A 55331-nucleotide genomic window follows, 5' to 3' on the forward strand; every position below is an offset into this window, starting at 1 on the left:
CTGACGACGACGTCGCGGACGCCGTAACGGGTGACGGTGCGGCTCTCCTCGGGCGCGTTGATGCGCAGGTGGTCGACGCCGACGCCGAGGCGCCGCAGCTCGCCGAAGTCGGCAATGTCGGCCAGCGGCCGGGTCGAGGCCGTCATGTAGAAGCCGGGCGCGCCCTCGAACACGACCGGGCGGCTGTTCAGCCAGACGCCCATGTTGCGGGTCTTCTTGACGAGACGAACGGGCGCGTCGGGTCCGCGCACCACGACCACCACGTCGGTCGGCTGGTCGCCCGGATTGAAAACCGCGCCATAAAGGACGATCGAGGCGCCCCGGAAGCTGGAGTCCACGCTGACGCGGGCGTCCGTCAGGGCGGCGGCGACGCGCAGCTGGTTCTGGGTCGCCACCGACCGCTCGGGGGCCGGGGCTTCGACGGCGGGCGGTGGCGGGGGGAGAGCCTGGATCATTCGGCCGCTCCCGGAGCGAAGCCGAAGAGGTCGGACGGGCGGACGAACAGTTCCAGCCCCATCTGGATGCCGACCAGCAGCACGATCAGCCCGAGCACGGCGCGCAGTTCCTCGGCCCGGAAACGCCCCGACCAGCGGGCGCCGTACTGGGCGCCGACCACGCCGCCGAGCAGCAGGATGGTCGACAGCACGATGTCGACTGTCTGGTTCCGACCCGCCTGCAGGATGGTGGTCATGGCTGTGGTGATGATGATCTGGAACAGGCTGGTGCCGACGACCACGCTGGCCTTCATCCGCAGCACGTAGAGCATGGCCGGGACGAGAATGAAGCCGCCGCCCACCCCCATGATCGCTGACAGGACGCCCGCGACGGCGCCGAGGGCGAACGGCGGTATGGCGCTGATGTAGAGGCCCGAGCGCGGGAACCGCATCCGCAGCGGCAGGCCGTAGAGCCACAGCGGACGGCGGCGCTCCTTGTGCGGGGTGACCTCGCCGCGGATGCGCCTCAGGATCTGGCCGAGGCTCTCGTAGAGCATCAGCGTGCCGATGGCGCCGAGGAACAGCAGATAGGACAGGGCCACCGCCAGATCGGCCTGGCCGAGCAGGCGCAGGTAACGGAACAGCTCGACGCCGAGCAGCGCCCCGAGGACACCGCCCCCCGCCATGACGCCGCCGATCCGCCAGTCGACCGCCTTCTGACGGGTGTAGGCGATCACGCCCGAGGTGGAGGAGGCGACCACGTGGCTGGCCTGACTGGCGACCGCGACCGAGGGGGGGATGCCGAGGAAGATCAGGATCGGCGCCATCAGGAAGCCGCCGCCGATGCCGAACAGGCCGGACACGAATCCGACCGTCGCTCCCAGCAGCACCAGGAGCGGCCAGTTCACCGAAACCTCGGCGATCGGCAGGTAGATATCCAAAGGACGCGCCTTCGGCTGGAACTGAGGCTAGGCGCCGGAAAGGCGACGGTGAACGTGTCCTATACGCACCCCGCGGCCACCGCCACCGTATGCGCCAGAAAGGCTAGAGCGAAATCGGTTGGGTTGGACCCCGTCCATCCCGGTTCGGATTCCGCTCCAGCATCAATTCTCGACCATTTTTTGGATTCAGGCCGATTCGACCTGAAGCAAAAATGGCCTGGCGAACCCTCTGATCAGGCGAGAGGCTCCACCTGGAAGGCGTCCGCCGCGGCCCGCGCCGCGCCGCGCTCCGCAGCCGGCAGGCCGGCGCGCAGCCGCTCGACCGCCGCCTCGGCGTCGCCATCTCCGGCGCGCGCAGCGATCAGGTACCATTTGTAGGCTTCAGGCAGGTCCCGCTCGATGCCTTCGTCGCCGGTCTCATACAGTTTGGCGACGTTGAACTGGCTGTCGACCAGCCCGTTTTCGGCCGCCCGGCGCAGCCACTCGAGGGCCTCGGTCCGGTCGCGGGCGCCGCCAATGCCTTCGAAGAGGTACATGCCGTAGTTGTGCATGCCGCGGACGTCGCCGGCGTAGGCCGCCCGGCGGACCCACACGCGGGCCTCGGCCGGGTTGGCGTCAAGGCCGGCCGCGCCGTTCTCGTAGAGGCTGGCCAGATGCAGCTGGGCGGGGGCGAAGCCGAGACCGGCGGCCTGCTTCAGCGTCTCGGCTCCGGCCGCGTTGTCGGCGTCCAGCTGCTCGATCGCCTGGCGGTAGAGTTCGGCGCCGCGCGCCTGGTCATCCGGGGAGGGCTCCGCCGGAACGGCGGCCAGCGCCGCGATCGGCGGGGCTTCGCCTTGAGCGCCCGCGCCGCCCAGTCCAGGCAGTCCGGTCAGCGCGGGAATCCGGAGTCCCGTGCCCGTCAGTTCGCCGAAGGCGGCCGCGCCGCCGGCTGTCAGCAGAACCGCCACGGCCGAGGCGCCGAGCGCCTTGCGGACCGTGTCGCCGCCCTTGGACGCCTGTTTGTCGAGACGTTCCTGCAGCTTCGACTTGCCGCCGCGCTTGAGGCCGAAGCCGGAGCGCGCCGGAGCGGCCTCCTCCGGGGTCGCCATGGCCGCGCGGGCCGCGTCGATGGCCAGACGGGTCGAGGAGGCCCGGCCCTGGGCGGCGGCGGCGCGCAGCGCGCGCGGATCGACGAAATCGGTCTCGCCGGCGAACTCGTCCGGACCGGCGTCGAAGGCCTGGGGCGCGGTGGCCGCCAGCGCGTCGGAGACGTCCGCGCCGCCGAAACCCTGACCGAAGGAGGACGGCGCCGATACGGGGCCGGGCGCGGGGCCGGGCGCGGGAGTCGCAGCGAAGGACGGGGCCTGCTGCGGCGTCCGGGGCGCGGGGCCGACTTCCTCCGCCAGCGACATCGACGGCTCAGCGGCCCGGCTGCCAAACGGGGCGGACGGCGCCGCGTCGGCGGCCGGCCCGCGCATCACCGCGTCGAAGACGGTGTCGGCGGTCAGGACCTCGCCGCCGGCTCGGGGCGCCGGCTCGGGATCTGGCGGGGCGAGATCGGCCGACCAGGCCTGCTGCTCGGCGAAGACCGGGTCATCGAAGCCATTGTCGAAGCCAGCGTCCGGGAAGGCCGCGTCGGGAAAGGCCGCGTCCGGGAAGGCGGCGGCGCGCCAGTCGGACCGGGCGGTCTCGACCGGCGGGGCGGAATCGGCGCGGCGGCCGATGTTCTCGCGGGCCTCGGCGATCAAGGCGGCGGTGCGCTCTTCGGACAGGCGCATGCGCTCGGCCAGTTCGCCGGAGGCGCGGTCGTAGTGCTGCTCGATCTTGTTCGAGCTGTCGGCAAGGCGGCGACCGATGTCTTCCAGCGCCTGCTGCGAGCGACGTTCGGACTGGGCGATCCGCTCGCTCAGCCGGTCGGAGATGCGGGTGATCTCGCCGCCCAGCTTCTCCAGCGCCATGGCGTGGCGGTCGTCGGCGGCGACGAGCCGCTGCTCCAGGCCCTGGGCGAAACGGCCCATGTCCGACTCGACCTTGCGGGTCAGGGTCTCGCCCAGCTTTTCGAGACGGGCGGGGGCGTCGGATTCGATCTTGCCGACCCGGCCATTGAGGTTCTGCGCGATGCGCAGGACCTCGCGGCCCATGGCCTCGACGGCCCGGGCGGAACGCTCTTCGGAGGCCTTCACCTGATCGCCGATGGCCAGAACGGCCCGCTCGATCCGGTCCATGCGACCTTCGGTTTCGGCCGTGTCCATCCGGCGCATCATCTCGGCGCGGTTGGCCTCGACCTGGCGGCTGAGCGTCTCGGCCAGCTTTTCGAACCGGGCCGCCTCGCGGACGCTTTCCGGTTCGACGCGGGACTCGGCGGCCCGCAGCCGCTGGTCGAGATCGGCGAAGGAGCGTTCGAGACCGCGCAGGGCCTCGGTGGTGCGGCTCTGGGCCTGGTCGAGCCGCTGGCCGACCTGGGCGAGGAGATCGGCGCCCGCGCCGGGGCCGGCGACCTTCTCGACCGCGTCCATCCGCTGGCGCAGTTCGTTGACGCTGCCGCGCTGGCGCTCCTCGATGTCGTAGAGCCGGCCGGCGAGCGCGCCCAGCGTCGTCTCAACCTTGCCGAAGGTCTCGGCCGTCTTCGGCCCGACCTCCTGCTCGAATTTGCGCAGCCGGCGATGACCCTCGCGCAGCTCCTCGGCGATGTCGTCGATGCGGCGGCCGTAGGAGCGGCCCGCCTCGTCCTGGCTGTCGAGCCGGCGAACGAGGCCGGAAACGGCCTGGTCGACGCCCTGGATGGCGACGGTGGAGCGACGCTCGGCGGCTTCGAGGCGTGAGGCGATGGCGTCGATCGAGGCGCTCAGCCGCTGCCACGGCTCTTCCGCGGCGCCGTAGGCGTCGTCGACGCGACGGCTGCGGCCGCGGCGTTCATAACTGTCGGCGGCGTGCGGACGGCGCGACAGGGGCACCACGCCCTCCTCGTCGTCGCCGTCTTCCATGATCATGGTGTTGAGCCACTCGCCCAGCGTCATGCCGGAGCGGCGGGCGAGGTCCTTGGCGATCTCGCGCGCCCGGGGCTCGATGCCCTTTACGCTCCACGGCGCGGCTGCGCTCACTGATTCGCCTCCCGACCTTTGACTCGACGCTACCCATCCAGATCAGGGGTGTAAACGCGTGGTTAACCCCAAGATGTAGGGTCTGACCCATCTTCCTGTGGAAAGCCCGTACACCGACGAAGAGTCTCGCGCCGCACCCGTTAACGCCTCGTGAAGATTAACGGGTCGGAAAGGACTCCGACGGCTTGCCGAGGCGTCTCCGGTGGGCCACTTGGCGCGAATGAGTCTGACCGTGACCCTCGTCCTGCTCGCCGCCGCCGTCGCCCTGTCGGTCTTCGCAGGCTGGCGCGGGGCCCGGCCGTCGCAGCCGCACCTGGGCATCCGCATGGTGCCGTGGCGCTTCATCATGATCCTGGCGGCGGCGGTCGTCGTGGTGCTGGTGGTCCACCTCGCGGCCCTGCTCGGCATGCCGCAGCGACCGCCGGTATAGCGGAACCGGCCGGGCCGAGGGCCATTCCTGATCGAACCCCCGAAGATCAGGAGACGCCGCCATGGCCGACAAGACTCTGACCGCCGCCGAAGCCGAACAGGCGTTCTGGGACAGCCTGAAGACGTCCAACACCGGCCTGCTGGGCCTCGATCAACCCGGCTATCACGCCCAGCCGATGACCGCCTTCCGCGACGAGGAGACGGGGACGATCTGGTTCTTCACCCGCGACGATACCGATCTGGCGAAGGACGCCGCCGTGGGTACGGGGCAGAGCGCCATGTTCCACTACGGCTCGAAGGATCAGAACGTCTGGGCCTGCATTCATGGGCAGCTGTCGGTGCACGGCCACGACCGCGAGATCATCGACCGCTACTGGAACCCGGTGCTGGCGGCCTGGTATCCGGAGGGCAGGGACGACCGGATGTTGACCATCCTGAGGTTCGACGCCGACGACGGCCGGGTGTGGGTCAACGAGGGCGGCTTCTTCAAATTCGCCTACGAGATCACCAGGGCCAACGTGACGAAGACCCTGCCGGAGACGGGCGGGGTGGCGGACGTGAACCTGCAGTAGGCGTCAGCCCCCGAAACACCACGCCAGCACCGCCTTCTGTGCGTGGATGCGGTTTTCGGCCTCGTCCCAGACGAGGGAGCGGGGGCCGTCGATGACGGAGTCGGTGACTTCCTCGCCGCGGTGGGCGGGCAGGCAGTGCAGGAAGACGGCGTCGGAGGCGGCGGCGCCCATCAGGGCGTCGTCGACGCCGTAGCCCTCGAAGGCCTCGAGCCGGGCCTCGTAGTCCTGATCGCCCATCGACACCCAGGTGTCGGTGACCACCACGTCGGCGCCGCGCACCGCCTCGTGCGGATCGCCGGTCAGGGTGACGTGATTGCCACCCTTGGCGAGGTCGTGCAGGTCCGGGTGGTAGTCGGCCGGACAGGCGACGTTGAGGTGGAAGCCGAGCTTCGGCGCCGCGTGCATGAAGCTGTGGCAGACGTTGTTGCCGTCCCCGACCCAGGAGATGGTCTTGCCGGCGATCGGGCCGCGGGCCTCCTCGATGGTCATGATGTCGGCGAGGATCTGGCACGGATGCGAGCGGTCGGTCAGGCCGTTGATCACCGGCACCGTGGCGACGCGGGCGAAGCGCTCGACATCCTCGTGGTCGTTGGCGCGGATCATCACCGCGTCGACCATGCGCGACAGGACACGGGCGGTGTCCTCGACCGGCTCGCCGCGGCCGAGCTGCATGTCGCCGGCGTTGGCGATGATCGAGGCCCCGCCCAGCTGGCGGATGGCGGCGTCGAAGCTGAAGCGGGTGCGGGTCGAGTTCTTTTCGAACACCATGGCGAGGACGCGGTCACGGGCGGGCGCGTCGGCGTCGACGCGGCCCTTCGGCCAGCCCTTGCGCGCCTGTTTGCGGGCGTGGGCGTCGTCGAGGATGGCGCGCAGTTCGGCGGCGTCGAGGCGGTGGAGGTCGAGAAAGTGGCGGACCATCGGTCCCTCCGTTTAATCGGGCCGATCTGTCAGGCCGCAGTTCAGGCGGCGATCTTGCCGCGCGCGACCTCGCAGGTGCGTTCGAAGCGTTCGACCGCCTCGCGCGCCTCTTCGAGGGTGAGGTTCAGCGGCGGCAGGATGCGCACGCAGTTGTCGCCGCCGCCGGCGACCAGCAACTGCTGCGTGTCCCGGGCCCAGCCCATGAATTCGCGGTTGTTGGGGACCAGTTTGACGCCGATCAACAGGCCCTTGCCGCGTACGTCGACGATCACGTCCGGGAAGCGCTGGGCGAGGCCGTGCAGCTGCTGCTTCAGGTAGCCGGAGATTTCGTTGACGTTGGCCAGGGTCTCCGGCTTCGAGATTTCGGCGAAGGCGGCGGCGCCGACGGCCATGGCCAGCGGATTGCCGCCGAAGGTCGAGCCGTGCACGCCGACGGTCATGCCCTTCGCCGCTTCCCGCGTGGCGAGGCACGCGCCGATCGGGAAGCCGCCGCCGAGCGCCTTGGCGATGGCCATGATGTCCGGCGTCATCCCGGCCCATTCGTGGGCCCACAGCCTGCCGGTCCGGCCCATGCCGCACTGGACCTCGTCGAAGATGATCAGCACGCCGTTGTCGTCGGCCATCTGGCGCATCCAGCGCAGGTCCTCGTCGGGGGTGGCGCGGCAGCCGCCCTCGCCCTGCACCGGCTCAAGGATGATGGCGCAGGTGGTCGGGCTGCGGAACGCGGCCTCGAGCGCCTCGCGGTCGCCCCAGACGAGCTGGTGGAAACCCTCCATCTTCGGGCCGAACCCTTCGGTGTAGGACGGGTTGGCGGCGGCGTTGATGGCGCCGTAGGTGCGGCCGTGGAACGAGCCGTCGAAGCCGTAGATGTCGATCCGCTCGGGCGCGCCCGCGGCGACCTGGTATTTGCGCGCCGTCTTCAGGGCGCACTCGACGGCCTCGGTGCCCGAGTTGGTGAAGAAGACCACGTCGGCGAAGCTCTTCTCACAGAGGGCGTCGGCGAGGGCTTCCTGGCCCGGAATCTTGAAGATGTTGGAGACGTGCCAGAGCTTCTCGGCCTGATCCTTGACCGCCTGGACCAGCACCGGGTGGGCGTGGCCCAGCGCGTTGGTCGAGATGCCCATGACGCAGTCGAGGTATTCCGTGCCGTCCTTCGCCCACAGACGCGCGCCCTGACCACGATCCACCTCCAGCGGCGCGCGGTTGTAGACACCCATCAGATGTTCAGTGGACACGGAATGGACCTCCAAAAGCGAGACGGCCCCGGCGCGAAATGCGTCGGGACCGCTTGGGAAAAAGGGCAGGGCCTTGTCGGACGGGGGGCGGGCTTAGTCAACACCGCCCCGCTCGCACGGCGGCGTCAGTGCGACAGCTGCGCGTCCAGCCGCTCGATCAGCGCCGCATAGACCTCGCCGGCGGTCTTCACCGTGGCGGGGTCGATCTGCTCCATGGTGTCGTCGGCGGAGTGGATCAGCTGGAAGACGCGCGGGACGAAGCCCTCGGCCAGGCCGTTGGTCTCGCCGCCGTTGAAGGCCAGCCACATCTGGTGGGCGCCGACCTCGTCCTGGAAGCCGAGCGACACCACCGGCGCGCCGGCGGCCGAAAAGGCGCGATCGTCGGACGGCGGATAGACCGGATAGCCGACGCACTGCATGGCGCGCTCGGCGCACAGTTCCTGGACGGCGCGGGTGACGAAGGCCGACTGCGCGCCGTTGTTCTGGCCGTACATCATCGTATCGCCATAGCCGGCGACGTCGGAGTTCACGACCGCCGCGACGTTGTCGAGGCCATGTGCCTCGATCCATTTGCGCGCGCCGATAAGGCCGAGCTCCTCCTGGTCGAACAGGATGATGCGCACGCGGTGGTTCAGGTTTTTCGAGCGCAGGATCTTCGCGGCCTCGATGACGCCGACCACCGAGGCGGCGTTGTCGACCACCCCGTGGGACATGGTCCCGTCACGCAGCACGACGGCGTCATAGTGGGCGGTGAGCAGGATTTCGCGGTCGCCCTCCCCGAGGGCGACGACGACGTTGCGCCCCTCCATCTCGCCGGTCTGGCGATTACCGCCGGCGAAGGTCTCGACGGTCGGCTCGAAGCCGGCGGCGCGCAGCTGCTCGACCACCACCCGGGTGCGGGCCTCGTTGGACGGCTGGACATAGGCGGCGACCTGGGCACGGAGGTCGACATCCTGCGCAGCGGCGGGCGCGGCGACGGCGAGAAGGGCCGCGGCGGCGGCGAGACTACGGAACAGCATGGAACCCCCTTTAAGACGTGGCGCCATGGCTAGCGCGCCCGCCCGTCCGGCGCACCTTAAAACGCGGTCACGCGGCGGGCCCGCGCCGGAACCGGCCGGCGGGCGGCCGGTTGACCCGCACGAAAGGAGTTCGCCATGTCCAATCATCCCGACCCGCAGCATCAACCGGTCAATGGCCCCGACGACCTGAAGCGCAATCCCGGCATCGGCCAGTCGGCCGGCCTGAACCGGCGCGACGGCCTCGACGAGATCGAGGGCGACAGCACGGTCGAGGGCGATGTCGAGAACAACGCCGGACCGGGCGGGGCCGTGGACCCGAACGACCGGGGGCGCGGGAACGCCTAGCTCTTCAGCCGCCAGCCCGAGCGGAACACCAGCCAGCAGGCGACGGCCATGCCGAGACTGAGGGCCGCGGACATGACCAAGCCGATCCACAGCGTGCTCTCGGCCTGGCCGATGAAGCCGTAGCGGAAGCCGTCGATCAGGTAGAAGACCGGGTTGAAGTGGCTGATGGTGGCGAACGGCTCAGGCAGGCGCTCGACCAGGTAGAAGGTGCCGCTCAGGAAGGTCATCGGCATGATGACGAAGTTCTGCACCGCCGCCAGCTGATCGAATTTCTGGGCCCAAAGGCCGGCGAAGACGCCGAGCATGCCCATGATCAGACAGGCCAGACCGCCGAACCAGACGATGGCGGCGATGTTGGCGATGCCGAGCCGGGCGAAGGGCAGCACGCAGACCGCGGTGACCAGACCGACCACCAGACCGCGCGTGGCCGCCCCGAGCGAGAAGCCGATCGTCAGCTCCAGCGGGCTGAGCGGCGGGGTGAGGAAGTCGGTCGCCGTATTCATCACCTTGGCTTGGATCAGGCTGGACGAGGCGTTGGCGAAGGCGTTGTTGAGCATGGCCATCATGATCAGGCCCGGGGCCACGAACTCGGCGAAGGGCGTGCCGTGCAGCGGCGGCCGCGACCCCTGCAGGGCGACCACGAAGACCATCATGTAGAGCAGGGTGGTGACCACCGGCCCGGCCACGGTCTGGGCGCCCACCTTCCAGAAGCGGCGGACCTCGCGCAGGTAGAGGGTGCGCACCCCGATCCAGTTGACGCCCGGATAGCTGCGCGGTTGGGGCAGGCCGGAGGGGCGGGTCGAGGCGAGGTCGGTCATGGGAGGCCAGATGCGCTGGCGCCGGCGGCTGCGCAAGGGGCTAGCCGCTGGGCCCGACAGCGGCGCGTTTTCGTCGACGGACCGCATCCGATCCGTCTCCACCCCACATCTGGTTTCTGTGGACGGACTGATTCGCACATATTGCGTCTGTTAGGGTCTGGTTTACGATTAGTGGTAGGTCGCGGCCCCGGGAGGGCAGTCTCGACCCCATATGTTGAATCCGAGACCCCGGAGGGTGGCTATGACCGCAGGCTGGACTGAAGACCGCGTCGGCGCGCTGAAGAAGCTCTGGCTGGAAGGCCAGTCGGCGAGCCAGATCGCCAAACAGCTGGGCGGCGGCGTCACCCGCAACGCCGTCATCGGCAAGGTCCACCGTCTCGGCCTGTCCGGCCGGGCCGCGCCCTCGCAGCCGGCCCGCGCCACCTTCCGTCCGTCGCGTCCGCGGCCCGCCGCGCAGCCGACCCAGGCCCCGTCGGCCCCGCGCCGCATCGAGGCGGTCCAGCCGCGTCCCGCCGCGGCGCAGGTTCCGGCCCCGATGCCCGATCTGCCCGGCACCGCCACGGTCATGACCCTGGGCGCGCACATGTGCAAATGGCCGATTGGCGATCCGTCCTCGACCGAATTCAGCTTCTGCGGCCGCCGCGCCTCGGAAGGCGTCTACTGCGTCGAGCACGCGCGAGTCGCCTACCAACCGCAGGTCCGCAAGGGCGGCAAGGACAGCGCCTCCGAACTGGCCCGCAGCCTGCGCCGATACATCTAGAAGAAGGGCGCTATCGCCGCCGACGCGGTCGGCGGCTGCTTGAGCGCGGTTTCCAGGGCGCGCGGACATTGGTTTCGCGCGCCTGTCGCTTTTCGGTCGAACGACCGACACGAATGGCCCCTAGAGGGGCCGCCGTCCGCCTCCCGCCGCACCCGCTCGCGGCGGTGAGTCAGGGGCGGGGCTGCGGTTCTCCGGGTTGACGCAGCCCCCTCGCCCTCTCCCCACATCGTCCACCGTCATCCTCGGGCTTGACCCGAGGATCGGAGGCAAAGCCTGGCTGTGCCGACGCGATGGCCCTGCGACCGCAACTGTGCGTCAACGACTGAGCACCGGATGGTCTGATCCTCGGGTCAAGCCCGAGGATGACGGGATGCGAGCCACCCTGCTCGCTCGGCACTCAGTTCAGCACCCGCCGCTCCCCGGGGACGTCGAGGCTGAAGGCGGGGATGGCGGCTTCGAACGAGCGGCCCGAGGCGTCCGTCATATAGTAGCCGCCGACCATGGAGCCGGTCGGGGTGCCGAGCGGGCAGCCCGAGGCGTAGGAATAGCTGTCGCCCGGCTTGATCACCGGCTGCTCGCCGACGACGCCGGCCCCGCGCACCTCCTCGACCCGGCCCTGCCCGTCGGTGATGACCCAGCGGCGGGCCATCAGCTGGACCGGCTCGGTCCCGAGATTGACGATCTCGACCTGATAGGCCCAGACCCAGCGGCCGCCGTCGGGATCCGACTGGCCGGCCAGATAGCTGGGCCGGACGCGAACGAGGACGCCTTCGGTCTCGGCTTCGTAGGCGGGCGTGTCGTGCATCCGGCCATGGTCGCGCAACCGGCCCGCAGGTCAAGCGGCTTCACTGGCGGCGCCGGGGCCGACACTATGGGGGAGACGGGACGCGGAATCGTGTAATCGGAAACGATGCAGAGCTTTTCGACCTCCCTCCCCGGCATCCTGCCTTCGCAATCCATCGAAACCCTGATCGCCGGCGGCGCGATCGCCTCCGAGACGCCGTTCGACGCCGACCAGGTGCAGCCAGCCAGTCTCGACCTGCGGCTCTCGGATCAGGCGTGGCGGGTGCGGGCGTCGTTCCTGCCGGGCCACCGCAAGGTCGAGGACCGCATCGCCGACGTGGCCATGCACACCATCGACCTGTCGGCCGGCTATGTGATGGAGAAGGGCTGCGTCTACATCGCCCGGCTGCAGGAGCGGCTGACCCTGCCCAAGGGGCTGATCGCGCGCGCCAATCCGAAGAGCTCGACCGGACGGGTGGACGTGTTCGTGCGCCTGCTGACCGACCGCGGGGCCAGTTTCGACGACGTGGACGAGGGCTATGACGGGCCGCTGTACCTGGAGATCGCGCCGCAGACCTTCTCGATCCTGGTGCGGCCGGGGACGCGGCTGAATCAGCTGCGGCTCAAGGCCGGCGAGCCGCCCAAGCTGGAGACCCGCAGCGTCGGCGTCGATCTCGAGGGCGCCGACGGCACCATCGTCGGCTTCCGCGGACGGCGGCATGCCGGGGTGGTCGACCTCGACCGCATCGACGGCCACGACCCGCGCGACTTCTGGGAGCCGCTGAGCGTAAGGCGCGGCGAGCTGCTGCTGGACCCGGGCGAATTCTACATCCTCGCCTCGCGGGAAGCCGTGGAGATCCCGGTCATGCAGGCGGCCGAGATGACGCCTATCGATCCCTCGGTGGGCGAGTTTCGCGTCCACTACGCCGGCTTCTTCGATCCCGGCTTCGGCACCGACGAGGCGCACGGGGCGGGCTCGAAGGGGGTGCTGGAGGTGCGCACCCACGACACCCCCTTCCTGCTGGAGCACGGCCAGATCGTCGCAAGGCTGGTCTATGAGCCGCTGACCGAGCGGCCGTCGCGGCTCTATGGAGAGGGCGGCAGCCACTACCAGAGCCAGGGCCTGAAGCTGTCCAAGCATTTCCGCGCCTGGGTCTGAGGCGGAACCGCCACATCACAGAGGACGTTCGACGGACAGGAAAATGTCAGTTGGCGTTCCGGCCTTGATCGTGCAGGGTCAGGGACGTTAACGGACTGAGGGGACCGTTGATGCGTCTTGTGGCGTTCAGTGCGGGTGTGGCGGCGGCGGCCTGTGCGGCCCCGGCCTTCGCTGTGGAATCGCCGGCTCCGCAACAGGCCATCGCCGATCCCTGGCGGGTCGAGCGCGAACGCCCCACCACCGTTTCCGACCTTCTGACCCGTCTCGACCGCGACGCCCGATTCGACGCCGGCGAACCCGCCTACGGGAGCGGCGACGGGTGGACGGGCTACGACCCGGCCAGGGACGTCTCCTCGACCTGGGCCGCCTCGAACAGCGACATCTGGTACGAAGGCGACGCCTACCGCGACCGCCTGCGGCTGCGCACCGAGGGGCGCGTGCGGCGCGCCGACGGCTCGCCCCTGCCGCCCGGGCCGCTCGACCCGGCGGCCTATGACGCCGAACACTACGACCTGACTTACACCCGCGGCTGGACCGAGACCCTGGGCCAGACCGAAGACGGCCTCGACGTCACCCTGTCGCCGCACCTCGGGGTCGGCGTCGGCAGCCGGGGGCAGGTCACCGAGGCCGGGGCCACGCTGAGGATCGGCCGCGACCTCGACCGGCTGGTCCCCGAGGGCGAGGAGGCCTTCGGGGAACGCGCCCGCTGGTATGTCTACGCCGCCGGCTCGGGCCGCGCGGTCGGCTACAACTGGGCCCGCGACCGCGACGGCGACTACAACCGTTCGGGGGTCAGCCACGACTCCGGCGCCTTCCTCGGCGACGCCTCGCTGGGCGTGGCCCTGCGCCGCGGGCCGGTGCACAGCTCGATCGGACTGGTCTACCGCGAGATCGAGGCGGAGGGCCTGCGATCGGGCAACGGCGTCGACACCGACGTGTCCGAAGGGCTGATCGCCTTCCAGCTGTCGATCAAGCCGGAATAAGGATCACTCCGTCCGCGCCACGCCCTCGCGGCGGTCGTCGGCCGCGCCGTCCCACGCCCAGGCTCCATTGGACCGCTGACGCCAGATCGCGCCGTGCAGGCCGGAGTTCTCGCTGGCGTTGGGCTTGAGCACGACGCCCCGCGCCGCCAGCGCCTCCCGGAGATCGGCGGAGAAGCGATCCGTGTCGGCCCCGAAGCCGTCCCCCCTCGCCACCAGATTGGGCAGGGCGAAGGCCTCCTCCATGGTCAGCCCCCAGTCGAGCACGGCGATCAGCGCCTTGGCGTTGTAGGCGAGGATCGAGGTCCCGCCCGGCGAACCGAGCGCGCCGACGAAGCGGCCCTGCCGGTCGAGGATGATCACCGGCGCCATCGACGAGCGCGGCCGCTTGCCGGGCGCCACGGCGTTCGCGGCCGGTGCGCCGTCCGGCCGCAGCGGCTCGAACGAGAAGTCCGTCAGCTGGTTGTTGAGGAAGAAGCCGGCCGCCATCCGGCCCGAGCCGAACACGCTCTCGACCGTGGTGGTCATGCTGACGGCGTTCCCCTCGGCGTCGATGATGACGAAATGCGAGGTGCCCGCCGGCTCCAGGGTCGCGTCGGGGCCGGTGAACACGCCGCCGGGCGGGAAGCCGGGCTCGGCCGCGCCGACCAGCGTCGGCGCCTGCGCCGCGCGGGCGGCCACGTAGTCGGGATCGAGCAGACCCTGCACCGGCACGCCGGTGAAGCCCGGGTCGCCGACGTAGCGGTCGCGGTCGGCGTACATCAGCCGCTGCAGCTGGGCGAAGGCGGTCCAGGCGTCGGCGCTCCGCGGCCCCTCGAGGATGTCGGGCGTCAGCTCGGCCATGGCCAGCAGCTGCAGCACGGCCACGCCGCTGGACGGCGGCGGCGGCACGCAGACCACGTAGATGCGGTAGGGCCGGCACAGGGCCCCGCGCTCGAGCGGCTCGTAATTGGCCAGGTCGGCCGCGGTCAGGGCGCCGGGGCGCGGCCCCTCCCCTGCGGTCGAGACGATCTCGCGCGCGATCCGCCCCTCGTAGAAGACGTGCGCGCCGCCCGCCGCCAGCTCGGCCAGCGTCTCGGCGTAGGCCGGATTGCGCAGCACGTCGCCGGCCACGTAGCGGGTCCCGTCCGGCCTGGTGAAATAGGCCTCGGCCCAGCGGGTCCGCGCCTGACTGCTGCGGCCGGCGATGAAGCCGGCCAGCCGGGGGCTGACCACGAAGCCGTCGCGCGCCAGCCGCTCCGCGTCGCCGAACAGGTCGCTCCACGCCAGCCGCCCGTGCTCCGCCTGGGCCATGGCCAGCAGGGCCACCGCACCCGGCACGCCGGTCGAACGCCCGCTCAGCACCGCCTCGTCGAAGGGCAGCGGACGGCCGTTCTCATGGAACAGCTCGGGGGTCGCCGCGGCCGGGGCGGTCTCGCGGCCGTCGTAGCTGGTCACCTCCCCGGTCGAGGCGTCGTAGAGCATCATGAAGGCGCCGCCGCCGAGGCCGGAGGACTGCGGCTCGACCAGGCCGAGCACCGCCTGCACGGCCACCGCCGCATCGACCGCCGAGCCGCCGCGGCGCAGCACCGCCAGCCCCGCCTCGACCGCGTGCGGATTGGCCGCCGCCACGAAGGGCCCGCGCGCCTGGGGCGCCGGCGCGGCCGCGGGCGCCGTGGCCGGGACCGTTCCGCCGCTCCCGCCGGCGCATCCCGTCAGCGCCAGGCTCGCCCCGACGGCGAGGGCGATCAGGGGGCGCAGGGCGGACGAAAGCAGGAACGGCGGGCGTGGGCGCATGGAGGGTCCAGACGGGCGGAAGGGGGAGGCCTGCAACTTGGCGCGCCCGCCGCCGCGGCGAAACCCCCGGTCGCGAAATCACCGCACGAAAGCCGCCAACCGGGTCTTGCTCCCCCGCCGCCCGTCCGCTAAAGACCCGCCCTCGCCGTTCGCGGCCAAGCGCGCCCGTAGCTCAGCTGGATAGAGCATCAGACTACGAATCTGAGGGTCGGACGTTCGAATCGTTCCGGGCGCGCCATTTTCTTCCTGACATCGCTGATGACCCGGCCGCGTCCCTTGCAGCTAGTCCCGGTCCCTGCGGGCGTCGGCGCCGTCCTCGTGCTTCCCCGCGGTGGGGGCGCGGGTGTCGAGGTCGAAGCGGTCGCCGCTCGACAGGACGTGCATGCAGACGTTGAACATCGACAGGGCGCGCTCGGCGCGGGCCTCGGCGATGTTGGAGTGGGTCGCCTGCTCGCCGTCGACGACATAGGCCGCGCCGCTGCCGATGACGCGGAATTTCCGGCCCTCGACAACGATGGCGGTGTCCTCGTCGATGCCGACGCCCAGCAGGCGGGGATTGTGCGCCACGGCGCCCAGCAGCCGCCCGTAGCGGCCGCGCTCGGCGAAATGCTGGTCGATGATCAGGTCGCGGATCAGGCCAAGACCGGGGGCCATGTGCAGGTCGCCGATGCGGTAGGATTCCGAGCTGGCGCCCTTGACCAGCATGGTCTCACTCATCACCGAGGCGCCGGCGGAGGTGCCGGCGACGACCGCCCCGGCCTGGTGCAGTTCGCGGATGCGCCGTTCAATGGGAGTGTCGCCGATCTGGCTGGAGATGCGCAGCTGGTCGCCGCCGCTGAAGAAGACGCCGCCGGCGCCGTCGAGGGCCTCAAGGGCGGAGCCCTCAAGGCTCTGCGAGCGTTCCTCGACGTAGAGCTCGACGAGATCGGCCACGCCGAGGCCCGCGAAGGCCTCGCGGTAGCTCTCGAAATAGCCTTCGGGTTCATGCGAGGCGACGGTCGCGACGACCAGCCGCCCGCCCCTCAGTCGCCGGGCGACCTCCTTCAGGATGACCCGATCATGCTCCTTGTCCTCATGGCCGCCGATGGCGATCAGGGCGCCGGGCTCAGCCATGCGGCGGCTCCAGCATGGCGCCCGAGGGGGCGCCGTTCGCCGCCGGGATGGGCCGGAAGTCCAGCATCTGGCGCCAGACCGCCTCGATGCGGGTGGGCAGCAGGACGACGAGGTCTCCCGGCCGCGCCATGCGCAGACAGGCCTCCACGGCGTCTTCCTCGCGGTGGTATCCATGAATCCGCGCCGGCTCGGCGCCGGCGGCCAGCGCGCCCCGGGTCATCAGACGGATAACGTCGCCCGCGGCGCGCCCCCGGTTATCGGGCGTCTCCCGAAACACCAGCTGATCGAAATACTCGGCGCCGATTTCGCCGACAGTGAGGATTTCCTCCTCGCGCCGGTCACCGGGCACGCTGAGCATGCCGATCGTGCGCCCCGACGGAGGCCGGATGGCCGAGATCATACGGCCGAGGGCGCGGACTCCTTCGGGATTGTGGGCGTAGTCGAGGATGACCCGGAAGCCGTGGCCGTCGTAGACGTTCAGCCGTCCCGGGTTCTGCTCGAAGGTCGAGGCGAAGCCGCCGAGCGCGGCCCCGATGACGGCCGGCTCCACGCCCGCGCCGTAAGCCATGCCGGCGGCCGCCAGCGCGTTCTGGATGTTGAACAGGGCCGCGCCGTTCAGCGTCGCCGGAATGGCCCGCGCGTTGCACACCGCCCTGGCGACGCCGCCGTCGTGCAGGGTGATCTCGCCGGACGCGGCGTCGTACAGCACGGCCAGCCCGCCCTCGCCGATATGCTTGAGCAGGAAGCCCGGCGTTTCGTGGCCTCCCCGCATGGAGAACCAGCAGACGCGGCCCCCCGCGTGCTTCGCCATCCGCAGGGTCAGCGGATCGTCGGCGTTGAGCACGCTGACGCCGCGCCGCGCCACGGCCTCGACGACCACCGACTTTACCGCGGCCAGGTCCTCGAGGGTGTCGATCCCCTTCAATCCGAGATGGTCCGGCTGCACGTTCAGCACGGCGCCGACATCGCAGCTGTCGAAGGCGAGGCCCTCGCGAAGGATGCCGCCACGGGCGCATTCCAGCACCGCCACCTCGACGGTGGGGTCGCGCAGGATCATGCGGGCGCTCTTCGGCCCGCTGGCGTCGCCTGCGAAGACGCGCTCGTCGTTGACGTAGACGCCGCTGGTGTTGGTCAGGCCGACCGTCCGGCCGGTGTGCCGGAAGATATGCGAGAGCATCCGGCCGACGGTGGACTTGCCGTTGGTGCCGGTGACGGCGAGCACCGGAATGCGGGCCTGGGCGCCGCGCGGGAACATCATCCGCACGATCGGCTCGGCCACGTCGCGCGGCTGGCCCTCGGACGGGGCCAGATGCATGCGCAGACCGGGCGCGGCGTTGACCTCCACGATGCCGCCGCCGGTCTCGCGGATCGAACGGCTGATGTCAGGCGCCAGAAGATCGATGCCGGCCACGTCGAGGCCGATGGCCAGGGCGGCGCGGCGGGCGATGGCGGCGTTGTCCGGATGGATGACGTCGGTGCGGTCGATGGCCACGCCGCCGGAGGACAGATTGGCGGTCGTGCGCAGGGCCACGAAACGGCCCTCGGCGGGCACGCTGTCCACGCCGAGGCCCTGACGGGCGAGAATGTCGGCGGCCGCCTGGTCGTCGAGGCGGATGCGGGTCAGCAGGTTCTCGTGACCGTCGCCGCGGCGGGGGTCGGCGTTGGCTTCGGCGACCAGTTCCGCGACGGTCCGGACCCCATCGCCGATCACATGGGCGGGGACCCGCTCGGCCACGGCGACGACCTGGCCGTCGACGACGAGGATACGGTGGTCGCGGCCGGGCAGCTCCTCCTCGACGATGACCCGGCGGCTGTGGGGCTGCGCCAGGGCGAAGGCCGCCACGATGTCCTCGTCGGTGCGCAGGCCTGTGGTGACGCCGCGGCCGTGATTGCCGTCGAGCGGCTTGACCACGAGGGGCCGCTTGAGCCGCTTCGCCCGGGCCAGGGCATCCTCCGGCGTCCGCGCCACGATTCCCCGGGCCACCGGGCAGCCGATGGCCTCGAGCAGCGCCTTCGCCTGGGCCTTGTCGCCGGCGAGTTCCGACGCCACGAGGCCGGTGCGGTCGGTGACGCTGGCGCGCAGCCGCCGCTGGTTGGCGCCCCAGCCGAGCTGGACGAGGCTCTGGTCGTTAAGCCGCATCACCGGAATGCCGCGCCGGCGGGCGGCGTCGACGAGGGCCTGGGTGCTCGGCCCGAACATCCCGCGGCGGCGGGCGGCCTCGACCAGCGGCACGGCGGCCGGGACTGTATCGACACCGGACAGATCGACTCCACCGGACGTGATCGTCTCGAGACCCTCGATCCCGCGCCGCTCCGGCGGCAGCAGGGCGTCGACGATCTGGAAGGCCAGCCGCCCGGCCACCAGGGCGGCGTCTTCGTCGTCGTAGGCGAACATGACGTTGTAGACGCCGGGCCGGCCCTTGACCGACCGCGTCTTGCCTCGCGTGGTCGGCGCGCCGGCCAGCGACTGCAGTTCGAGCGCCACGTGCTCGACGACATGGCCCATCCAGGTGCCTTCGCGCAGGCGCTTCAGGAAGCCGCCCGGTTCGCCGTAGCAGCAGCCGTGACTGGCCAGCGTGGGCAGGGCGGTGACGAGGGCGCCGGCGAAGCCGGGCAGCCGGTCGGTGGGCCAGTCCTCCAGATCGCCCAGATCGACCTGGATCCGGACCATGCGCCGGTGGCTGTAGAGGTTGGGGCCGCGATAGACCCCGTGTTCGAGGATCCGCATGGGCCGGTGGGTCAAGGCCTTGGTCATACCGCGACACCCCGCGCCTCGACCGGGTCCGTCACGCCGCGCGCGACCGCGCGGATGACGAGCGCCGCGGCGATGGCCCGCGACGGAGCCTCACCCTCGAGCACCAGCCGTCCGCCGTGCCGCTCCCGGACGTCCCAGCGCCAGGCCTCGCCCGAAGGTCGTATGCTCCAGTGATAACCGTCGTGCTGCATCTGCATCCCCGAAACCAGGACTCGGGAAATGCCAGCGACGACAAGGAGTTCCAATGTCCGACACCCGACAAATGCCGTGCGCAAACAACCTGTTGTCGAATGGAACCGGGCGGTCGCGGACGCGTATTCCCGGTTCGCCATCCCTCGACAGGGAGCCTTGTCATGAGCGCTGCAACCTTGAACACGCCTGCTATCAACGACGTGGCCGATCCGGCTGCCTTTCACCGCGCCCTGGCCCGCTGGAACAATCGCCGCCTGGCGCCCGGCGTGCCTTACGCCGGCTGGATGGCCGACGCGCGCGAGGACGCCGAGATGATCCTGCTGGAGGGCGGCTTCGTCGAGCGCATGCGCGCCGATGCGGCGCCCTACCTGCAGGCCCTGCCCGACGACGTGGAGGGTTTCATCGCCTGGTTCGAGGCGCTGAAGGGATCCGGCCCGGGCGAGAACGATCCGCTGTTCCCGTGGCTGGCCGAGTCGGCGACGCTGGAAGAGATGCGCTGGTTCCTGCTGCAGGAGGTGGCGGGCGAGGCCGGGTTCGAGGACCTGGTCGCCTACGCCCAGGTCAAGATGCCGACGCGCCCGAAGCTCGAACTCGCCCGCAACTACTGGGACGAAATGGGCCGCGGCAACGAAGGCGGAATGCATGGCCCTATGCTGGACAGGCTGGCCCGGGCCCTGAACCTGACGCCGACCATCGAGGAGACTGTGTGGCCGTCGCTGGCGCTGGGCAACACCCTGGTCGCCTTCTCCACGACGCGCCGCTACGCCTACCACGCCTTGGGAGCGCTGGGCGCGGTGGAGCTCACGGCGCCGTGGCGGGCGGCGCATGTCGCGGCCGGGCTGAAGCGTCTCGGCGTCGGCGGCGAGCGCAAATATTTCGCCCTCCACGCCACCCTCGACGTCGAGCACTCCCGCACCTGGAACGAGGAGGTGCTGCGTCCCCTCGCCGCGGAACGGCCGGAGGTGATCCGCAGTCTCGCCGAGGGCGCGGTGATGCGGCTGCGCGCCGGAGAGCGCTGCTTCGCAGCCTATCGGGACCATCTGTGGGGGCCGGAGCAGGTTCTGCAGTCGGCCTGATGGACGCCGTCGCCGCACCCTGTGCCGCCGCCGATGCAGCCGCGGCGCTTCTGGAGCTTCTCGGCCGCCTGGAGGCGCGTAGCTACCAGTTCGTCATGCCGACCCCGGCCACCCATGCGTGGGTGCGCGAGCAGGCGCCGGCGGGACCGGCCGACGCCCTGCGCGACATCTTCGGATGGTCCCGCCCGTTCGCGCCCGGCCTGCTGGATCCGGAATTGCTCGATCTGCTGCGGCGCGCCGACGTCGTTTGGTCGAGTCCGGACGGGCTGCGCCTCGACATCCGGGTGAGCACGGTCGACGGTCGGCTGTATCTCCATTCGGCGCCGACAAGAGACCGGGACGCGGTATTTCTCGGGCCCGACAGCTATCGCTACGTCCGCTTCCTGCGCCGGGAACTGGAGGCGTCGCCGGGGTTCGAAACCGCGCTCGACATCGGCATCGGAGCGGGCGTCGGGGCCGTGACCCTCGCCGCCGCGCAACCGTCGGCGCGGGTGCTGGGCACGGACGTCAACGGCCGCGCCCTGGCCTTGGCCCGCGTCAACATCGCCCACGCCGACGTGCCGGTGGAACTGTTGAAATGCAGCAGCCTGCCGCCAGAGCCGGCGGCCTTCGACCTGATCACCGCCAACCCGCCGTACGTAGCCAGCGAGGACGGGCGCACCTACCGCGACGGCGGCGGCCAGAGGGGCGCGGCGCTGGCGCTGGAGTGGGTCAGGGCGGGGATCGCCCGCCTCGCTCCCGGCGGCCGCTTCCTGCTCTACACAGGCAGCGCCATCGTCGGAGGACGGGATCACATCCGCGAGTCGCTGACGCGCCTCGCCGGCGAGCACGGGCTACGGCTGAACTATGAGGAGATCGACCCGGACGTGTTCGGAGGCGTGCTGCGTCAGGCCGCCTATCGCGACGTCGAGCGCATCGCTGCCGTGGGCGCGGTGCTGACCGCCGCCTAACCCCAGGACTTCTGGTAGATCTCGATCGGGTCGCGGCGGCGGACGATCCGTTCGATGTCCTCGAACGCCTCGTTCTCGGTCAGGTCGCCGGCCCGGCAGCGGCGGATGACCAGTTCGACGTCGCCGAGATCGTCGTCCCGGGTTCGGTCCGCGGCGGCCTCGGTCTCGCGGATGACCTGATCGGTAAGTCCCATGGCTCTCTCCTTTCCCGTTCAACGCCGGTTTCGCCGCCGGGTTCACGGCTGAATCAGCCGGCCGAGCAGGAGGTCTTGGTCTGTGTGAAGAACTCCACCGCCGCGAAACCCTGCTCGCGGGGGCCGTAGCTGGACGATTTCGAGCCGCCGAACGGCATGCGATAGTCGACGCCCGCGGTCGGCAGGTTGACCATGGTCATCCCGCCTTCGCCCGCCGCTGGAGGGGGTCCCCGGCGGAGGGCCGTCCGCGCCACGCGACTCCGGCCCCGATCATCCGCATCAGACAGCGGCCGCCGGCCCAGAATGGACGGCTCCGCTTCCGCCTGGCCTCAGATGTAGGGCAGCGCCCCGTAGGTCCCGTAATAGTCGAACAGCCGGGTCCGCCACGAGTCGCCCGCGCCGAGCGCCTCGAGCTGGGCGCGATCCAGCGACGGCGCGGCTTCCAGCGCGGCCTTGTCCAGCGGGACCACATAGCCGTTCCGCTCGACGTCATACTCCAGCATCGACCACGGAACGGGATGGAAGCGCTCGGCGACTCCGAGGAAGCCGCCGAAGGACATCACGGCGTAGATGACTTGGCCGGAGACCTTGTGGATCGACAGGTCGTCGACATGGCCGATACGCTCGCCGGACGGGTTGAACACCGCCGCGCCGGTGACGCGGCTCGACATGATCAGGTGATGCGGCGAGTCCACGCTCATCGAGCCGTCCATGCTAGCGGCCCCGGGCATCCGCGCCGGGGGCTTCCGCAGGCCGTTGCGGCGCTCCGTCGGACAACCGGTCCCAACGCAGCCGGATGGTCTCCGGAAGGGCATGGCGGACGATGGTCAGCTGGCCTTCGGGCACGTGGCGGCTGAGCGTCCCGAACACGGCGTCCACGGCGTCCGCGGCGTTGACCGGCCGGACGTCCGCCAGCCACTCCTGCACCTCCTCGACGAACTCGTCGAGATTCCGGCAACGGGTCGGCTGTTTCGCCGGCTGGAATTGGTCGTAGTAGACCCCGCGGACCAGCAGCGGCAGCTGCGCGCCCAGATGGGCGGCCAGGTCGACCGGCAGGCGGTCGCGAAGCTTGTGCAGCACCACCGACAGGACCTTCCACGCCAGCTGGCGGTCAGGGCCGATCACCTCGGTGATCTCGTTCAGCCAGATGTGGGTCGTCTGCAGGGTCTTGTCGAAGACGTCGAGGCCGTTGGCGCTCATCTCCACCTCCCCGGGCGGGTTGCTAATGCTGATTGTGGCGACTGCTCGGCTCGGTGACCTGGCTCAGCGCCGCGGCGGTCCGGATGCCGCCGTCGTCGTCCGCGTGACTCATGTCGCCCAGAGAGATCACCCCGACCAGCCGTTTGTCGCGGTTCAGGACCGGCAGGCGGCGGACCTGCAGGTCGCTCATCCGGGCCGCGACATCGTCCAGATCGTTGTCCTCGAAACAGTATTGTACCTCGCGCGTCATCACCTCGCGGACGGGGGTGTCGGGGCCCATGCCCTCCGCTATGGCGCGGACAGCCAGGTCCCGGTCGGTGACCATGCCCACCAGGCGGTCGTTCTCGCCGACGGGCAGGAAGCCGGAATCGACCTCCTTCATCGCGCGGGCCACGTCACGGATCGTATCGCCCGGCGCGCAGACCCGAGGGTTGGCGGTCATGCATGCGCTGACGTTCATGGCGGTCTTCCTCGCTACTCGAAGTGGCCCCTCGAAGGTCAACCGGCGGGGCGGGCGAGGGTTCAAGCGGCGCTGCAAAAATTCCCGGCGGCAGCGGGAACCCTTGAAGGAACCGCCGATCCGGCCGCCGGTTGAACAGGTGAACCCGGGGCGCAGGAGACGATCATGCGAACGAAAACGGGTGTGCTCCCCCTGCTTCTGGCCGGCGCGCCGCTGGCGGCCTGTCAGGGTCCGGGAGACCGGACGATGGACGCGGACATGAACGCCGCCGCCCTGTCCGAACGGACGGCCGGGGACGCGACCCCGGAGCCGCCGGACGAGGCTACGCCGCCCGAGCCGCCCACGCCGGAGTCCCCGCCGCCGATCCCGCCCGAGGACACGCCGCCCGACCTCGGCCCGCCCGACATGCGGCCGGACCCGCTGCCGCCGGGAGAGGCGTCTCCCGAAGACTCGCCGCCGCCGCCGACGTCCGGGCGGTAGAGCAGGGAAACGCCCATGCCGGAACTGGCCCAGGCCCGCGAGCGGATGGTCGAGCGCCAGGTGGCCCGGCGCGGAGTCCGCGACGATCAGGTGCTGGACGCGATGCGCGAGGTGCCGCGAGAGGCTTTCGTGCCGGAAGGCCTGCAGGAGTTCGCCTATGACGACGCGCCGCTGCCGATCGAGGCCGGCCAGACCATATCCCAGCCCTATATCGTCGGCCTGATGATCGAGGCGGCCGGGATCCGGCCGGGCGACCGGGTGCTCGAGATCGGCGCCGGATCGGGCTATGCGGCGGCCGTGATGAGCCGGATCGCCGCCCGGGTGTTCGCCATCGAGCGGCACGAGGCGCTGACCGACCTCGCCCGCTCGCGGCTGCAACGCCTCGGCTACGACAATGTCGAACTGCGCACCGGCGACGGCACCCGCGGCTGGCCCGAGGCCGGGCCGTTCGACGCCATACTCGCCGCCGCCGGCGGCCCCGGGGTTCCGCAGGCGCTGAAGGACCAGCTCGATCTCGGCGGGCGGCTGGTGATGCCGGTCGGCCCCACCCAGGACGACCAGCGGCTGGTCAGGATCACCCGCGTCAGCGCCAGTCGTTTTGACGAGGACGACCTCGGCGCGGTCCGCTTCGTGCCCCTGATCGGCGAGCAGGGCTGGCCCGACGTCGACACGGCGCGACGGGCTCCGGAGCCACGCAGCTTCCGGCGGGCGCCCGCAGAGGCGCCGGTCGCGTCGATGATCCGGGACGCGGCCGAGCCTCTTCCGGCCCTCGAGGATCCCGCGTTCGGCGCCCTGTTCGACCGGTTCGCGGACGCCCGGGTGGTGCTGCTGGGCGAAGCCAGCCACGGCACGTCGGAATTCTACCGCGCCCGGGCCGCGATCACCCGCAGGCTGATCGAACAGCACGGCTTCAGCATCGTCGCGGTGGAAGCGGACTGGCCCGACGCCGCCAGCCTCGACCGCTATGTTCGACAGCGGCCCGCCCCGAAGCACGCCGAACCGCCGTTCCGGCGCTTCCCGACGTGGATGTGGCGCAACACCGAGGTGGAGACCTTCATCGAATGGCTGCGCGGCTGGAACGAGCATCGGCCGGCCGAGGCGCGGACCAGTTTCCACGGTCTGGACCTCTACAATCTGTCGGCCTCGATCCAGGGCGTTCTCGACTACCTCGACCGGGTCGACCCGGAGGCGGGGAAGGTGGCGCGGAAGCGTTACGGCTGCCTGACCCCTTGGGCGAGCGAGCCCCAGGCCTATGGCCGGATGGCGCTGACCGCCGGCTATTCGCGCTGCGAGCGGGCGGTGGTGAAGACCCTCACCGACATGCTGGAAAAGCAGCTGGAGTACGAAGCCGACGACGGCGACAGCTTCCTCGACGCCAGCGCCAACGCCCGTCTCGTCAAGAACGCCGAGGCCTACTACCGGGCCGTCTACTATAGCGCGGCGGAAAGCTGGAACCGCCGCGACACCCACATGTTCGAGACGCTCTGCGCCGTGCTCGAGGCGCGGGGTCCGGACGCGAGGGCCGTGGTCTGGGCGCACAACTCCCACATCGGCGACGCGTCGAAGACCGAGATGGGCCTGGTCCGGGAGGAGTTGAACATCGGGCAGCTGTGCCGCGAACGGTTCGGCGCGGACGCCGCCCTGATCGGCTTCGGCACCCATGGCGGCACGGTCGCCTGCGCCTCGGACTGGGGCGAGCCGATGGAGGTCAAGCGCATCAACCCGTCCCGTCCCGACAGCTATGAGCGGCTGGCGCACGACAGCGGCGTGGAGCGCTTCCTGCTCGACCTGCGCGTGGGCGTGCACGCGCCGCTGCGCGAGCGGCTTCTCGACCCGAAGCTGGAGCGGTTCATCGGCGTCATCTACCGGCCGGAGACCGAGCGCTGGAGCCACTATTCGGGCTGTTCCCTGCCCCGGCAGTTCGACGCCTGGGTCTGGTTCGACGAGACCAGCGCGGTGACGCCGCTGCCGACCGCACGGCGGGAGGGCGCGGATGAAACCTGGCCGTTCGGGCTCTGACCGCGGCGGACGGGCCGGTCAGATGACGGGCGGCGTCGGGGAAACCGGAGAGGCTGTCGCCGAGGCCGAAGCGGTTGTGGCGGCGGACTCGAATTCCTCGCGCGTCCATTCCAGCACGACCGCGCGCTCGCCACGCGACGCCATGATCGCCGGCGCCGTGGTCATCGATCCGTCGGGCCGGCGGATATGGAGAATCCGTTCGCCGCCGGGCCGGATCTCGACCTGGGCGAGGACGCCCAGCGGTTCACCTTCCACGCTCAGCACCTCCGCCCCGGGCGGGAAGGTCTGACCGGGAGGCGGCGCCGGAGCCGCAGGGGATTTCGGCGAGGGACCCGGCGGACTCTGCGCGGCCGCGGGAGCGGTCAGCACGGCGACGAGGGCGATGACCAGAGGGCGGGCGGTCTTGCCGATCATGGGAAGGGTCTCCTACGCAACGCGAGATGATCCGGCCGGACAGCGAATAGCCGATCCGCTCCTTTGTTCCGCGGATCGCGCGGACTTGAACCCGCCGGAACTCCCTGGCCGTGTTTGGCTTAGGCATATGCGGTGCGTTAACCTCTCTGCGGAGGACGGCATGAGCTCCCAGGCTTCCATCGCTTTCGATCGTCCGGACGAGCCCCGCGTCCGGTCGCGGCCGTCCAATCCCCTCGACGCCATTACCCGCCTTGCGTTCGGACGCCTGCTGAAGCGCTTGATCCGCATCGGATCGCTGACCGTGGTCCTTCCCTCGGGCGAGGCGCTGCACGGCGGCGACGGGACGAGCGAGCCGGTCCGGATCCGGCTGCGCGACAACCGCACCGCCTGGCGCGTGGCGCTCTATCCCGGCCTCAAATTCGGCGAGGCCTGGATGGACGGGGACGTGACCCTGGAGCAGGGGTCGCTGTGGAACCTGCTCGACCTCATCGCCCGCAACCTGTCTCTCCGGCCGCCCCTGCGACGAGGCCGTCTCGCACGGCTTTGGCGGCGCATCGAACAGGCCAACGACCGAGCCAAGGCAAGGCGCAACGTGGCGCATCACTACGACCTGTCGCTGGACCTCTACCGCCGCTTCCTCGATTCCGATCTGCAGTATTCCTGCGCCTATTTCGAACACGCCGGGATGAGCCTTGAGGAGGCGCAGGTCGCCAAGAAGCGCCATCTCGCCGCCAAGCTCCTGCTCGAGCCTGGCCAGACCGTGCTCGACATCGGCTGCGGCTGGGGCGGCCTGGGCCTGACGCTGGCGGAGGACGCCGGCGCCCGGGTCACCGGGATCACCCTGTCCGACGAACAGCTCGCCATCGCCCGCGAGCGGGCCCAAACCCGCGGACTCGCCGACCGGGTCGAGTTCCGGAAACAGGACTATCGCGACGTCGGGGGCACGTTCGACCGGATCGTCTCCGTCGGGATGTTCGAGCATGTCGGCGTGCCGAACTATCAGGCCTATTTCGACGCCGTCGCGCGCCTGCTGAAGGACGACGGCGTGGCGGTGCTGCACGCCATCGGCCAGAAGCACGTCTCGGTCCGCAATCAGCCGTGGATCGGAAAATACATCTTCCCGGGCGGCTACACCCCGGCCCTGTCGGAAATCCTCCCGGCCATCGAGCGGGCGGGGCTGTGGGTCACGGACATCGAGATCCTGCGCCTGCACTACGCCGAGACGCTGAAGGCCTGGCGGGAGCGGTTCGAGGCGAACCGGGCCGAGATCGCCGCCCTCTACGACGAGCGCTTCTGCCGGATGTGGGAGTTCTACCTCTGCCTCAGCGAGGTGGCGTTCCGCCACCGCGGCTGCATGGTGTTCCAGATCCAGCTGTCGAAGCGGGTCGACGCCGTGCCTCTGACCCGGGACTACATCCACGACGCGGAAGCGGACGCGGCGGGCTGACGCGCCTGGCGCATCTGGACTTCCGCGCGCCGACAAGGCTCATTGGGCGCTCGGCAAGGACGCGTCAGCCGGCGGTCGGCGCAAGACGTCCGGATATCGGGGATGAGAGACATGAAGCGGGAACTCCTGGCTACGGCCGCAATGCTGGCGCTCGCCTTTCCTGCAGCGGCGCAGGTCGCCGAACCGGCCCCGCCGCCGGTCGCCCCGCCCGGCGAGGCTCCGATCGAGACGCCTCCGGCCGACGGAGCGGAGACGGAAGACGCCAAATGGGACGTGCAGGCTCCGCCCGGGCCCTCGCGCGATATCCCGATCGACGTGACCCGCGGCACCTGGATGTCGGTCGACGTCAGCCCGGACGGCCAGACCATCGCCTTCGACCTGCTGGGCGACATCTATGTGATGCCGATCTCGGGCGGCGAGGCGCGCGCCATCGCCAGCGGCGTTGCCTGGGACATGCAGCCGAAATGGTCGCCCGACGGCCGCCACATCGCTTTCACCTCGGACCGCGCCGGCGGCGACAACATCTGGATCATGGAGGCCGACGGCTCCAGTCCGCTCCAGATCTCGAAGGAGTCCTTCCGCCTGCTGAACCAGCCGGAGTGGACCCCGGACGGCCAGTTCATCGTTGCCCGCAAGCATTTCACCTCGGCGCGTTCGCTCGGCGCGGGGGAACTGTGGATGTACCACCGCACCGGCGGCGGCGGCGTGCAGATGACCGAGCGGCGCACGCCCCAGAAGGACACCGGCGAACCAGCCTTCTCGCCGGACGGCCGCTACCTGTATTTCAGCGACGACGCGACGCCGGGGAACACCTTCGAATACTCCAAGGACGTCAACGGCCAGATCTACATCATCCGCCGGCTTGATCGCGAAACCGGCGAGATCGATCCCTACATCACCGGCCCGGGTGGCTCGATCCGCCCGACGCCCTCGCCAGACGGCAAGTCGATCGCCTTCATCCGGAGGGTCCGCTACCAGTCGGTGCTCTATGTGATGGACATCGAGTCCGGCCGCGAGACCCCCGTCTTCTCGGGCCTCGACCGCGACCTGCAGGAAACCTGGGCGATTCACGGGGTTTATCCGGCCATCAGCTGGACGCCGGACAACCGGTCGATCGTGTTCTGGGCCGACGGCCGCATCCAGAAGGTCGAGGTCGCGACCGGGACGGTCTCGAACATTCCGTTCCATGTCGCGGACACCCGGCGGGTGCAGGACGCCGTCCGCTTCCCGGTCGAGGTCGCGCCCGACCGGTTCGACGTGAAGATGGTCCGCTGGGCCCGCCCCTCGCCGGACGGTTCGAAGGTCGTGTTCGAGGCGCTCGGTAATCTGTGGATCCGCGACCTGCCGACCGGCGAGGCGCGCCGCCTGACCCGCCAGAGCGACCATTTCGAGCTCTACCCCAGCTGGTCGCGCGACGGGCGCTCGATCGTCTACACGACCTGGGACGACCAGCAGCTGGGCTCGGTGCGGGTGGTCCCGGCCTCGGGCGGCCCCGGCCGCGTCGTGACCAGCCAACCGGGCCACTACATCGAGCCGGTCTTTGCGCCGGACGGCCGGACCATCGTCTACCGTAAGGTCAGCGACGGCTTCCTGACCACGGCGCTGTGGAGCCGGGAGCCGGGCGTCTATCGCATCCCGGCGGCGGGTGGCGAGCCGGTCCTGATCACCGACGAGGGCGAACAGCCCCAGTTCGGCGCCGACGACGACCGCCTGTTCCTGACCGGCCGCGACGGCGACAAGCGCACCCTGATCTCGGTCGACCTCGACGGCTCGGACGAGCGCACCCACCTGACCTCCGAATGGGCGGCCGAGTTCGCCGTCTCGCCGGACGGGAACTGGGTCGGCTGGACCGAGCGGTTCAACGCCTATGTCGCGCCGTTCGTGGCCGCGGGCCGTCCGGTCAACCTCAGCCCCGACGGCAAGGCCCTGCCGCAGGCCCGCGTCACCCGCGACTCCGGCGAGTGGCTCAGCTGGTCCGGCGATTCCCGCCGCCTGCACTGGTCGCAGGGACCGGAGCTGTTCACCCGCGACCTGAACCGGTCCTTCACCTTCGTCGAGGGGGCGCCGGAAGAACTGCCCAAGCCGGACGAGCACGGCATCAACCTCGGCTTCAGCGTCGAGGCCGACAAGCCGGAGGGCCGGATGGCCCTCGTCGGGGCCCGGCTGATCACCATGAACGGCGCCGAGGTCATCGAGAACGGGATCATCGTCCTCGACGGCAACCGCATCGAGTCGATCGGCTCCGCCGCCAGCATGACCATTCCCGCCGGCATCCCGACCATCGACATGACCGGCAAGACCATCATGCCCGGTCTGGTCGACACCCACTGGCACGGCGCGATGGGCTCGGACGAGATCATCCCGGAGCAGAGCTGGGTGGACTACGCCTCGCTGGCATTCGGGGTGACCACCATCCACAACCCGTCGGCCGATACGAGCGAGATCTTCGCGCACAGCGAGATGGCCCGCGCCGGACGGCTCGTGGCGCCGCGGATCTTCTCGACCGGCACCATACTGTACGGAGCGACCACTGCCTCGACGGCCCAGATCGACGACCTCGACGACGCCCTGTCGACCCTGCGCCGGATGCAAGCGGCCGGGGCGTGGAGCGTCAAGAGCTACAACCAGCCGCGCCGCGACCAGCGTCAGCAGGTCATCGAGGCGGCCCGCCAGCTGAACATGATGGTCGTCCCCGAGGGCGGTTCGCTGTTCCAGCACAACATGTCGATGATCGTCGACGGCCACACCACGATCGAGCACTCGATCCCGCTGGCGCGTCTCTACGACGACGTGCACCAGCTGTGGCGACAGACCGGCACGGCCTACAACCCGACCCTGGTGGTGGCCTATGGCGGCAGCTACGGCGAGAATTACTGGTACCAGGAGAGCCCGGTCTGGAACGATCCGATCCTGACGCAGTATGTCCCACGCCGCATCCTCGACGCCCGGGCCCGCCGGCCGGTCACCGCGCCTGACAACGAGTGGAACCACATCTCGGTGGCCCGGGAGGCGACGCGTCTGGCCGCCGAGGGCGTCAACGTCCAGATCGGCGCCCACGGCCAGCGCGAGGGTCTGGCGGCGCACTGGGAGCTGTGGAGTCTGGCCCAGGGCGGCATGGCGCCGCTGGACGTGATCCGCGCCGGCACGCTGAACGGGGCGAAAGCCCTCGGCATGGACGGGGACATCGGCTCGCTGGAGGTCGGCAAGCTGGCCGACATGGTGGTGCTGAACGAGAACCCGCTGGAGAACATCCGCAACACCACCTCCATCGCCTACACGGTCGCCAACGGCCGCGTGTACGACGCGGGCATGAACGAGATCGCGCCGCGCCAGCGCCCGCGGGCCCCGTTCTGGTTCGCGGAAGCCGGCGGCGAGGGCTGGTCGGCGGGGGCGAGCGACGCCGCGGGCGAGGGTGACGGGCACGGCCACGACTGAGCCGGCGGGCGGCTGACGTCAGGAACGGTCAGCCCCCTTCCCCCTCCTCGCGGGCTAGAGCAGGAGCGGCGTCGAGCGTTGTCATTCGGCCTCGACGCCGTATCGTGCGGCTCGCGGCGGAGAGAACAGCGTGGACGGGGACATGACGACGCACGGGGACGATCCCTTCGCCCGGCTCAGCCACGTCTTCGCGGGCCGCCGCGCCCTGCTGCTCGAGGACGATCCGGCCCTGTCCGACCATGTAGCGGAGCGGCTCACGGCCGCGGGCTTCGAGGCCGTCGACCGGTTCGAGGCGGGCGAGGCGGCGCTGACCGCGGCCGGCCGCGCCCCCTACGACGTGCTGATCCTCGACCGTCTGACCGCCGGTATGGACGGGCTGGAGATGCTCAAGCGGCTGCGCGCCGGCGGCGGGACCTCCGCCGACGCGCCGGCCCTGATGCTGACCGCGCTCGGCGGCGAGCGACAGAAGGTCGAGGGGCTGCTGGGCGGGGCCGACGACTATCTGGCCAAGCCTGTGGGCGACGAGGAGTTGCTGGCGCGCATTGCCGCCCAGCTGCGGCGGGCGGCGCGACGGGCCCGTCCGGCCAACGCAGAGCTGGTCAACGGACCGTTTCGCCTGTCGCCGGGCGCGCGAACCCTGCATTTCGAGCCAGGAGCGGGCGGAAGCCGGCTGATCGACCTGTCGCCGCTCGAATTCGCCATCGTCGGCGAGCTGATGGCGGCGCGGGGCCAGCCGGTGACCAAGACCATGCTGTGGGACCGCTGCTGGGTGGAGTGGAAATTCCTGCCCGACAATTTCGTCAATGTGATCGACGCCCGCATCAGCGCCCTGCGCCGCCGGCTCAAGGAGCAGACGCCGGAACTGGGCGAGGACCTGCATCCGCTGATCGTCCCGGCGCGCAGCCAGAGCCTGATCTTCCGCGACCTGTCGGCGGCGGCGGGCTGAGCCCGACATGGCCGGACGTTTCCCGGGCCTGATCGGGTGGATTGCGCGGCGGACGTCGACCCAGCTGGCCGCGGCCATGGGCGTGCTGGCGGCGCTGGCCCTGTCGGGCTCTCTGCTGATCACCGGCGCGGCGGTGCGCATGGACCAGCGCGAGAAGGCGGCGCTGGCGGCGCTGGACGACTACAGCGCCATCGTGACCAAGCTCGGCTCGGAGACCAGCCTGTCAGCAGACCGGATAACCGAGGCCGACGCGGCCTGGCTGTCCGCCTTTCTGAGCGCCTTCCAGGACGGTCCAGGCCGCGACGCCCGCCCCCTTGAAGAGACCTGCCGCACCGGCCGTGGCGGCGCCGGCGTGCGTTTCATCCGCGCCCCGGTCGGCAAGCCGGCCGGTCTCGCCGCCCTCGAGACGGCGCGCGGCGAGCGGGCCGGACGTCTGGGCGAGGACGTCCATGTGGTGCGGCTGGGCCGGGGCGTGCTGTGCCCGTCGCGGGCCGTCGAGGTGGTGGTGGTCCGGCGGTCGTTCGGCGCCCTGGACATCGCCGTCGGCCGGGTGGTCGACCGATCCGGCGACGCGTGGGGCTGGGCGGTGGCCGCCGTGATCGGCACCGGCCTGCTGCTGCTGATCATCGGCCTCGCCGCCGCCGCGGTCGCCCGCCGCCGGCTGACGGCGGCGGTGGCGGACGTCAGCCGGGCGCTGGACAGGGCCGCCGTCGGAGACTTCTCCCTGCGGGCGCCGGAAACCGCCCTCGCCCCCGAGCTGACCGAACTGACCGGCCATGTGAACCAGACCCTCGACCGGCTCGACGAGCTGCTCAGCTGGCTGCGCGACTCGGCCGATCAGCTCGCCCACGACTTCCGCACGCCTCTGGCCCGCGCCGCCGTCCGTCTCGAACGGCTGCGCCAGACAGCGGCCACGCCCGAGGCGCGCCGATTGATCGACGAGGCCGGCTCCGACCTCGCCCAGATTTCCCGCTCGATGAATGAGGCCATGGCCCTGCGCGATGGGGAGGCCTGGGTGTTCGAGAGCGTGCGGCTGGACGAACTGGCCGCCCAGGCCGCCGAACTCTACCAGCCGCTGGCCGACGAGCGCGGCGTCTCCATCCGGGTCGAGGGCGAGCCGGCGGCTGTGCTGGGTGTGCGCTCCCTGCTGCAGCGCGGGGTGACCAATCTGGTCGACAACGCTGTCAAATACTCCCCGGAGGGCGGCGTGGTGACCCTGACGGCCGGGGTGCGAGAGGGCCGTCCAATGCTCGCCGTGGCCGATCAGGGCCCGGGCTTCGCGCCGGGTCAGCGCCCCGGGACCGCCGGCGCCGGCGAGGCGCGGGAAAGCCACGGCATGGGGCTGGCCTTTGTGCGGGCGATACTGAAACGACACGGCGCGTCCATGACGGTTGATGACGCCTGTCCGGGGGCTGTCGTCACGGCGCTTTTCTCGCGCTAGGGTCCTGCCCGAAAGCGGGAACACGGCATGCGGCGCACAGATATCCGGACACGCGGAGCCTCCATCGTCGCGCTGGCGCTGGCCGCGCCGCTGCTGCTGACCGCGTCCGCCTGTTCGCCGCTGCCCTATGACATCCCGCGCGGGGTCTTCACCTTCTCGAACGGACTGAACGAGGCCCTGCCGGCGGTGGTGCAGGTCACGACTCTGGGGCAGTCCGAGGGCCCGGCCTCCGGCGAGAACCGGCCGCGGCCCATCTCCAGCGGTTCGGGCGCCATCATTGACGCGCGCGAAGGCATCGTCGTCACCAACAACCACGTGGTCGAGGGCGGACGCAAATTCACCGTCGACCTGACCGACGGCCGCATCTTCGACGCCGTCCTGATCGGCACCGACAAGGCCACCGACCTGGCCGTGCTCAAGTTCGAGGCGCCCGGCCTGTCCGAGATCAAGGTCGTCGATTCCGACCAGCTGCGCACCGGCGACCTCGCCTTCGCCGTGGGCTATCCGCTCGGCCTCGACCAGACCCTGACCATGGGCGTGATCTCCGGCCTCGGACGCTCGGGCATGGGCGACCGGATCGAGGACTACATCCAGACCGACGCGGCGGTGAACTCAGGCAATTCGGGCGGACCGCTACTGGACAGCCGGGGCCGGCTGATCGGCATCAACACCTCCATCCTGTCGGGCGGCGGCGGCGGCAACGACGGCATTGCCTTCGCCGTGCCCAGCCGGATCCTGATGTATGTGGTCGAGCAGCTGCGCACCGTCGGAGAGGTCAAGCGCGGCTCCACCGGGGCCATCCTCGGCTCCCTCAACGCCGAGCGTTCACGCGACTTCGGCCTCGGCATCGTACGCGGCGCCGTGATCGAGAGCGTCGCCCCCGGCTCGTCTGCCGAGGCGGCCGGCCTGCAGCCTGGCGACATCGTCACCCGCATCCAGAACCGGCCGGTCTCGAACGCCGGCACCGTGGCTGCCACCATCGGCATCGCCCAGCCCGGAACCCAGGTCGAGGTCGTCTACCTGCGCGGCGGCCGCGAAGGCCGCGCCACGCTGACGGTCGAGGCCCCCGGGACCCGCTCGGTCGTGATCGGGTCCGAGGTGGTGATGGCGCGCGGTCTGAGCGCACGAATGGCGACGGACGGTCTGCAGGTGTTCGCGGTCGAGGGCGGCTCCGTCGCCGCCGGCGCCGGTCTGCAGGCCGGCGACCTGATCCGCCTCGTCGACGACAGCGCCGTCACGGATCTGAACGGGCTCGCGGAGGCGCTGAACGGAGACGGCCAGCGCATCCTCTCAGTCCTGCGTGACGGCGAGCCGGTTGAGGTGGTCCTGCCCTGAGCCCTGTCCGATGCCGCAGGCCGGACAGCAAAACGCCCGCTCGGCCGGAGGGGGGAGGGTGGCGGAGCGGGCGTCTCGCTTGGAGGAAGCATCGACCCGCCGGAGCCCTTGATGGAGTGATCCAGGGGGGGCTGGGGGGGCTGTTCAGGATCCGGGATCGCTCCGGGCCCCGACGAGCCGATGGGTCCGGTGTCGCCCCCCAAGGGGGCGGTCGATGGGCGGAACGGCGGCTATTTCGTGTTCCGCGCGATTTCTTCAGCGAGTGACGTTCGGGACACGTGGGTCGCTGGAGCGGCGACGGTCGACAGGGTCTGGCGTTAGGGCTGGCGTTTCCGGGCAGGCCGCCTAACCTTCGACTCATGAGCGACGCCGCCGATTTGCAATCCGGCTCGGGTCCGGTCTTCTTCGACCGGCGTGAGCTGGAGCTGATCCTGAGGGTCTACGGGCGGATGGTGGCGGCCGGCGAATGGCGGGACTACGCGATGGCAGGCCATGCCGACCTGGCCGAGTTCGCAGTCTTCCGTCGCTCGGGCGACGCCCCGGCCTACCGGATCGAGAAGCGCCCGTCGCTGCGCCTCAGACAGGGACAATGGGCAGTCATCGGCGAGGGCGGCCTGGTGCTGCGCCGCGGCCGGGACTTGCCGCAGGTGCTGCGCGTCTTCGACAGCCGGCGCTTCAGCGTCGTCGAATAGAAAAGGGCCCGGATCGCTCCGGGCCCTCCTTCTACGTCCTATGAACGTACCTATTCGCGGTTGCCGCCCATGAACATCAGCAAGAACTGGAACAGGTTCACGAAGTTGATGAACAGGCTCAGCGCGCCGAAGCCGGTGGCGACGCCCAGCGCCGCCTGGTTTCCGCCCAGCGCGTAGTAGGTCATCTTAAGCCGCTGGGTGTCGTAGGCGATCAAGCCCGAGAAGATCAGCACCCCGAGGGCGCTAATGATCAGCATAAGGGTGCCGCTGCCGAGGAACATATTCACGATCGAGGCGATGACCAGGCCGATCACGCCCATGATCAGGAAGCTTCCCCAACCTGTCAGGTTCTTCTTGGTCGTGTAGCCGAACAGGCTCAGCGCACCGAAGGCGGCCGCCGTCACGAAGAAGGTCGAGGCCACACTGGAGCCCGTGTAGCGCAGGAACACGAAGCCCAGGGACGCCCCGATGGACGCAACCACTGCCCAATAGAGCAGGTTCACACCGCTGGCCGTTGGGTTCTTCATGAAGAACATCGAGCCGAACAGCAGCACCAGCGGCAGGAACTGGACGATCATGCCCAGCATCGTGATGCCGAAGCCGGTGGGGGTCTGCACCCACAGCAGGCTGGTGACCGCCGGCACATTGCCCGTGACATAGGCCAGCACTCCGGCGACGACGAGGCCGATGGCCAGCTTGTTGTAAACGCCCAGCATGAAGGCCCGCAGGCCCGCGTCGACGGACATGTCCGCGGACTGCGGCACGGGCCGGGCGTAGCCGTTGTTGAAGTCGCTCATCGCGAGTTCGATCTCCTTGTTCGCCGGGATGATCCCGGTTGTCCGGTCAAATATCGGGGCGGCTTCCCGCCGACGCAAGGAAAACCGGACTTGGGCGGCCGGGTTTCAACCGCTACGAACGGTCGCATGATCCGGCTCTTCACCGCCCTGTCGCTGCCCGAGGACGTGGCGGACACGCTCGAGCGGCGGCAATCCGGCCTGCCCGGCGCCAAATGGCGCACGCGCGAACAGCTGCATCTGACCCTCGCCTTCTATGGCGACATCGAGGAACGCCGGGCCGACGATCTCGCCGCCGAACTCGGCCGGGCAGCCGCGGGCGGGCCGTTCGAGATCACCCTGCAGGGGGTCGGCGCCTTCGGCGACGCCCATCGCAGTCACACGCTGTGGGCGGGCGTCGCGCCGAACGAACGGCTGTCGGTGCTGGCGGGCCGCTGCCGCGCCGCCGGGGAACGGGCGGGGATCGCCATGGAACGGCGCGACTACCGCCCGCATGTGACGCTGGCCTATCTGAAGCCGCAGACCAATCCCGACCGGATCGGCGCCTGGATCGCAGGGCACAACCTGCTGCATTCGCCGCCGGTCCGGGTCGATCGCTTCGGCCTGTGGTCCAGCGTGCTGACCCACGACGGCAGTCACTATCAACTCGAACAGGAGTACTGGCTTTGATCGGACCGGTGATCGAAACCGCCCGCCTGACCCTGCGCCCGCCGGCGATGGAAGACTTTCCGCGCTGGGCGGAGATGATGGCCGATCCCGAGGCCTCGAAATTCATCGGTGGCCCGATGCCGGCTGAAACCGCATGGCGGGGCTTCATGACCATGGCGGGGGCCTGGAGCCTGACCGGCGTCGGCATGTTCTCGCTGATCGAGCGCGAGACCGGCCGCTGGCTGGGGCGGATCGGACCGTGGACGCCGCTCGGCTGGCCGGGAACGGAGGTCGGCTGGGGCCTGCATGCTGACGCCCAAGGGCGGGGCTATGGCCTCGAGGCCGCGACGGCGGCGATCGACTACGCCTTCGACACGCTCGGCTGGACCGGGGTCATCCACTGCATCGACCCGGACAATACGCCGTCGCAGCGGCTGGCGGAGCGGCTCGGTTCGCGCAACCTGGGCCCCACCAAGCTGCCGCCGCCGTTCGACGCCGTGCGCGTCGACCTCTGGGGCCAGAGCCGCGACGAGTGGCGCGCCCGTTCCCGCGCATCCGCCTGAACCCCATCGGCGGGTTCGCGCGTTCCACGCTCAAGCTTTGACCCGTCGCCGCCATCGGCTAGGCAGGGGTGTCAATGATGAAGGGTGGACGGATGCGGGTTCTGGTTCTGGGCGGCGACGGATTCTGCGGCTGGCCGACGGCGCTGCACCTGTCGGCGAGAGGCTGGGACGTCCTGGTCGTCGACAATCTGAGCCGGCGCAACATCGACAATGAGCTCGAGGTCCAGTCGCTGACCCCGATCCGGACCATGGGCGAGCGCATCGCCGTGTGGAAGGAGATCAGCGGGCGCGAGATCGGCTTCGTCAACATGACGGTCGGCAAGGAGTTCGACCGGCTCGTCGCCCTGATCCGCGACTGGAAGCCCGACAGCGTCGTCCACTTCGCCGAGCAGCGCGCCGCGCCCTATTCGATGAAATCGGCGCGGCACAAGCTGTACACGGTCGACAACAATCTGAACGCCACCAACCATCTGCTGGCCGCGATCGTCGAGAGCGGGCTGGACGTGCATCTGGCGCACCTGGGGACCATGGGGGTCTATGGCTACACGACCGCCGGCCTGCGCATCCCGGAGGGCTATCTGAAGGTCACCGTCGACACCGACTTCGGCCCGGCCGAGCAGGAGATCCTGTTCCCGCCCAACCCGGGCTCGATCTATCACATGACCAAGACCCAGGACGCCCTGCTGTTCCAGTTCTACGCCAAGAACGACGGCGTCCGGATCACCGACCTGCACCAGGGCATCGTCTGGGGCGCCCAGACCGAGGAAACGCGTCTGGACGAGCGGCTGATCAACCGGTTCGATTACGACGGCGACTACGGCACGGTGCTGAACCGCTTCCTGATGCAGGCGGCGGTCGGCTATCCGCTGACGGTGCACGGCACCGGCGGCCAGACCCGGGCCTTCATCCACATCCAGGACACGGTTCGCTGCGTCGAGCTGGCGCTGAAGAACCCGCCCAAGGCCGGGGAACGGGTCAAGATCCTCAACCAGATGACCGAGAGCCGCCGGGTGCGCGACCTCGCCGCCATGATCGCGAGCATGACCGGGGCCGAGGTCCATAACGTGCCCAACCCGCGCCAGGAAGCCGACGAGAACGAACTGGTCGTCGCCAACGACCAGTTCCGCGAGCTGGGGCTGAAGCCGATCACCCTCGCAGAGGGCCTGATGCAGGACGTGACCGAAATCGCCCGCCGCTACGCCCATCGCGCCGACCTCAGCAAGGTGCCTTGCGTGTCCAGCTGGAACGTCAAGCGGGCGAAGGCGCTGAAGGCCGATCCCGTGGTGGTCGCGCCGGCGCCCGTCCACGCCCGCTCGGCCTGACCGCAGCGGCATGGGTTCCGGCGGCGCGCCCCCTGCCCTCGATCTTCTGGTCTTCGGCGGCGGCTGGCTGGGACAGGCGGCGGGGCGGGAAGCCGTCCGGCGCGGCGGCCGCGCCGTCCTGACCAATCGCGATCCCGAGCGGCGCAAGGCGCTGGCGTCGACGGGCGTTGTCACCATGGATCCGGGCGACGCCGACGCCCTCGACCGCGCCGTTCGCGAGGCGGGCGCCATCCTCGTCACCGCCCCGCCGGAGAGCGACGGCTGCCCCGGCCTGAAGCGGCTGGTCCCGGCCCTGACGCGCACCGGGGCCTTTCCGGACTGGATCGGCTACGTCTCCTCGACCGCGGTCTACGGCGACCGGGCCGGCGGCTGGGCCTTCGAGGACGATCCGCTCAACGCCGCCTCGCTGGAAGGCGCGCGCCGGGTGCGGGCCGAACGCGACTGGCTGGACGCGGGGCGTGGCATGGGACTGACGGTGCAGATCTTTCGCCTGCCCGCCCTCTACGGCCCCGGCCGCTCGCCGGTCGACCGGCTGCGCGACGGCTCCGCCCGTCTCGTCCGCAAGCCGGGGCAGGTGTTCAACCGCGTCCACGTTGACGACGCGGTCGCCGGCCTGTTCGCCTCGATGGCGAGGCCCCGGCCCGGCGCGGCCTATACCCTGTGCGACGACGAACCCGCCGCGGCCGACGTGGTCATGGAGTGGGCGGCGAACCGGCTGGGCCTGCCCCGCCCGCCCGAGGTCGATCTCGACGACCCGTCGGTGTCCGACGCCATGCGGCGCTTCTATCTCGACTCCAAACGGCTCTCGAACGCCCGCGCCAAGGCCGAACTGGCCTGGCGGCCGAGGTATCCAAGCTGGCGCGAAGGGCTGGAAGCGCTGATCGGCGGCCCCGGTTCATAGTCGACCATCACCCGATACATTTCGGGCAAGACATCCGCGACCGGTGCAAACGCGACACGCGGCACATCCCATACATCGTGAATTGGCGTCAGGATGCAGGACAGTGGGCGGTGTCTTGTCCGGAAACAGTCCGGCCCAGGCCGTTCCGCGGCGGGCGCTCGCGTGCCAGATTTCAGCCGGAGGCCCGCCCATGACCGACCACGCCACGCCCAACCTGCCCTCGCGAGACCTCGACGCGACCGCCCGCTTCTACGCCGCACTCGGCTTCGAGCCGACGTGGAAGGACGGCGGCTGGATGATCCTGAAGCGCGGCGGGCTGACGCTGGAGTTCTTCCCGTATCCGGACCTCGACCCGGCGACGAGCTGGTTCAGCTGCTGCCTGAGGCTCGACGACGCCGACGCCTTCTCAGCCGTCTGCACGGCGGCCGGCGTGCCGGAGCGCTCAGGCGGCTTCCCGCGCGTTCGCGCGCCTGTGCTGGAGCACTCGGGCCTGCGCATCGGGTATCTGGTCGACCCGGACGGGACGCTGCTGCGCCTCGTGCAGAACCCCTCCTGATCCTCCCCCGCCCGTCATCCTCGGGCTTGACCCGAGGATCAGACGTGGGGGCGGGCTGTGCGCTCCGGGCGGCCCGCAGACCGCGACCGTGCTTTCCTCGACGGAGCACCGGACCGTCTGGCCCTCGGGTCAAGCCCGAGGGTGACGGGCGGGAGAATAGCGAGCCCTAGAACGGCAGCAGGTTGCGCTGGCGGCTGTAGGCCATGGTGCCGACGTTGGCGCCGAGACGGAGGCCGACACCGGTGCGGATCGGGGCCAGGACGATACCGTCGGCCGCCTGATAGTTCACGCCCACGCCCCCGACCAGATAGGCCGAGCCTTCCACGCCGGGGTAGCGGCGGTAGATCATGTCGGGGTGATACAGGCCGTAGACCAGGGTGAAGACCCGGCTGGCGTTGCCGCCGACATCCCAGCCGATCGAGATGCCTTGCCAGAACACCTCCTGCGAGGCCGACAGGTCCTTCATGTGCAGGGCGCCGCGGCCGTAGCGCAGGCCGACGCCGGCCGCGCCCGCCCCCTCCTCGCCCGCGATATAGGCGGTCGGGCGGTCGCCCTGGTCGGCGAAGATGCGCTCGATGGCCGCCCCGATGGCCTCGGCGGCGATGCCCAGCTCGCGCGAGCCGGCGGCGATCAGCTCGTCGGCGGTGTAGGCCGGCGCCTCCTGGTCCGAGCGGATCGGGTAGTTGGGATCAGCCGCGGGGGCGGTGGCGCAGGCCGACAGGCCCGAGGCGCCGGCGGTGGCGGCGAGACCGGAAAGGATCAGCTGGCGGCGATGCATGGCTCTGGCTCCGAAGACGGGACGGGCTGGGCCCGACTCGCGCGGACCTGAGGCACCGTCACCGGCTTTTGCGGCAGCCTTGCGGCCCCAAGGTTAACGGAACCTTGCCGCCTGCCGGGACAGATGCAGGATATCCCGCTTGACTCGTTTAGACGATTAGCTAATCATCGCATCATGAGTCAGGTTTTCAGGGCCCTTTCCGATCCGACCCGCCGGCGCGTGCTGCAGCTGTTGCAGAACGGACCGATGAGCGCGGGCGAACTCAGCGCGCAGTTCGATGTCTCCAAGCCGACCATGTCAGCCCATTTCGCGGTGCTGAAGGAGGCGGACCTCGTCCACGCCGAGAAGGCCGGGAAGTCCGTCATCTATCACCTGAAGCTTTCGGTGCTCGAAGAGGCGCTGCTTGGCTTCGTCCAATCATTCGGCTCCGGCGCGGACGCTCCGGAGCCTAAAAAGGAGACTGCATCATGAACAGGGAAGTGGTTGGAAGCCTGGCCTGGGCCGGCGGCATCATCGCTCTCGCCCTTGCCGCCACCTTGGCGCGCCAGCAGGGCTATATCGACACCGAAATGGCGACCCGGCTCGTCCTCGGCGCAACCGGGCTGATGGTCGCCTGGTACGGAAACCAGATGCCGAAGCGTTTCGTGCCGAGCGAGCGGGCCCGGCAGGTCACACGGGTCGGCGGCTGGTCGCTGGCGTTGAGCGGTCTTGTCTACGCCGGACTGTGGGCCTTCGCCCCGTTCGACGTCGCGCTGATCGGCGGCTGCGGCGCCATCATCCTGGGGATCGCCGTGACGGTCGGTTACTGCCTGTCGGTGCGCGACAAGGCGAAGGCCGTCTGATCTGACCCGTGGCGCTGCCAAGGCTCAGCCCCGCAGCGTCGCGCCCGCCTTGCCCGCCGCGGCCACGACCTTCGCCGACAGGGCCTCGATCTCGGCCTCGGTCAGGGTCGCCTCGCGCGGCTGTACGACGACTTCCAGCGCCACCGACTTCATGCCCCCGGGGACGCCCGCGCCGCGATAGACGTCGAACACCCGGACGTCGGCGATCAGGGCCTTGTCCGCGTTCGCCACGGCCCGAACGAGGTCGCCCGTGGCCCGACCTTCTTCCATGACGAAGGCGAAGTCGCGCCTAAGGGGCATCAGCGGAGGCAGGGTCGCCGCGCCCCGCGCCTTGGTGGCCTTGCCGCGCGGCTCCGGCACGGCGTCGAGGACGATCTCGAAGGCCAGCATGGGGGCGTCAGCGTCCAGCGCCTTGAGCACGCGCGGGTGCAGGGCCCCGAACTCGACCATGACATTCTTCGGGCCGAGCTGGAGCCGGGCCGAGCGGCCGGGGTGCCACCAGTCGCGGTTCTGGCCCTGAACCAGCTGCAGCGACGCCGTCGGGGCGCCGAGCTCGTCCAGCAGGGTCGTCAGGTCGCCCTTCAGCGCGAACAGGGCGTCCTCGGCCCCGCCGCCCCAGTGACGGGCGGAACGCGGCGCCACGAGCCCGGCGATAACGGTGCGCTGGCCGGTCGGGCTGTCGTCCAGATAGATCGGGCCGATCTCGAACAGGGCGACGTCGGGGTGGCCGCGGTCGGCGTTTCGGGCCGCCGCCTGGATCAGGTTGGGCAGGGCCGAGGGCCGCATGCAGTCGAGGTCGGCCGCGATCGGATTCTCGACCACCAGCCGCCGGTCGCCGCCGCCGAACAGGGCCGCGGTCGACTGTTTGGTGAAGGACCAGGTCACGGCCTCGGCGTAGCCCATGGCCGCCAGCGCCCGGCGGGCGGTGCGCACGCGCGCCTGACGCGGGTTGAGCACGCCCTTCGACGGCGCGCCGAGATCGGGCAGCGGGGTCGACGGCAGTTCGCCGTAGCCCTCGATACGGGCCACCTCCTCGACCAGATCGGCCGGGCCCTCGACGTCGCGGCGCCACGACGGCGGGGTCACGGTCCAGGGAGCGCCGCGCGCGACCTCGAAGCCGAGCCGGGTCAGGATTTCGGCGATGCGGTCCTCGTCCAGCGACAGGCCGGTCAGGGCGCCGACGCGGGCCGGATCGAAGGCGAAGGGAGCGGGGTTGGCCGGCGCTTCGCCCGCCACCACGATCTCCGACGGCTCGCCGCCGCACAGGTCGAGGATCAGCCGCGTCGCCAGTTCCAGCCCGGGGATGACGAAGGCCGGGTCGACGCCGCGCGCGAACCGGTACTGGGCGTCGGAGGTCAGGGTGAGGGTGCGGCCGGTCTGGGCCGTGACCAGCGGCTCGAACCAGGCGCATTCGACGAACACGTCCACGGTGTCGTCCGAGCAGCCGGTGGACTCGCCGCCCATGACCCCGCCGAGGCCGATGGGCCGCTCGCCGGCGGCGTCGGCGATGACGCACATCGACGGATCGACCGTGTAGGTCTTGCCGTCGAGGGCGATCAGATGCTCGTGCGTTCCGGCGGCTATGCCTTCCGCCCCTTCGGACAGCTGGCCGCCGCGCACGACGATCTCGGACCCGACCAGCTTGGCCGCGTCATAGACGTGCAGCGGCCGGCAGCGGTCGTAGGCGACGAGGTTGGTCACATCGACCAGCCGGTTGATCGAGCGCAGGCCGATGGCGGTCAGCCGTCGTTGCAGCCACTCGGGCGAGGGCCCGTTCTTCACGCCCCGGATCAGCCGGCCGGCGAACACCGGGCACATCTCCGGCGCCTCGATGCGCACGCGGATCGGCGACGGGAAGGTTCCGGGGACCGGGGTCACGGATGGCGTCTTCAGCTGACCCAGACTGGCCGCCGCCAGATCGCGCGCGATGCCGGCGACGCCCAGCCAGTCGGCCCGGTTGGGGGTGACCTCGAAATCGATCACCGGCTCGGCCCCGAACACGCCCGCGGCCGGGGTTCCGACGGTCAGGTCGTCGGCCAGTTCGAGGATGCCGTCGCTCTCGTCCGCCAGTTCCAGTTCCGAGGCCGAGCACAGCATGCCGTGGGAGACCACGCCGCGCACCGGCTTTTCGACGAGGGTGACGTCCAGCCCCGGCACATAGGCGCCGATCGGGGCGTAGATGGTCGTCAGGCCGGCCCGCGCGTTCGGCGCGCCGCAGACGATCTCCTTGCGCCCATCGACGGTATCGACCTGGCAGACCTGCAGCCTGTCGGCGTTGGGGTGGCGTTCGGCTGAAACGATCTTCGCCACGGTGAACGGGGCGAGGGCGGCGATGGGGTCGTGGACGTCCTCGACCTCGAGACCGGCCATGGTCATGGCGTCGGCCACGGCGGCCACATCAGCGTCCGTGTCGAGATGGTCCTTCAGCCAGGAGAGGGTGAATTTCACGCGAGGGTTCCGGTGGGGGCGACGTCGGACTGGCGCACGATGCCCGCCGTCAGATCGTTCAACAGGTCGTCAGAGCCGGTGAAGCCCACCTGGGCGAAGCGGCAGCGGATGAATTTGCAGTTCGACATGCCGACCACGCCGGCCATCTTCTGTCCCATCGGCTTGAACAGCAGGGTCTTCACGTCGCTGGTCGTGCCCATGTTGCAGCTGTCGAAGGAGGTGCCGGCCATCACCGCCATCACCGCCGGGCCCTCGATCACGCAGTCGGTGAAGGTCTTGCCGTCGATGGCCATGATGTCCGCATTCCAGTGATGCACGGCCAGCATCGGCAGCCAGACTGCTTCCTTCTCGAAGCTGGTGCGGGCGACCAGCGCGCGGCCGAAGGCTTCGTCGGGCGACATGGTGGCGGGAGCGTTGTCAGTCATGGGTCGGTCTTTCGATTGGCGGGCCGGCGTCAGTCGGTCGTCTTGACCTGTTCGATCAGCGTCCGGAGCAGGTCTTCGCCGCCGGTGATGCCGAGCGTGTGGAACTGGCAGTTGGTGAAGGTGCAGTTGCGGACCGGGATGGCGCCGATCGCCCTTTGGCCGCTCACCGGCCGGAACAGGATGTTGCGCAGGTCGCCGCCGCTCGGGCCGAAGTTGACGCCGTCGAAATGGGTCCCCTCGAGCACCAGCATCACCGCCGGGCCCTCGATGAAGCAGTCGGTGAATTCGCGGCCCTCGATGATGGCCCCGCCGCCGGCCTGGATGTTGGCGCGGTAGAGATCGAACAGGGCGAAATGGCCGCCGCTGAACGTCTTGCCCAGCGGATCCATCTCGCGCATCTCGACTTGCCGGGGCGGGGATTGATCGGTGGCCATCAGGACAGTCCGCTTGCGGGGTTGGGGGCGGCGAAGGCGGAGAAGCCGTAGTGGGCCAGCCACCTGGTGTCGGCCTCGAACATCGGCCGCAGGTCGGGGATGCCGTATTTCAGCATGGCGAGGCGATCGACGCCCATGCCGAAGGCGAAGCCCTGATACTCGTCCGGGTCGATGCCGCAGTTGCGCAGCACATTGGGGTGCACCATCCCGCAGCCGAGGATCTCCATCCAGCTGTCGCCCTGGTTCAGCTTCAGCTCGCCGCCCGAGCGGTCGCAGCGGATGTCCATCTCGGCCGACGGCTCGGTGAACGGGAAATGGTGCGGCCGGAAGCGGGCGTCGACGTCGTCGACCTCGAAGAAGCGCGCCACGAAGGTCTCCAGCGTCCACTTCAGGTGGCCCATGTGGATGGCCTTGTCGATCACCAGCCCCTCGACCTGGTGGAACATCGGCGTGTGCGTGGCGTCGCTGTCCTTCCGGAAGGTGCGGCCCGGGGCGATGATCCGGATCGGCGGCTTCTGCGACATCATGGTGCGCACCTGCACCGGGCTGGTGTGGGTGCGCAGGACCTTGCGCTCGCCGGTCTCCGGATCGGGCGTCAGGAAGAAGGTGTCGTGGGTCTCGCGCGCTGGATGTTTCGGCGGGAAATTCAGGGCGGTGAAATTGTGGAAGTCGTCCTCGATGTCGGGGCCTTCCGCCACCGCGAAGCCCATGTCGGCGAAGAGGGCGATCATCTCGTCCATCACCTGCATGGTCGGGTGGACGCTGCCCCTGCGGCGCGGGCGAGGCGGCAGGGTCAGGTCGACGTGCTCGGCCTGCAGGCGGGCGTCCAGCTCGGCGGCCTCCAGCTCTGCCTTCCTCGCCGCCAGAGCCGCCGACACCCGGTCGCGCAGGCCGTTGATCATCGGACCGCGCTCGCGGCGCTCGTCCGGGCTCATCGCCCCCATGCCCTTGAGCAGGCCCGAGATCGAGCCCGACTTGCCCAGCGCCGCCACGCGCAAATTCTCCACCGCGGCGGCGGTCTCTGCGCTGCCGATGGCGTTGATCAGGTCGAGTTCGAGCTGGTTCAGGTCGGTCATGGTCGCAGTCGTCTAGCCGCTAAGGCTCAACGCAAAAAGCCCCCCGGCGCGGGCCGGAGGGCTTTTGCGTCTTCCGTCGCCGGAAAAGCTTACGCCAGCGCGCCGCGGACCTTGTCGGCGATGGCCTTGAAGGCGGCTTCGTCGGCGGCCATGGCGGCCAGCACCTTGCGGTCCAGCTCGATGCCGGCCTTGCCCAGGCCGTGGATGAACTGGCTGTAGGTGAAGCCTTCCAGACGCGCGGCGGCGTTGATGCGCTGGATCCACAGGGCCCGGAAGTTGCGCTTCTTGGTGCGGCGGTCGCGGTAGGCGTACTGCCCGGCGCGGTCGACTGCGGCCTTGGCGGTGCGGATGGTGTTCTTGCGGCGGCCGTAGAAGCCTTTCGCCTGCTTCAGAACCTTCTTGTGCTTGGCGTGGGACGTTACGCCCCGTTTGACGCGAGCCATGATGTTTTTCCTCGGATGTCCCTATCGTTCGCGCCGCGGGCGCTCGCTGCTTGAGGGACGATTTTCAAATTCGATGCGGTGGGATCAGTTCGTGATGCGGCGCGCCGATCAGGCGTACGGCATGTAGGACTTGATCTTCTTGGCGTCGGCGTCGGCCATGACCGAGGTGCCGCGGTTCTGGCGGATGTATTTGCTGTTGTGGCTGATCAAGCGGTGCCGCTTGCCCGCCACGCCGGCCTTCACCTTGCCAGTCGCCGTGAATTTGAAGCGCTTCTTGGCGCCCGACTTCGTCTTCAGTTTCGGCATTTTCACTCTCTTTTTGAGTGGGCTACCGCTCTTCGAGCTACTTGAGCCCGAGGGGTGGTCGCCCTGTTTAGGAACCGCCCAGGCATGCCTGTTCGCCCGGCGGTTCGGTACGCGAAGGCGCGGCTTCTAGTCGAAGCAGGGCCTGATGGCAAGCGCTGACGGCCTTACGCCTAGCGCGGCGGGTTGTGCTCCTCAATGAATTCGATCGTCTCGGTCAGCATCTGCCGCCGCGTGGACGGGAAGGACAGCCAGTGGTCCTCGCCTTCCAGCGGCGTCATCTTCACCGTCTTGCCGGCCCGCCGCATGGCCTCGAACATGATCTCGCTCTGCTCGTAGAGAACGACCGTGTCGTCCCGTCCATGAAGCAGCAGGACCGGAGCCTTGATGGCCGAGACCAGGCGGGCCGGCGACCGCTCGTCCAGCGAGGCGTCGTTGTAGCCATCGCCGCCCATGAACCGGTTCCAGTAGCGGATCACCGGGTTGCGCGACTGGTTTCCGAACCCGACCGCCCGCGCCTCCGAACGCAGCATCTGGCGCAGGTCCGACACTCCGGCCACCGAAACGGCGCAACGATAGGAGTCGGGCTGCATCGCCACGCCGGCCAAGGCGGCGTATCCGCCATAGCTGGCCCCAACGACGCAGACCCGCGCCGGATCGACGATGCCGAGCCCGGCGAGATGGGCGATGCCGTCGGTCAGGTCGGTCTGCATCTTGCGGCCCCACTCGCCGTAGCCGGCCTGCAGATAGGCTTCCCCAAAGCCGTCGGAGCCACGGAACTGGGGCTGGAACACCGCATAGCCGCGCGCCGCCAGCGCCTGACTCCACCAGTCGAATTCGGCGTAGTCGCGCGACGCCGGCCCGCCGTGCGGAAGGAGGATCAGCGGCAGGTCGCGGCTTGGCCGCCCCCGGGGCAGGGTCAGATAGCCGTAAAGCTCCATGCCGTCGGCGGCGGTGTAGGTGATCATCGAGATCGGAGCGATGTTCTCCGGCCCTACCTCCGGATAGGCCCGCCCCACGACGGAGACCGAGCGGGCGGCGGCGTCGTACAGATAGTAGGTCCCGGAATCGGTGTCGCCCTCGCTGCGGACCACCACCGTCTGATAGTCCGAACTGAAGGACCCGAGGCGCAGCCGCTTGCCGGGCAGTCCCTGCACCAAGGTCGTCCAGGCCTGCTCCAGCCGGGGCTCGTAGAAGGTGTAGTCCGCGTCATCGCCGACAACGTCTAGCCCGACCAGACGTTGATTCCGGTCGTAGAGGGGCCCCGTCGCCGGGCCTTCCTGCCGACGTCGCTCTCCGGCCTCGCCGGTCGAAAGCGAAATCTCGGTCAGGTAGATGTCGGTTCCCTCCTGCGTCGAGACGATAACCTTGTCCGGATCCTGGGCGAAACCCCAGATTCCCGGGCCGTCGAGCGGGGCCGTCTGTTCGAACACGTTACGCCAGCCGCCGCCCGACGGAGCCGTCAGACGGGTGCGGGCGCTGTCCCTCGAAAGGGCGATACGCGCCGCGATTTCGCCGTCCGGCCGCACGAGGTAACCTACGGTGTCTTCCAGCCCCGTCGCGATACGGCGGCCGCGGCCGGAGTCCAGGTCCACGCGGTAGATGTCCTGGGTGTAGGCGTAGTCCTCGCTGGTCACCGCCTGCACGTACAGCGTCGGCTCGCCGCGGTAGTGTCCGCGCCAGCGATCGAACACCGCATTGATGACGCCCTTGTCGGCGGACCTCAGGACCCGCGCGACGCCACGGGTGCGGACGTTGACGATATCCAGCTGCGGCAGATGTGTGGTGCTGATGAAGAGATGGGAGTTCAGAACCAGAGACTCGATCGCGACGTGATCCCTGGACACCCAGAAGACCCGGCTGGGCCGTCTGTCGCTCACATCGACGGTCACGAGCACCTCTCCGGACCGGGACTGAACCACCACTTGGGAGTCCCCGCCGCGCCGGCTGATGTAGGCCAGTTCGGTCCCATCGTCCGACACCGCCACGCTTTCGATCGCGGGCAGGGCGGCATAGGCCTCGATCGGGGCCGGCTGCGCCTGCGCCGCGACCGCTCCGCCGAGCATGGTGGCCGAGGCGGCGGCCACGGCGATGCAGAAATTCCGAATGAACATGGCCCCACCCCAAGGTTCCGATAGCGCAACCGTAAGGCCCTCGCCCGGCGGAGCCAAGCGTCAAACGCGAGGCCGCTACTCCGCGGGTTGCGCGACGGCCGATCCCTGACGAAGCCGGAAGGCGCGGCCGGCGTTGATCGCCATCGCCGCCGCCGGAAGGGTCAGGGCCGCGCCGATCAGGAAGGGCCAGTCATGCCCGACGCCGGAAAAGATCGCGCCCGCCGCCATCGGTCCGAAGATCCGGGCGCTGGAGCTGGCGGCCATGTTCAGCCCCAGCATGGCCCCCTGGCGGTCCGGATCGACCGAGCGGGAGATCAGGGCCGAGATGTTCGGCATGGTGACGGCCATGCCGAAGGCGCCGACCGCCATGATCACCGGCACGAGGAAATCGGCCTCGGGCAGCATCCGGCTGGCTACGACCTGACCGACCAGTCCGGTTCCAAAGATCAGGCAGCCTACCGCGAGCACCCGCGCCTCGCCGAAGCGGCGGGCCAGCCGTCCGGCCAGGAAGCCCTGGCAGATGACCGAGACCACGCCGACCGCCATGAAGCTGAGGCCCACTTCACGCGCGCCCCATTCGTAGCGGGCCTCGGTCCAGAAGCCGAAGGTCGACTCCATGCCCGAGAAGCCGGCCATGTAGATCAGGGTCACCAGCAGCACCCGCGACACCACCGGATTGGCCACCGCGTCGTGCACCCCGCCGAGGAACGGCGGCCGCGCCGCCGCCGGATCGGCCTTGGCCCGGCTCTCCTTCAACAGCACCACGACCCCGACGGCGGCCAGCAGGCACAGGCCGGCGGCGACGAAGATGGGCAGCTGATAGCCCAGCGTCCCGAGGTCCGGCCGCGTGAGGAGTCCGCCCAGTCCCGGTCCGACGATGAAGCCCAGACCGAAGGCCGCGCCGATCAGGCCCATCCGGCCGGCGCGCAGTTCCGGCGGCGTGACGTCGGCGACATAGCCCTGGACGGTCGAGATGTTGCCTGCGCCCAGGCCGGTGAACAGCCGGACGGCGATGGCCAGCCAGATGTTCGGAACGAAGGCGAGGGCCAGATAGCCGGCGGCGTTGGCCAGCACGGTGATCAGCAGCACGGGCTTGCGGCCGATCCGGTCGGACAGCCGGCCCCAGAACGGCTCCGCCACGAACTGGCCGAGCGAATAGGCCGAGAACATCAGCGCCACCTGCCACGGCGGCGCGTCCAGCGTCTGGCCGTAAAACGGCAGCAGCGGCACGACGATGCCGAAGCCCACGAGGTTGATGAACACCACCGTGAACAGGACGCCGAGCGCGGATCGCGAGGGCTGGGGAGCGACAGGCGTCGGGGTCACGGTCATGTCCGGAAGACTGGGGCGCCGATCTCTCCGTCAGTCCGCCACCGCACGCAAGAGGCCGCAAGGCTCTGTGATGAAAAACGCCCCGGCCGGTTCCGGTCGGGGCGTCTCGAAACCGATGGCGTGTGGACGGCCTTCGCCCGTGGTCGCACCCCTCAGTTCGTCGGGCCCGCCGGATTGTTCGCCTCGAGGAACCGGACCGTCTCGATCAGCATGCGTTGACGGGTGGCGGACCGCGACAGCCAGTGGTCCTCGCCGGGCAATTCCACGAACTCGACGGGCTTGCCGGCCCGTCTCAGGGCCTCGGCCATGATCCGGCTCTGTTCGATTGGCACCACGGTGTCGTCCTTGCCGTGAATCAAGAGCAGGGGGCCGTCGACGGAGGCCGCGAGCCGGGCCGGGGACAGTTCGTCGAGAGACCGGTCATTGAGTCGCTCCGCCCCCATGAACCGGTTCCAGTAGCGGATGGCCTGACTATCCCTCGTGGATTCGAGTTGCGCCTCCCGGTTGACCATGCGGCGCAGGTCCGAGACGCCGCTGACCGAGACTCCGCAGCGATAGACGTCGCCGTCGAGGGCCAGGCCCGCCATGGCCGCATAGCCGCCGTAGCTGGCGCCGACGATGCAGACGCGCTCCGGGTCGATCACGCCCTCGGTCGCCAGCCAGCGCACGCCGTCGGAGAGATCGGTCTGCATCTTGCGGCCCCACTCGCCGTAGCCGGCCTCCAGGAAGTCTCTGCCGTAACCGGTCGAGCCCCGGAAATTGGCCTGCAGCACGGCGTAGCCGCGGGAGGCCAGCGCCTGGGCCCACCAGTCGAAACCCGCCACGTCCCGGGACGCCGGTCCTCCATGGGCCAGGACCACCAGCGGCAGGCCCGAGGGTTCGGTCGCGCCCGGCGGCAGGGTCAGATAGCCGTGAATTTGCAGCCCGTCCTCGGCGGAGTAATGAATGGACCGCACGGCCCCCACCTGCCCGGGCGCGATGGCGGGATAGGCATCGCCCACGATGTCGGCGACGCCGCGGTCGAAATCGACCAGCTGGTACTGGCCCGACTCCGCCGTGTCGGTGAACACGACAACCCGGTTCAGCGCGTCGTTCCACGACACCAGTTCAGGGGCCTTGTCCCTGAAGGCCCGTTCGACGGCCTCCCAGCGACGCGACGCCAGAGGGTCCAGAAACTCGTAGCCGACGCCCTCCTCTTTCATGCGGCCGGCTCCGATCAGCAGACGGGTGCGGGGATGGTGGACCAGGAAGTCCGGATGGTGCTCGAACGGCAGCCGGCTCCAGTCGCCGGTGTCCACATCGACCTCGAACAGGACGTCCGAAGCGTCGGCCTCCGGCGCGAGGTCCGGCCGGTCGGCGCCGACGACGACGGTGCGGGGCGTGCGGCCCATGCCGTGGAAGGCTGGAAGGTCGACCGGCGCGTCGACCGCCCAGGCCTCGCGGTAATTCCGACCGTCGGGCAGGCGCAAGGTCCAGCGGCCGGTCAGCTCGTCATAGCGCGCCATGGCGATGACCTGGCCTTCGCTGTCCAGCACATAGTCCTCGGTCGTGTGATCCATGTAGGCCACCGAACGGCCGCGCCCGGTCCGGAGGTCGATGCGATGCAGGTTGACCTGGCCGTTCGAGGCGTTGATCCCGCGCACGAACAGGGTGTCGCCCTCCCTGGTGCTGCGGACCGAGGCAGGCCCGTAAAGCACGGCCAGCACATCCGGCGTGCGATCCAGCACCTGGACCACCCTCTGTGTCTCCAGGTCGATCATCTGGCCGAAGAACAGCTCTGAGCGCGGCGCCCCCAGCGAGGCGATGTTGCGCGTCTGCGAAGTGACCACCAGAACCCGGCCTTCGCCGATCCACCGCAGGTCGCGTACCTTGAAGACGCCGATATCGGCGACGAAGAGGTTCTCGCCGGTCACGAGGCTGGTCACCGCGATCGCGCGGGTCTCGCCCGCGACGGTGATGCGGGCGATCCGCTCACCGCTGGGCGACAGCTGAATATGCTCGATGGCGGGCGTGGCGCCGTAGGCCTCGAGGGGCGCGGGAGCCGGGCTCTGGGCCCAGGCGTCTGGGCTTCCCACGCCGCCCAACGCGGCGACCGCGAGGGCGAACGCCATCATCCCTGACTTGAACACGCGCAACATCTCCCCCTTGCCGAGTATCCTTTTCCAACGCCGGCCGCCCCTGCCGCAAGGGTGCACGACCAGCGCGGCAAAAGAAAAGCCCCGACCGCTTCCGGTCGGGGCTCTCCAAAACACCAGGTCGCCCGGCCTATTTCGGCGCGAGGATCATGATCATCTGGCGGCCTTCCATGCGCGGCGCGTACTCGACCTTGGCCACTTCCTCGAAGTCGGCCTGGACCTTGTTGAGCAGCTTCATGCCCAGCTCCGGGTGGGCCATCTCGCGGCCCCGGAAGCGCAGGGTCACCTTGACCTTGTCGCCCTCGTCGAAGAAGCGGTGCATGGCCTTGGCCTTCACCTCGTAGTCGTGGGTGTCGATGTTCGGCCGGAGCTTGATCTCCTTCAGCTCGACGACCTTCTGACGCTTGCGCGCCTCGGCCTTCTTCTTCTGCTCCTGGAAACGGAATTTGCCGTAGTCGAGGATCTTCGCCACCGGCGGTTCGGAGGTGGAGACGATCTGAACCAGGTCCATGCCGGCCTCTTCGGCGGCTTCCAGCGCGGCGGAGGTGGGCATGACGCCCTGCTTTTCGCCGTTCTGATCAATCAGCAGAACGCGCGGCGCGCGGATATCGTGGTTCATGGGCGGCCCGTCCTTGACGGGCGGCTGGTTCATAGGACGGCGAATGGGCGTCGTTTCCTTTAAGTGGACGAAGGCGGTTTGCACGAGGGAGCGCGCCACGGATCGCGGCGTTCCCCTCAAGCGGCTCTATATGACCGCGAACGCCCGTCTCTTCAAGGTTTCGCAGGGCCCGGGGCGCCGATGCCCGCGCCGATGAACGCATCGTGCAGACCCAGCACCGCCTCGAACACATGATCCACCGTCAGGGCCTCGATCGGCGCGAACTCGCCACGCGTCTCGTTGGAGGCCACGGTGCGGGTCTTCGGCCCCCACGGACCGTACAGCCACCACTCGGTCGGACCGAACAGGCCCAGCGTTGGACGCCCCGCAGCGGCGGCCACGTGCATCAGTCCGGAATCGTTGCCGACGAACAGCGCCGCGCCGTTGATGGCCGCCGCCGAGGCGAGAATGTCGCCCTTGCCGACGAAGTCGAGGCCGCGGTCGCCCGCAGCCGCCAGGGCCGGCGCCGCGGGAGCGTGATCGCCCGGGCCGCCGACCAGCATGAATCGCCAGCCCGTGAAGCGGGGCTCGGCCTTGAGCTTCTCGACCAGCTGGCCCCAACGGTCGGCGGGCCAGCTCTTGCCCGGCTGATGGGCGATGGGGGCCAGGGCCAGGACAGGACCCGGTCCGGGCCCTTCCAACAGTTGCGGATTCAGCACGTCTCCCGCCTCGCGCTCGGCCCGGGCGTCAAGGAAGATCTCCGGATCCAGCGTCCGTTCGGCCCCCATCATCCGGGAAACCATCTCGACCTTGGGCAGGCCGGTCTCCAGTCCCCGGTGGTAAACTCGCCGCGTCTTCGCCCGCACCTGAAACGCCAGCGCCGAGCCGCGGATGTCGATGACCATGTCCCAGCGGGTGCGCCAGACCTGCTTCCACAGCTCGATCCAGTGTCCGGCGAACTTCTTCTTGTCGAGGATGATGACCCGCTCGACCCCCGGCGCGGACCGGAACAGCGGCGCGGGGGGCCGGCCGCAGGCGACGGTGATGCGCGCGCCCGGCAGCTGACGGCCGATTTCGCGGATCACGCCCGACGAGATGACGCAGTCGCCGATGCGGTTGGAGGTGACGAACAGAACCTTGGGTTCGGACACGCGGATTGGCCTTCGCTTCGCTTGCGGACGTTCGCTATCAGTCCCGAAACGATTGCGCGAGAGGGACGCCGATGGACGATCTGGAACGCCTGACCCGACCGAACGGCGAAACCCTGGCCCTGAAGCGCGTCAGGGGCTCGGGTCCGACCGTCGTCTGGATCGGGGGTTTCCGCTCGGACATGGAGGGAACCAAGGCCCTGGCTCTGGACGCGGCGGCGCGCGAGCGTGGCTGGAACTACGTCCGCTACGACCATTTCGCCCATGGCCGGTCATCCGGCGACTGGCGCAAGGCGACGATCGGGCGCTGGCGCGACGACGCCCTGGCCCTGATCGACAGCATCGAGGGGCCGGTGATCCCCGTCGGGTCGTCGATGGGCGGCTGGGTCGCCCTGCTGCTCGCGGTCGCCCGGCCTGAGCGGCTGGCGGGTCTGGTGCTGGTCAATCCGGCCCCCGATTTCACCGAGGACCTGATGTGGCCCGGCCTCGCCGATCACGAGCGGCAGGCCATCCTGCGGGAGGGCGAGACGCTGGTCGTCGAGGAGGGCCCGCCTGGTCAAGGTTTGGGCGAATACGTCCTGACGCGAACGATGTTCGAGGAAGCCCGGGAGTGGCTGCTGCTGCGCGGTCCCCTGCCGGTCGCCGCCCCCGTCCATATCCTGCAGGGCCGCGCCGACGACGTGGTGCCGTGGCGGCGTCAGATCATGCTGATCGAGCGTCTGACCGGCGCGGACGTGGCCCTCGATCTGGTCGAGGGCGGCGACCACCGCCTGTCGTCTCCCGCCGATCTCGCCCGCCTCATCGAAGCCGTTGAACGGAACCGCCGCTCAAGCTCTATAGTATCCCACGGTTAACCCGGAGAAACGCCATGCGTATCGTCCACTTCGCGGCCCCCGCCGTTCTCGCCGTCGCCCTGTCGGCCTGCGCCTCCCACGTGGGCCCGGACCGCTACCAGTCCGAATACGAGCGGCTGGCGGCGGACTGCACGGCTCGCGGCGGCGTCCTGTCGCCGACCGGCAGCCAGTCCGGCCGTCCCCAACTCGACAACGTCTGCAAGGTCACCGGCCAGCCCT

55 protein-coding genes, 1 tRNA gene and 1 pseudogene (1 of these 57 running past the window's edge) are annotated in these 55331 nt (G+C 69.9%); 26 read left to right on the forward strand and 31 right to left on the reverse strand.

Annotated features, from left to right (window positions below):
- From VEC04_RS03915 to VEC04_RS03925, 3 genes are all read right to left on the reverse strand, one after another.
- The coding region (locus tag VEC04_RS03915; RefSeq protein WP_324774038.1) for a TIGR02186 family protein at positions 1-455 on the reverse strand (455 nt) is incomplete at its 3' end.
- Positions 452-1375, reverse strand: coding sequence for a sulfite exporter TauE/SafE family protein (locus VEC04_RS03920; RefSeq protein WP_324774040.1), 924 nt, complete (start codon positions 1373-1375; stop codon positions 452-454). The genes VEC04_RS03915 and VEC04_RS03920, both read right to left, overlap by 4 nt.
- Before the next feature lie 233 nt (positions 1376-1608).
- On the reverse strand, positions 1609-4455 hold the full coding sequence (locus tag VEC04_RS03925; protein ID WP_324774042.1) for a hypothetical protein: 2847 nt from the start codon (positions 4453-4455) through the stop codon (positions 1609-1611).
- A 220-nt stretch (positions 4456-4675) separates the two neighbouring features.
- Here VEC04_RS03925 and VEC04_RS03930 point away from each other — a divergent pair, with 220 nt between their 5' ends.
- Positions 4676-4885: a hypothetical protein gene (locus VEC04_RS03930; RefSeq protein ID WP_324774044.1), complete on the forward strand. Its 210-nt coding sequence runs from the start codon at positions 4676-4678 to the stop codon at positions 4883-4885.
- A 61-nt stretch (positions 4886-4946) separates the two neighbouring features.
- On the forward strand, positions 4947-5456 hold the full coding sequence (locus tag VEC04_RS03935) for a pyridoxamine 5'-phosphate oxidase family protein (protein ID WP_324774046.1): 510 nt from the start codon (positions 4947-4949) through the stop codon (positions 5454-5456).
- 3 nt (positions 5457-5459) lie between these two features.
- Here VEC04_RS03935 and argF read toward each other — a convergent pair whose 3' ends face one another.
- The 3 genes from argF to VEC04_RS03950 all read right to left on the reverse strand — a co-directional run bounded on the left by argF (position 5460) and on the right by VEC04_RS03950 (position 8628).
- On the reverse strand, positions 5460-6374 hold the full coding sequence (gene argF, locus VEC04_RS03940) for an ornithine carbamoyltransferase (RefSeq protein WP_324774048.1): 915 nt from the start codon (positions 6372-6374) through the stop codon (positions 5460-5462).
- A 41-nt stretch (positions 6375-6415) separates the two neighbouring features.
- Positions 6416-7609 (reverse strand): aspartate aminotransferase family protein, encoded by a 1194-nt coding sequence (locus VEC04_RS03945; RefSeq protein WP_324774050.1) that lies wholly within the window; start codon positions 7607-7609, stop codon positions 6416-6418.
- A 125-nt stretch (positions 7610-7734) separates the two neighbouring features.
- On the reverse strand, positions 7735-8628 hold the full coding sequence (locus VEC04_RS03950; protein ID WP_324774052.1) for a M28 family metallopeptidase: 894 nt from the start codon (positions 8626-8628) through the stop codon (positions 7735-7737).
- Between the two features lie 135 nt (positions 8629-8763).
- Here VEC04_RS03950 and VEC04_RS03955 point away from each other — a divergent pair, with 135 nt between their 5' ends.
- Entirely contained in the window at positions 8764-8973 is a 210-nt protein-coding gene (locus VEC04_RS03955) for a hypothetical protein (protein WP_324774054.1), read from the forward strand.
- On the opposite strand, the gene VEC04_RS03960 is transcribed toward VEC04_RS03955, so the two are convergent.
- Entirely contained in the window at positions 8970-9791 is an 822-nt protein-coding gene (locus VEC04_RS03960) for an ABC transporter permease (RefSeq protein WP_324774056.1), read from the reverse strand. The two genes, VEC04_RS03955 and VEC04_RS03960, sit on opposite strands and share 4 nt — an antisense overlap.
- Before the next feature lie 241 nt (positions 9792-10032).
- On the opposite strand from VEC04_RS03960, the gene VEC04_RS03965 reads away from it, so the two are divergent.
- A complete protein-coding gene (locus VEC04_RS03965; protein WP_324774058.1) occupies positions 10033-10551 on the forward strand; it encodes a GcrA family cell cycle regulator in 519 nt (172 codons plus the stop codon).
- A gap of 397 nt (positions 10552-10948) precedes the next feature.
- Here VEC04_RS03965 and apaG read toward each other — a convergent pair whose 3' ends face one another.
- Entirely contained in the window at positions 10949-11356 is a 408-nt protein-coding gene (apaG, locus tag VEC04_RS03970) for a Co2+/Mg2+ efflux protein ApaG (RefSeq protein ID WP_324774060.1), read from the reverse strand.
- Positions 11357-11461: 105 nt separating this feature from the next.
- Between apaG and VEC04_RS03975 the strand changes: the two genes are divergently transcribed.
- Positions 11462-12493: a 2'-deoxycytidine 5'-triphosphate deaminase gene (locus tag VEC04_RS03975; protein ID WP_324774062.1), complete on the forward strand. Its 1032-nt coding sequence runs from the start codon at positions 11462-11464 to the stop codon at positions 12491-12493.
- Between the two features lie 110 nt (positions 12494-12603).
- Entirely contained in the window at positions 12604-13476 is an 873-nt protein-coding gene (locus VEC04_RS03980; RefSeq protein WP_324774064.1) for a lipid A-modifier LpxR family protein, read from the forward strand.
- A 3-nt stretch (positions 13477-13479) separates the two neighbouring features.
- On the opposite strand, the gene VEC04_RS03985 is transcribed toward VEC04_RS03980, so the two are convergent.
- Entirely contained in the window at positions 13480-15249 is a 1770-nt protein-coding gene (locus VEC04_RS03985; protein WP_324774066.1) for a gamma-glutamyltransferase family protein, read from the reverse strand.
- Positions 15250-15410: 161 nt separating this feature from the next.
- Between VEC04_RS03985 and VEC04_RS03990 the strand changes: the two genes are divergently transcribed.
- Positions 15411-15487: transfer RNA gene (locus VEC04_RS03990), tRNA-Arg, on the forward strand.
- Between the two features lie 44 nt (positions 15488-15531).
- On the opposite strand, the gene VEC04_RS03995 is transcribed toward VEC04_RS03990, so the two are convergent.
- Genes VEC04_RS03995 through VEC04_RS04005 form a run of 3 tightly spaced genes read right to left on the reverse strand, consistent with a single transcriptional unit; the run spans position 15532 to position 19308 of the window.
- A complete protein-coding gene (locus VEC04_RS03995; RefSeq protein ID WP_324774068.1) occupies positions 15532-16362 on the reverse strand; it encodes a cyanophycinase in 831 nt (276 codons plus the stop codon).
- Complete coding sequence (gene cphA, locus VEC04_RS04000) at positions 16355-19090, reverse strand: cyanophycin synthetase (RefSeq protein ID WP_324774069.1); 2736 nt, start codon at positions 19088-19090, stop codon at positions 16355-16357. Before cphA ends, VEC04_RS03995 begins: the two co-directional genes overlap by 8 nt.
- A gap of 23 nt (positions 19091-19113) precedes the next feature.
- Complete coding sequence (locus VEC04_RS04005; RefSeq protein WP_324774071.1) at positions 19114-19308, reverse strand: hypothetical protein; 195 nt, start codon at positions 19306-19308, stop codon at positions 19114-19116.
- Between the two features lie 162 nt (positions 19309-19470).
- Here VEC04_RS04005 and VEC04_RS04010 point away from each other — a divergent pair, with 162 nt between their 5' ends.
- Together VEC04_RS04010 and VEC04_RS04015 are read left to right on the forward strand one after the other, a co-directional pair.
- Complete coding sequence (locus VEC04_RS04010) at positions 19471-20385, forward strand: iron-containing redox enzyme family protein (protein ID WP_324774073.1); 915 nt, start codon at positions 19471-19473, stop codon at positions 20383-20385.
- Entirely contained in the window at positions 20385-21335 is a 951-nt protein-coding gene (locus VEC04_RS04015; protein WP_324774075.1) for a class I SAM-dependent methyltransferase, read from the forward strand. The genes VEC04_RS04010 and VEC04_RS04015 overlap by 1 nt, the downstream gene beginning before the upstream one ends.
- On the opposite strand, the gene VEC04_RS04020 is transcribed toward VEC04_RS04015, so the two are convergent.
- From VEC04_RS04020 to VEC04_RS04040, 5 genes and pseudogenes are all read right to left on the reverse strand, one after another.
- Positions 21332-21529, reverse strand: a complete 198-nt coding sequence (locus VEC04_RS04020; RefSeq protein WP_324774077.1) for a hypothetical protein — start codon at positions 21527-21529, stop codon at positions 21332-21334. The genes VEC04_RS04015 and VEC04_RS04020 overlap by 4 nt on opposite strands.
- Before the next feature lie 53 nt (positions 21530-21582).
- Positions 21583-21732: pseudogene (locus VEC04_RS04025) on the reverse strand (aldehyde dehydrogenase family protein); the annotation flags it as partial.
- Positions 21733-21858: 126 nt separating this feature from the next.
- Positions 21859-22260 (reverse strand): PRC-barrel domain-containing protein, encoded by a 402-nt coding sequence (locus VEC04_RS04030; RefSeq protein WP_324774079.1) that lies wholly within the window; start codon positions 22258-22260, stop codon positions 21859-21861.
- Entirely contained in the window at positions 22244-22729 is a 486-nt protein-coding gene (locus tag VEC04_RS04035) for a DUF2267 domain-containing protein (RefSeq protein WP_324774081.1), read from the reverse strand. The genes VEC04_RS04030 and VEC04_RS04035 overlap by 17 nt, the downstream gene beginning before the upstream one ends.
- A gap of 22 nt (positions 22730-22751) precedes the next feature.
- The gene (locus VEC04_RS04040; RefSeq protein ID WP_324774083.1) at positions 22752-23189 is read right to left on the reverse strand and encodes a CBS domain-containing protein; all 438 of its coding nucleotides are present in this window, start codon (positions 23187-23189) and stop codon (positions 22752-22754) included.
- A gap of 165 nt (positions 23190-23354) precedes the next feature.
- On the opposite strand from VEC04_RS04040, the gene VEC04_RS04045 reads away from it, so the two are divergent.
- Both VEC04_RS04045 and VEC04_RS04050 read left to right on the forward strand, forming a co-directional pair.
- The gene (locus tag VEC04_RS04045) at positions 23355-23669 is read left to right on the forward strand and encodes a hypothetical protein (protein ID WP_324774085.1); all 315 of its coding nucleotides are present in this window, start codon (positions 23355-23357) and stop codon (positions 23667-23669) included.
- Between the two features lie 15 nt (positions 23670-23684).
- The gene (locus VEC04_RS04050) at positions 23685-25688 is read left to right on the forward strand and encodes a protein-L-isoaspartate(D-aspartate) O-methyltransferase (RefSeq protein WP_324774087.1); all 2004 of its coding nucleotides are present in this window, start codon (positions 23685-23687) and stop codon (positions 25686-25688) included.
- Between the two features lie 18 nt (positions 25689-25706).
- Here VEC04_RS04050 and VEC04_RS04055 read toward each other — a convergent pair whose 3' ends face one another.
- Positions 25707-26102 (reverse strand): hypothetical protein, encoded by a 396-nt coding sequence (locus VEC04_RS04055; RefSeq protein WP_324774089.1) that lies wholly within the window; start codon positions 26100-26102, stop codon positions 25707-25709.
- A 160-nt stretch (positions 26103-26262) separates the two neighbouring features.
- Here VEC04_RS04055 and VEC04_RS04060 point away from each other — a divergent pair, with 160 nt between their 5' ends.
- The 6 genes from VEC04_RS04060 to VEC04_RS04085 all read left to right on the forward strand — a co-directional run bounded on the left by VEC04_RS04060 (position 26263) and on the right by VEC04_RS04085 (position 35398).
- The gene (locus VEC04_RS04060; RefSeq protein ID WP_324774091.1) at positions 26263-27549 is read left to right on the forward strand and encodes a cyclopropane-fatty-acyl-phospholipid synthase family protein; all 1287 of its coding nucleotides are present in this window, start codon (positions 26263-26265) and stop codon (positions 27547-27549) included.
- Between the two features lie 111 nt (positions 27550-27660).
- On the forward strand, positions 27661-30984 hold the full coding sequence (locus VEC04_RS04065) for an amidohydrolase family protein (RefSeq protein WP_324774093.1): 3324 nt from the start codon (positions 27661-27663) through the stop codon (positions 30982-30984).
- A gap of 142 nt (positions 30985-31126) precedes the next feature.
- Entirely contained in the window at positions 31127-31930 is an 804-nt protein-coding gene (locus tag VEC04_RS04070; protein ID WP_324774095.1) for a response regulator transcription factor, read from the forward strand.
- A gap of 7 nt (positions 31931-31937) precedes the next feature.
- On the forward strand, positions 31938-33371 hold the full coding sequence (locus VEC04_RS04075) for a sensor histidine kinase (RefSeq protein ID WP_324774097.1): 1434 nt from the start codon (positions 31938-31940) through the stop codon (positions 33369-33371).
- Between the two features lie 27 nt (positions 33372-33398).
- Positions 33399-34706 (forward strand): trypsin-like peptidase domain-containing protein, encoded by a 1308-nt coding sequence (locus VEC04_RS04080; protein ID WP_324774099.1) that lies wholly within the window; start codon positions 33399-33401, stop codon positions 34704-34706.
- Positions 34707-35065: 359 nt separating this feature from the next.
- Positions 35066-35398: a DUF2794 domain-containing protein gene (locus VEC04_RS04085; protein WP_324774101.1), complete on the forward strand. Its 333-nt coding sequence runs from the start codon at positions 35066-35068 to the stop codon at positions 35396-35398.
- A gap of 50 nt (positions 35399-35448) precedes the next feature.
- Here VEC04_RS04085 and VEC04_RS04090 read toward each other — a convergent pair whose 3' ends face one another.
- Positions 35449-36195, reverse strand: a complete 747-nt coding sequence (locus VEC04_RS04090) for a Bax inhibitor-1/YccA family protein (RefSeq protein ID WP_324774103.1) — start codon at positions 36193-36195, stop codon at positions 35449-35451.
- A gap of 126 nt (positions 36196-36321) precedes the next feature.
- On the opposite strand from VEC04_RS04090, the gene thpR reads away from it, so the two are divergent.
- From thpR to VEC04_RS04115, 5 genes are all read left to right on the forward strand, one after another.
- The gene (gene thpR / locus VEC04_RS04095) at positions 36322-36861 is read left to right on the forward strand and encodes an RNA 2',3'-cyclic phosphodiesterase (RefSeq protein WP_324774105.1); all 540 of its coding nucleotides are present in this window, start codon (positions 36322-36324) and stop codon (positions 36859-36861) included.
- Positions 36858-37403, forward strand: a complete 546-nt coding sequence (locus VEC04_RS04100; protein ID WP_324774107.1) for a GNAT family N-acetyltransferase — start codon at positions 36858-36860, stop codon at positions 37401-37403. Before thpR ends, VEC04_RS04100 begins: the two co-directional genes overlap by 4 nt.
- 92 nt (positions 37404-37495) lie before the next feature.
- Entirely contained in the window at positions 37496-38725 is a 1230-nt protein-coding gene (locus tag VEC04_RS04105) for an NAD-dependent epimerase/dehydratase family protein (RefSeq protein WP_324774109.1), read from the forward strand.
- Between the two features lie 10 nt (positions 38726-38735).
- Positions 38736-39626: an NAD-dependent epimerase/dehydratase family protein gene (locus tag VEC04_RS04110; RefSeq protein ID WP_324774111.1), complete on the forward strand. Its 891-nt coding sequence runs from the start codon at positions 38736-38738 to the stop codon at positions 39624-39626.
- Positions 39627-39816: 190 nt separating this feature from the next.
- Positions 39817-40182 carry a bleomycin resistance protein gene (locus VEC04_RS04115; protein WP_324774113.1) on the forward strand — a complete coding sequence of 122 codons (366 nt, stop codon included), beginning with the start codon at positions 39817-39819 and terminating at the stop codon, positions 40180-40182.
- 166 nt (positions 40183-40348) lie between these two features.
- On the opposite strand, the gene VEC04_RS04120 is transcribed toward VEC04_RS04115, so the two are convergent.
- Complete coding sequence (locus VEC04_RS04120) at positions 40349-40960, reverse strand: EipA family protein (protein ID WP_324774115.1); 612 nt, start codon at positions 40958-40960, stop codon at positions 40349-40351.
- A gap of 123 nt (positions 40961-41083) precedes the next feature.
- Here VEC04_RS04120 and VEC04_RS04125 point away from each other — a divergent pair, with 123 nt between their 5' ends.
- The gene (locus VEC04_RS04125) at positions 41084-41431 is read left to right on the forward strand and encodes an autorepressor SdpR family transcription factor (RefSeq protein WP_324774117.1); all 348 of its coding nucleotides are present in this window, start codon (positions 41084-41086) and stop codon (positions 41429-41431) included.
- Positions 41428-41802 carry an ammonium transporter gene (locus VEC04_RS04130; RefSeq protein ID WP_324774119.1) on the forward strand — a complete coding sequence of 125 codons (375 nt, stop codon included), beginning with the start codon at positions 41428-41430 and terminating at the stop codon, positions 41800-41802. The genes VEC04_RS04125 and VEC04_RS04130 overlap by 4 nt, the downstream gene beginning before the upstream one ends.
- A gap of 24 nt (positions 41803-41826) precedes the next feature.
- Here VEC04_RS04130 and pheT read toward each other — a convergent pair whose 3' ends face one another.
- From pheT to VEC04_RS04185, 11 genes are all read right to left on the reverse strand, one after another.
- A complete protein-coding gene (pheT, locus tag VEC04_RS04135; protein WP_324774121.1) occupies positions 41827-44250 on the reverse strand; it encodes a phenylalanine--tRNA ligase subunit beta in 2424 nt (807 codons plus the stop codon).
- Positions 44247-44675: a hypothetical protein gene (locus VEC04_RS04140; RefSeq protein WP_324774123.1), complete on the reverse strand. Its 429-nt coding sequence runs from the start codon at positions 44673-44675 to the stop codon at positions 44247-44249. The genes pheT and VEC04_RS04140 overlap by 4 nt, the downstream gene beginning before the upstream one ends.
- Positions 44676-44704: 29 nt before the next feature.
- The gene (locus VEC04_RS04145; protein WP_324774125.1) at positions 44705-45109 is read right to left on the reverse strand and encodes a hypothetical protein; all 405 of its coding nucleotides are present in this window, start codon (positions 45107-45109) and stop codon (positions 44705-44707) included.
- A complete protein-coding gene (pheS, locus tag VEC04_RS04150) occupies positions 45109-46185 on the reverse strand; it encodes a phenylalanine--tRNA ligase subunit alpha (protein ID WP_324774127.1) in 1077 nt (358 codons plus the stop codon). Before pheS ends, VEC04_RS04145 begins: the two co-directional genes overlap by 1 nt.
- Before the next feature lie 89 nt (positions 46186-46274).
- Positions 46275-46628 (reverse strand): 50S ribosomal protein L20, encoded by a 354-nt coding sequence (gene rplT, locus VEC04_RS04155; protein ID WP_259550831.1) that lies wholly within the window; start codon positions 46626-46628, stop codon positions 46275-46277.
- Positions 46629-46736: 108 nt separating this feature from the next.
- A complete protein-coding gene (gene rpmI, locus VEC04_RS04160) occupies positions 46737-46934 on the reverse strand; it encodes a 50S ribosomal protein L35 (protein WP_003166435.1) in 198 nt (65 codons plus the stop codon).
- Positions 46935-47104: 170 nt separating this feature from the next.
- Positions 47105-49045 carry a S9 family peptidase gene (locus VEC04_RS04165; protein WP_324774147.1) on the reverse strand — a complete coding sequence of 647 codons (1941 nt, stop codon included), beginning with the start codon at positions 49043-49045 and terminating at the stop codon, positions 47105-47107.
- Positions 49046-49120: 75 nt separating this feature from the next.
- The gene (locus tag VEC04_RS04170) at positions 49121-50377 is read right to left on the reverse strand and encodes an MFS transporter (protein ID WP_324774148.1); all 1257 of its coding nucleotides are present in this window, start codon (positions 50375-50377) and stop codon (positions 49121-49123) included.
- 152 nt (positions 50378-50529) lie between these two features.
- On the reverse strand, positions 50530-52506 hold the full coding sequence (locus tag VEC04_RS04175; protein WP_324774149.1) for a S9 family peptidase: 1977 nt from the start codon (positions 52504-52506) through the stop codon (positions 50530-50532).
- Between the two features lie 136 nt (positions 52507-52642).
- The gene (infC, locus tag VEC04_RS04180) at positions 52643-53164 is read right to left on the reverse strand and encodes a translation initiation factor IF-3 (RefSeq protein WP_324774150.1); all 522 of its coding nucleotides are present in this window, start codon (positions 53162-53164) and stop codon (positions 52643-52645) included.
- 119 nt (positions 53165-53283) lie between these two features.
- Positions 53284-54261 carry a glycosyltransferase family 9 protein gene (locus VEC04_RS04185; RefSeq protein WP_324774151.1) on the reverse strand — a complete coding sequence of 326 codons (978 nt, stop codon included), beginning with the start codon at positions 54259-54261 and terminating at the stop codon, positions 53284-53286.
- Positions 54262-54332: 71 nt separating this feature from the next.
- On the opposite strand from VEC04_RS04185, the gene VEC04_RS04190 reads away from it, so the two are divergent.
- Positions 54333-55112, forward strand: a complete 780-nt coding sequence (locus tag VEC04_RS04190; protein WP_324774152.1) for an alpha/beta hydrolase — start codon at positions 54333-54335, stop codon at positions 55110-55112.
- A 14-nt stretch (positions 55113-55126) separates the two neighbouring features.
- Positions 55127-55331, forward strand: partial view of a hypothetical protein gene (locus tag VEC04_RS04195; protein ID WP_324774153.1) — the 5' portion only. 11 nt of this gene lie beyond the right edge of the window; the window shows 205 of its 216 coding nt (coding positions 1-205); its start codon is at positions 55127-55129; the stop codon falls past the right edge of the window.

Source organism: Brevundimonas sp., from assembly GCF_035626535.1.
GTDB lineage: Bacteria > Pseudomonadota > Alphaproteobacteria > Caulobacterales > Caulobacteraceae > Brevundimonas.

Coding starts and splice junctions, on each gene's coding strand:
- VEC04_RS04130 (WP_324774119.1), top strand. CDS start 41,428: ATGAACAGGGAAGTGGTTGGAAGCCTGGCCTGGGCCGGCGGCATCATC.
- VEC04_RS03995 (WP_324774068.1), bottom strand. CDS start 16,362: ATGGCTGAGCCCGGCGCCCTGATCGCCATCGGCGGCCATGAGGACAAG.
- VEC04_RS04005 (WP_324774071.1), bottom strand. CDS start 19,308: ATGCAGCACGACGGTTATCACTGGAGCATACGACCTTCGGGCGAGGCC.
- VEC04_RS04115 (WP_324774113.1), top strand. CDS start 39,817: ATGACCGACCACGCCACGCCCAACCTGCCCTCGCGAGACCTCGACGCG.
- apaG (WP_324774060.1), bottom strand. CDS start 11,356: ATGCACGACACGCCCGCCTACGAAGCCGAGACCGAAGGCGTCCTCGTT.
- argF (WP_324774048.1), bottom strand. CDS start 6,374: ATGGTCCGCCACTTTCTCGACCTCCACCGCCTCGACGCCGCCGAACTG.
- VEC04_RS04010 (WP_324774073.1), top strand. CDS start 19,471: ATGAGCGCTGCAACCTTGAACACGCCTGCTATCAACGACGTGGCCGAT.
- VEC04_RS04055 (WP_324774089.1), bottom strand. CDS start 26,102: ATGATCGGCAAGACCGCCCGCCCTCTGGTCATCGCCCTCGTCGCCGTG.
- rplT (WP_259550831.1), bottom strand. CDS start 46,628: ATGGCTCGCGTCAAACGGGGCGTAACGTCCCACGCCAAGCACAAGAAG.
- VEC04_RS04065 (WP_324774093.1), top strand. CDS start 27,661: ATGAAGCGGGAACTCCTGGCTACGGCCGCAATGCTGGCGCTCGCCTTT.
- VEC04_RS04045 (WP_324774085.1), top strand. CDS start 23,355: ATGCGAACGAAAACGGGTGTGCTCCCCCTGCTTCTGGCCGGCGCGCCG.
- VEC04_RS03965 (WP_324774058.1), top strand. CDS start 10,033: ATGACCGCAGGCTGGACTGAAGACCGCGTCGGCGCGCTGAAGAAGCTC.
- thpR (WP_324774105.1), top strand. CDS start 36,322: ATGATCCGGCTCTTCACCGCCCTGTCGCTGCCCGAGGACGTGGCGGAC.
- VEC04_RS03980 (WP_324774064.1), top strand. CDS start 12,604: ATGCGTCTTGTGGCGTTCAGTGCGGGTGTGGCGGCGGCGGCCTGTGCG.
- VEC04_RS03960 (WP_324774056.1), bottom strand. CDS start 9,791: ATGACCGACCTCGCCTCGACCCGCCCCTCCGGCCTGCCCCAACCGCGC.
- cphA (WP_324774069.1), bottom strand. CDS start 19,090: ATGCGGATCCTCGAACACGGGGTCTATCGCGGCCCCAACCTCTACAGC.
- VEC04_RS03985 (WP_324774066.1), bottom strand. CDS start 15,249: ATGCGCCCACGCCCGCCGTTCCTGCTTTCGTCCGCCCTGCGCCCCCTG.
- VEC04_RS04170 (WP_324774148.1), bottom strand. CDS start 50,377: ATGACCGTGACCCCGACGCCTGTCGCTCCCCAGCCCTCGCGATCCGCG.
- VEC04_RS04165 (WP_324774147.1), bottom strand. CDS start 49,045: ATGTTCATTCGGAATTTCTGCATCGCCGTGGCCGCCGCCTCGGCCACC.
- VEC04_RS04075 (WP_324774097.1), top strand. CDS start 31,938: ATGGCCGGACGTTTCCCGGGCCTGATCGGGTGGATTGCGCGGCGGACG.
- VEC04_RS04060 (WP_324774091.1), top strand. CDS start 26,263: ATGAGCTCCCAGGCTTCCATCGCTTTCGATCGTCCGGACGAGCCCCGC.
- VEC04_RS04035 (WP_324774081.1), bottom strand. CDS start 22,729: ATGAGCGCCAACGGCCTCGACGTCTTCGACAAGACCCTGCAGACGACC.
- VEC04_RS03930 (WP_324774044.1), top strand. CDS start 4,676: ATGAGTCTGACCGTGACCCTCGTCCTGCTCGCCGCCGCCGTCGCCCTG.
- VEC04_RS04050 (WP_324774087.1), top strand. CDS start 23,685: ATGCCGGAACTGGCCCAGGCCCGCGAGCGGATGGTCGAGCGCCAGGTG.
- VEC04_RS04085 (WP_324774101.1), top strand. CDS start 35,066: ATGAGCGACGCCGCCGATTTGCAATCCGGCTCGGGTCCGGTCTTCTTC.
- VEC04_RS03955 (WP_324774054.1), top strand. CDS start 8,764: ATGTCCAATCATCCCGACCCGCAGCATCAACCGGTCAATGGCCCCGAC.
- VEC04_RS04145 (WP_324774125.1), bottom strand. CDS start 45,109: ATGGCCACCGATCAATCCCCGCCCCGGCAAGTCGAGATGCGCGAGATG.
- VEC04_RS04125 (WP_324774117.1), top strand. CDS start 41,084: ATGCAGGATATCCCGCTTGACTCGTTTAGACGATTAGCTAATCATCGC.
- VEC04_RS04020 (WP_324774077.1), bottom strand. CDS start 21,529: ATGGGACTTACCGATCAGGTCATCCGCGAGACCGAGGCCGCCGCGGAC.
- rpmI (WP_003166435.1), bottom strand. CDS start 46,934: ATGCCGAAACTGAAGACGAAGTCGGGCGCCAAGAAGCGCTTCAAATTC.
- VEC04_RS04190 (WP_324774152.1), top strand. CDS start 54,333: ATGGACGATCTGGAACGCCTGACCCGACCGAACGGCGAAACCCTGGCC.
- VEC04_RS04140 (WP_324774123.1), bottom strand. CDS start 44,675: ATGACTGACAACGCTCCCGCCACCATGTCGCCCGACGAAGCCTTCGGC.
- infC (WP_324774150.1), bottom strand. CDS start 53,164: ATGAACCAGCCGCCCGTCAAGGACGGGCCGCCCATGAACCACGATATC.
- VEC04_RS04080 (WP_324774099.1), top strand. CDS start 33,399: ATGCGGCGCACAGATATCCGGACACGCGGAGCCTCCATCGTCGCGCTG.
- pheS (WP_324774127.1), bottom strand. CDS start 46,185: ATGACCGACCTGAACCAGCTCGAACTCGACCTGATCAACGCCATCGGC.
- VEC04_RS04105 (WP_324774109.1), top strand. CDS start 37,496: ATGCGGGTTCTGGTTCTGGGCGGCGACGGATTCTGCGGCTGGCCGACG.
- VEC04_RS04120 (WP_324774115.1), bottom strand. CDS start 40,960: ATGCATCGCCGCCAGCTGATCCTTTCCGGTCTCGCCGCCACCGCCGGC.
- VEC04_RS04070 (WP_324774095.1), top strand. CDS start 31,127: ATGACGACGCACGGGGACGATCCCTTCGCCCGGCTCAGCCACGTCTTC.
- VEC04_RS04090 (WP_324774103.1), bottom strand. CDS start 36,195: ATGAGCGACTTCAACAACGGCTACGCCCGGCCCGTGCCGCAGTCCGCG.
- VEC04_RS03950 (WP_324774052.1), bottom strand. CDS start 8,628: ATGCTGTTCCGTAGTCTCGCCGCCGCCGCGGCCCTTCTCGCCGTCGCC.
- VEC04_RS03975 (WP_324774062.1), top strand. CDS start 11,462: ATGCAGAGCTTTTCGACCTCCCTCCCCGGCATCCTGCCTTCGCAATCC.
- VEC04_RS04015 (WP_324774075.1), top strand. CDS start 20,385: ATGGACGCCGTCGCCGCACCCTGTGCCGCCGCCGATGCAGCCGCGGCG.
- VEC04_RS04040 (WP_324774083.1), bottom strand. CDS start 23,189: ATGAACGTCAGCGCATGCATGACCGCCAACCCTCGGGTCTGCGCGCCG.
- VEC04_RS03935 (WP_324774046.1), top strand. CDS start 4,947: ATGGCCGACAAGACTCTGACCGCCGCCGAAGCCGAACAGGCGTTCTGG.
- VEC04_RS04030 (WP_324774079.1), bottom strand. CDS start 22,260: ATGCCCGGGGCCGCTAGCATGGACGGCTCGATGAGCGTGGACTCGCCG.
- VEC04_RS04110 (WP_324774111.1), top strand. CDS start 38,736: ATGGGTTCCGGCGGCGCGCCCCCTGCCCTCGATCTTCTGGTCTTCGGC.